Genomic DNA, 48894 nt, shown 5'->3' with positions numbered 1-48894 from the left:
GCCCTCCGGAGCCGTGGCGGCGCCACAGCCGTCCGCCGCCCCCGTGGTCTCCGAGCTGAGCCGTACGGCGGAGCCCTCCGACCGCGACCTCGCCCGGGACGCGCTCCGCGCCGACCTGAGCCGCGAGCGCTTCTACTTCGCGATGACCGACCGGTTCGCCAACGGCGACACCGGCAACGACCGGGGCGGGCTGTCCGGCGACCGGAACGCCACCGGCTACGACCCCACGCACAAGGGCTTCTACCAGGGCGGCGACCTCAAGGGGCTGCTCGGGAAGCTCGACTACGTCAAGAACCTCGGCAGCACCGCGATCTGGATCACCCCGGCGTTCCGGAACCGTCCCGTCCAGGGCACGGGCGCGAACGTCTCGGCCGGCTACCACGGCTACTGGATCACCGACTTCACCCGGATCGACCCGCATCTGGGCACGAACGCCCAGATGAAGCAGCTCGTGCGCGAGGCGCACCGGCGCGGGATGAAGGTCTTCTTCGACATCATCACCAACCACACCGCCGACGTGATCGACTACCGGGAGAAGACCTACTCCTATCGATCGAAGGGGGCCTACCCCTACGTCGACGTCGACGGCAAGCCGTTCGACGACCGGCGATACGCCGGCGGGGACACCTTCCCCGAGGTCGGCACCGGCTCCTTCCCCTACACGCCGGTCGCACCCGAAAACGCCAAGACTCCGTCCTGGCTGAACGACCCGACGATGTACCACAACCGGGGCGACTCCACCTTCAGCGGCGAGAACGACCAGTACGGCGACTTCTTCGGCCTCGACGACCTGTGGACCGAACGGCCCGAGGTCGTCAAGGGCATGACCGACATCTACAAGACCTGGGTGCGCGACACCGGTCTCGACGGCTTCCGCATCGACACCGCCAAGCACGTCGACATGGGGTTCTGGGAGAGGTTCTCCCCCGCCCTGCGCGGCTACGCGGCCGAACTCGGCAACAAGCGGTTCTTCATGTTCGGCGAGGTCTACTCCAGCGAGCCTGCCTTCACCAGCCGCTACTCCACCCGCGGCGGGATGGACGCCACCCTGGACTTCCCGTTCCAGGAGGCCGCCCGCTCCTTCAGCGGCGGTACGGCCGGAGCCGCCAGGCTGGCCCGGCTCTTCGCCGGAGACGACCACCACACCGACGCCGACGGCAACGCGGCGTCGCTGCCGACCTTCCTCGGCAACCACGACATGGGCCGCATCGGCAGGTTCATCGCCCAGGACAATCCGGGCGCCGCCGACTCCGAACTCCTGCGCAGGGACCTGCTCGCCCACGAGCTGATGTATCTCACCCGGGGCCAGCCGGTCGTCTACTACGGCGACGAGCAGGGCTTCACCGGCAAGGGAGGCGACCAGGACGCCCGCGCCTCCATGTTCGCCTCCCGGACCGGCGGCTACCTGAGCGACGACCTGATTGGCACCGACGCCACCCACGCCCAGGACAACTTCGTCCCCGGCCACCCGCTCTACCGGGGCATCTCCGCCCTGGCCAAGCTCCGTGACGCCCACCCGGCCCTGGCCGACGGCGCGCAGGTCGAGCGCCTCTCCGAGGGCGGCGTCTACGCCTTCTCCAGGATCGACGCCAGGGCGCAGGTCGAATACGTCGTCGCCGTCAACAACGCCGAGCGGCCGGCGGCCGTGAACGTGCCGACCTTCTCGGCGGGCGCGGCCTTCACCAAGGTGTACGGCGAGGCCGCCGCGGCGCTCACGACGGGTGCGGACACCAGGCTGGCGGTGACCGTGCCGGCCCTGTCGGCGGTGGTCTACCGGGCCTCGGCGAGGCTCGCCGCCCCGGCGGCGGCCCCGGCGGTCTCGATCGCCCTGCCCGGCGCCGAGATCAGGGGGACCGCCGAGGACGGCCGGATCCCCGTCACCGCTACCGTGCCGGGGACCGGCTTCGACCAGGTGACCTTCGCCGCCAAGGTGGGCGGCGGCTCCTGGCGGGTGCTCGGCACCGACGACGCGCCCAACGCCGTGCCGGGCGGCAGCCGTACCTTCCGCGTCTTCCACGACCTGCGCGGCATCCCGGCGGGCACGGAGATCGCCTACAAGGCGGTCGTAAAGGACTCCGCCGGCAGGTTCGCCTCGGCGACCGCGACGGCCGCCGTCGGCTCCGAGCCCGCCCCGGAGGACCCCGGCGCGGTCAAGCGCGACTGGCTGGTCGTGCACTACCAGCGCGAGGACGCGGACGGCTGGGGCCTGCACGTCTGGGGTGACGTCGACAAGCCGACCGAGTGGGGCAGCCCGCTCCCGCTGACCGGTGAGGACTCCTACGGCAGGTTCGCCTGGATCAGGCTGAAGCCCGGCGCCTCCAACGTAGGGATCATCGTCCACAAGGGCGACGAGAAGGACGGCGGCGACCGCGTCGTCAACCCGGCCAGGACCGGCGAGGTCTGGCTGGCGGCGGGCGACCCCGCCACCCACGCCTCCCGCGCGGCGGCCCAGGGGTACGCGACCGTCCACTACCGCCGCCCCGACGGGAACTACCAGGGCTGGGGCCTGCACCTGTGGGGCGACGGGCTCGCCGACGGAGTGCCCACCGAGTGGGCCGCCCCGCGCCCGCCGGACGGCACCGACGCCTACGGCGCGTTCTGGAAGCTCCCGCTGAAGAACGCCTCCGCCCCGGTGAACCACATCATCCACAGGGGCGACACCAAGGACCCCGGCCCCGACCAGACGTTCACCCCCGCCCTCCAGCCGGACGCCTACGTCGGCTCGGGCGTGGCGAAGGTCCATCCGACCCGGGCCGCGGCCGAGAACGTCGCCATCCTGCATTACCACCGGCCGGACGGGAATTACGAGGGCTGGGGACTACACCTGTGGGGTGACGTGGCCGCTCCCACAGAGTGGGCCACCCCGCTCCAGCCGGCGGGTGAGGACGGATTCGGAATCCACTTCCGCGTCCCCCTGACCGAGGGGGCGAAGAACGTGAGCTACATCATCCACAAGGGCGACGAGAAGGACCTGCCGGACAACCAGGCACTGGACCTCACCGCCGCGGGCCACGAGGTCTGGCGGGTGGCCGCCACCGAGGGCCACCTGCTGCCCCAGCCCCCGGCCCGCGGCGCGGACGCCGACCTGAGCAAGTCGGCGGCCCACTGGATCGACCGGGACACCGTCGCCTGGAAGGTCGAGCCGTCCGCCTCGCTCCACCACTCCCTGGCCTTCTCGGCGAAGGGCGACATCGCCTACGCCAAGGGAGACCTCACCGGCGACCTGCGGATCATCCGGCTGATCCCCGGCGAGCTCACCGACGCCCAGAAGGCCAAGTGGCCGCACCTGGCCGGCTACGCCGCGCTGAAGGTGGACCCGCGCGACGCCGGCCTGACCGGCGAGGCGCTGCGCGGTCAGGTCGTGGCCGTCGAGCGGGACGCCTCGGGCGTCCCGCTCACCGCCACCGGCGTGCAGATCCCCGGCGTGCTCGACGACGTCTACGCCAAGGCGGCCGGCGTCGAGCTCGGCCCGGTCTGGCGCGGCACCCCCAGGCTGTCGGTCTGGGCGCCGACCGCCCGGAAGGTCGAGCTGGCGCTCCACCGCGACGCCGCGGGCGGCGGCCGTACCGTCCACGAGATGCGGCGCGACGACGAGACCGGCGTCTGGTCGGTGCGGGGCCTGCCCTCATGGAAGGGGCGCTACTACACCTTCCTGGTCACGGTCTACTCGCCCGCGGCGGGCAAGGTCGTCACCAACGAGGTGACCGACCCCTACAGCCTGTCGCTGGCCGCCGACTCGGTCCGCAGCCAGGTGGTGGACCTGTCCGACCGGTCCCTGGCGCCCGGCGGCTGGTCCTCCCTGGCCAAGCCCAAGGCCGTCACCCAGGACCGGGCGTCGGTCTACGAGCTGCACGTGCGTGACTTCTCCGCCTCCGACGCCTCGGTCCCGGCGGACCGGCGGGGCACCTACGCGGCGTTCGCCGGGGACGGCGCCGGGATGAAGGAGCTGCGCAAGCTCGCCGAGGACGGCCTGACCCACGTGCACCTGCTGCCGGTCTTCGACATCGCGACCGTCCCCGAGAGGAGGTCCGACCGCGCCGAGCCGGACTGCGACCTGGCCTCGATGCCCGCCGACTCCGACCAGCAGCAGGCCTGCGTCGCGAAGGTCGCGGCCAAGGACGCCTTCAACTGGGGATACGACCCGCGGCACTACACCGTGCCCGAGGGCTCCTACGCGTCCGACCCGGACGGCTCCGGCCGGATCAAGGAGTTCCGGGGCATGGTGGCGGGGCTGAACGGGGCCGGGCTGCGGGTGGTCATGGACGTGGTCTACAACCACACCCACGCCGCCGGTCAGGACCCCACCTCGGTGCTCGACCGCATCGTGCCCGGCTACTACCACCGGCTGCTCGACGACGGCGCCGTGGCCACCTCCACCTGCTGCGCCAACACCGCGCCCGAGCACGCGATGATGGGCAAGCTCGTCGTCGACTCCGTCGTCACCTGGGCCCGCGACTACAAGGTGGACGGCTTCCGGTTCGACCTGATGGGCCACCACCCGAAGGCGAACATGCTCGCGGTCCGCAAGGCCCTGGACCGGCTGACCCTCGCCAAGGACGGCGTGGACGGCAAGTCGATCATCCTGTACGGCGAGGGCTGGAACTTCGGCGAGGTGGCCGGGGACGCCCGCTTCGAGCAGGCCACCCAGCTCAACATGGCGGGCACCGGGATCGGCACCTTCAGCGACCGCCTGCGTGACGCGGTGCGCGGCGGCAGCCCCTTCGACGCCGACCCCCGGGTCCAGGGCTTCGGCTCGGGCCTGGCCGGCGCGCCCAACGGATCGCCGGCCAACGGCACGGCCGAGCAGCAGCGGGCCCGCCTCCTGGGCTACCAGGACCTGATCAAGGTGGGACTCACCGGCAACCTGCGCGACTACACCTTCACCGCCTCCGGCGGCAGGCAGGTCAAGGGCTCGGAGGTCGACTACAACGGCTCCCCGGCCGGCTACACCGCCTCGCCCGGCGAGGTCGTGACCTACGTGGACGCCCACGACAACGAGACGCTGTTCGACGCCCTGGCCTACAAGCTGCCGCAGGCGACCACGATGGCCGACCGGGTGCGGATGCAGTCGCTCTCCCTGGCCACGGCCGTGCTGGCGCAGGGCACCTCCTTCATCCACGCGGGCAGCGAGCGGCTGCGCTCAAAGTCGCTCGACCGCAACTCCTTCGACTCCGGCGACTGGTTCAACCGGCTGCTGTGGGACTGCTCGCAGGGCAACGGCTTCGGCGCCGGCCTGCCGCCCAGGGCCGACAACGAGGACAAGTGGGCCTACGCCAGGCCGCTGCTCGCCGACCCGGCGCTCAGGCCCGACTGCGCCTCGATCGGCTCCGCGCGGGCCAGGTACGGCGAGCTGCTGAGGATCCGTTCCTCCTCGCCCGCCTTCGCGCTCGGCTCCCTGGCCGAGGTGCAGAAGCGGCTGACCTTCCCCGCCGGCGGCGCCGAGGAGACCCCGGGGGTCGTCACCATGCACCTGGACGCCTCGGGCATCGACCCGCGCTGGAAGTCGATCACCGTCGTCTTCAACGCGACCCCCGAGACGCAGCCGCAGACCGTGGCCGCGCTGAAGGACGCCCAGGTGACGCTCCACCCCGTCCAGACGGCCGGCGACGACGCCGTCGTGAAGCAGTCGACCTTCGATCCCGCCACCGGCACGCTGACGGTCCCGGCCCGCACGGTGGCCGTCTTCGTGCGTTCCTGACCGGAAAAGAGCTCGGGCCGGGTGTTGCAGCACCCGGCCCGATCAAGGGAACCCGTCCACAACCCTGGAGGCCCCCCGCATGAGATCCTACAAAGTCATTGTCACCACAGCGTTAAGCGCCCTGGCAAGCGCCGTCGTGGTGGTGCCCACCGTGCTCAGCGCCCCCGCCCAGGCGGCACCGCCCGCGCCCGGCCCGATCGTCAAGCTGTGGAACTGGAACTGGAACTCGGTCGCGCGCGAGTGCACCGACGTGCTCGGCCCCGCCGGGTACGGCGCGGTCCAGGTCTCCCCGCCCAGCGACTCGATGAGCAAGGGCGGCTCGGTCTGGTGGGACGTCTACCAGCCCGCCCGCTACACCCTCAACAGCAAGTTCGGCGACGAGAACGCGTTCAGGAACATGGTCAGGGCCTGCCACGACGCGGGCGTCAAGGTCCACGCCGACGTGGTCGTCAACCACATGACCGGCCAGGGCAGCAGAAGCTACGGCGGCTACGACTTCGGTAAGTACGACTACCCCGGGCTCTACTCCTCCTCGGACTTCCACTCCCCCGCCTGCGCGATCAACGACGGCGACTACGTCAACGACGGCCGGCGGGTGCAGAACTGCGAGTTGGTCGGCCTGTCCGACCTCAACACCGGCTCCGAGTACGTCCGCGACCAGATCGCCGGCTACCTCAACAAGCTGACCGACCTCGGCGTGGACGGCTTCCGCGTCGACGCCGCCAAGCACATCGCCCCCGGCGACCTGGCGGCGATCAAGTCCAGGCTGAGGGGCTCGCCGTACATCCACCAGGAGGTCATCGAGGGCCCGAACGAGGCGGTCAAGCCGAGCCACTACACCGGGATCGGCGACGTCCACGAGTTCGTGTACGGCCGCAAGATGAAGGAGCAGTTCACCGGCCAGATCAAGTGGCTGCAGAGCTTCGGCCAGAGCTGGGGCCTGTCGGTGCCCAGCGACAAGGCCGTGGTCTTCGTCGACAACCACGACACCGAGCGCAACGGCTCCACCCTCAACTACAAGTACGGCGACGCCTACAAGCTGGCCAACGTCTTCATGCTGGCGTGGCCGTACGGCACGCCGCGCGTCTACTCCGGCTTCACCTGGAGCAACGCGGAGGGCGGCCCCCCTTCGGCCAACGGCGGCTTCGTCACCGACGCCGACTGCGGCAACGGGCGGTGGACCTGCTTCCACCGCCGGATGAGCGGGATGGTCGGCTTCAACCGGGCCGTCGCGGGCACCTCGGTCGGCAACTGGTACGACAACGGCAACAACGTGATCGCCTTCAGCCGCGGCGGCAAGGGCTGGGTCGCGATCAACAACGAGGGCGGCTCCGTCACCCGGACCTTCAGCACCGGTCTGCCCGCCGGGACCTACGCCGACGACCTGGGCGGCGGCCCGGTGACGGTCGGCTCGAACGGCACCGCCTCGGTGACCGTCCCCGCCAAGGGCGCGGTCGCCATCCACACCGGTGGCGTCAGGCCGACCGACCCGCCGACCGGTGACGCCACCGTCTACTACTCCACCGCCTGGACCGGCGCCAACATCCACTACCAGCCCACCGGCGGCAGCTGGACCCCCGTCCCCGGCGTCGCCATGGACGAGACCGCCTGCGCCGGCTGGAAGAAGAAGACCGTCGACCTCGGCACCGCCACCGGACTCAAGGCCGCCTTCAACAACGGCTCCGGCACCTGGGACAACAACGGCGGCCGCGACTACGCCATCGGCACCGGGACCGTGAAGGTCTCCGGCGGCCAGGTCACGGCCGGTAACCCCTGCCCAGGTGGGGGGCCGACCGAGCCGCCCGGCAAGCAGGCCGTCGTCTACTTCCACAAGAAGACCAAGGGCTGGAACGCCGCCAACATCCACTACCAGCCCACCGGCGGGACCTGGACCCCCGTCCCCGGCGTCGCCATGGACGAGACCGCCTGCGCCGGCTGGGCCAAGAAGACCGTCGACCTCGGCACCGCCACCGGACTCAAGGCCGCCTTCAACAACGGCTCCGGCACCTGGGACAACAACGGCGGCGCCGACTACGCCATCGGCACCGGACTGACCACCGTCAAGGACGGGGTGGTGCGCGCCAACGCCACCGAGCCGTGCACCCCCGAACCTCCGGACACCACCGCCCCCTCCGTCCCCACCGGGCTGACCGCCACGGCGGAGGGCACCACCGTCAAACTGAGCTGGAACGAGGCCGGCGACGACATCGCGGTGACCGGTTACGAGATCACCCGCAGGAAGGGCTCCGAGGCCCCGGTGACGCTCACGACGGGCACCAACACCGTCTACACCGACGCCCGCCTGGAGGCGCGGACCACCTACGCCTACACGGTCAAGGCCCGCGACGCGGCGGGCAACCGGTCCGGGGCGAGCACCGAGGCGGCGGCGAAGACCGGCGACGCCCCACCGGAACCGGCCAAGGGGTCGCCACTGGGCGGCGACCCGCGCGAGGACTCCATCTACTTCGTGATGACCGCCCGCTTCAACGACGGCGACACCTCCAACAACCGGGGCGGCGGCCAGCACACCGTCTCGGGCAACGCCAGGAACAACGACCCGATGTTCCGCGGCGACTTCAAGGGCCTGATCGACAAGCTCGACTACATCAAGGGCCTCGGCTTCTCCGCGCTGTGGATCACCCCGGTCGTGCTCAACCGCTCCGACTACGACTTCCACGGCTACCACGGCTGGGACTTCCACCGCGTCGACACGCGGCTGGAGACCCCCGGCGCGACCTACCAGGACCTGATCGACAAGGCGCACGCCAAGGGCATCAAGATCTTCCAGGACGTGGTCTACAACCACAGCTCCCGCTGGGGCGCCAAGGGGCTGTACGTCCCCCCGGTGTGGGGCGCGCGTGACGAGCAGTGGAAGTGGCTCTACAGCGAGAAGGTCCCGGGCAAGGAGTACGACCCGATGGAGGAGCACCAGGGCGACGACCCGGAGATGACGGCCAGACAGAACGAGATGGCCAAGGGCAGGCCGTACAACGGCGACCTGTGGTCCACCGCGGCCCCGGCGGGCAACACCTGCGGGGACTACGGCACGCCCACCCAGTGGAAGAGCCCCGAGGGCTTCACCATCCACAACTGCCAGTGGCCCAGCCCCACCTCGGGCATGTTCCCCGCCGAGTACTACCACCGGTGCTGGATCGGCAACTGGGAGGGCTCGGACTCCAAGAGCTGCTGGCTCCACGACGACCTGGCCGACCTCAACACCGAGAACAAGGCGGTGCAGGACTACCTGATCGACGCCTACAACAAGTACATCGACATGGGGGTCGACGGCTTCCGCGTCGACACCGCCGTGCACGTCTCGCGGCTGATGTGGAACCGCCGCTTCCTGCCGGCCCTGCAGCAGCACGCCGTGGCCACGCACGGGGACAAGGGCAAGGACTTCTACGTCTTCGGTGAGGTCGGGGCGTTCGTCAACGACAAGTGGAACCGCGGCTCGGTCAACCACTCCGCGCAGTTCTACACCTGGAAGGAGCGCAGGGAGTTCAGCCCCGACGACGCCAGGGCGGTCGTCGAGCAGTTCGACTACGAGAACCTGATGGGCACCGGCAACCAGCCCACCACCGACAACGCCTTCCTGCGCGGCAACGCCTACCACGCGCCCGACCACTCGAAGTTCTCCGGCATGAACGTCATCGACATGCGCATGCACATGAACTTCGGCGACGCGCCCAACGCCTTCAACAACGGCAAGGACTCCGACGACAGCTACAACGACGCCACCTACAACACCGTCTACGTCGACTCCCACGACTTCGGCCCCAACAAGTCCAACGAGCGCTACACCGGCGGGACCGACGCGTGGGCGGAGAACATGTCGCTGATGTGGACCTTCCGCGGCATCCCGACGCTCTACTACGGCTCGGAGATCGAGTTCCAGAAGGGTCAGCGGATCGACTGCGGGCCCACCTGCCCGCTGGCGACCACCGGCCGCGCCTACTACGGCGACCACCTCGCGGGCAGCGTCACCGCCTCCGGTTTCGGCGTCGTCTCCTCGGCCACCGGCGCGGTGGCGCAGACGCTGGACAAGCCGCTGGTCAAGCACGTGCAGCGGCTCAACCAGATCCGCCGGGCCATCCCGGCACTGCAGAAGGGGCAGTACTCGACCGAGGGCGTCACCGGCCAGATGGCCTACAAGCGCCGCTTCACCCAGGGGTCGGTGGACAGCTTCGTGCTGGTCTCGGTCTCCGGGGGCGCGACCTTCACCGGCGTCCCGAACGGCACCTACGTCGACGCGGTCACCGGTGACAGCAAGGCCGTGACCGGCGGGACGCTCACGATCGCCGGCGGCGGCAAGGGCAACATGCGGGCCTACGTCCTGTCACTGCCGGGCAACCCGGCGCCCGGCAAGGTCGGCACGGCGGGGCCGTACCTGAGGTAGGACACGGTCCGCCGGCGGCGACGGCCGCCGGCGGACCCCCGGGGCCACCGGCCCGCTCGGCGACCACGCACAGGTGACCGACGTGTCCCATCGCGACGCTGCCCACCTGGGAGAACTACGGGACATCACGTCACACCGGGTAACCGAAATCCCACTCAAGGACAACTTGTCCCAATCAATACCGTTAAGGTAACAAAAAGATCTTTGCCCTACCTTGCTAGAACCCCCTTTGTCACCCTTGCCGTCGTACGGCCTGTGCCCCCTTTTCCGTACACCAAGAGGAGATCAAAGGTGGCTGGCAAACTCGCCCTGCTCGAACCTGTCCACAAGGCCTTCGAGCAGCAGGCGCGACGGACCCCGGAGCGCACGGCGATCATCGCGGGAACGATCCACACGACCTACACCGGCCTCAACGCTCAGGCCAACCGGATAGCGCACGAACTCGTCTCCCGGGGAGTACGGCGAGGCTCGACCGTCGGCGTGTGCCTGAACCGCGACGAGACGCTGATCGCGGCGCTGCTGGGCGTCTGGAAGACCGGCGCCGCCTACGTGCCGCTGGACCCGGCCTATCCGGCCGACCGTCTTGAGTTCATCATCGAGGACGCCGGAGTGTCACACGTGGTGACCTCCGCGGCGCTGGCGGAGCGGCTGCCGGGGCGCGACCTCATCCTGGTGGACAAGATCGGCAACCGTTCGCAGGACGATCCGGACCTGCCGAGCGACCCGGCCGACCTGGCCTACGTCATGTACACCTCCGGCTCGACCGGCCGCCCCAAGGGCGTCGTGATCGAACACCGCAACGTGATGACGCTGCTGCGCTGGGACGCCGACCACTTCACCGCCGAGGAGCTGGCCGGGTTCCTCGCCTCGACCTCGGTCTGCTTCGATCCGTCCGTCCCCCAGCTCTACCTCCCCCTGCTGCTGGGCGGCACGGTGATCATGGCGGAGAACCCCCTCGCACTGCACACTCTGCCCGCCAGGGACGAGGTCACGATGATCAGCGCGGCGGCCTCGGCGCTGACCGCGCTGCTGCGGGAGCCGCTGCCCCCGGGTGTGCGCACGGTGCTCTCCAGCGGCGAGCCGGTGAGCCGGGCGCTGGCCGACCGCGTCTTCGCCAACCCCGGCGTGCGGCGCATGATGAACCTGTACGGGCCGACCGAGTGCACCGTGCACTGCTGCGCTCACGAGATCTCCAGGGACCAGACGGGCGAGCCGCCGATCGGCACGCCGTACGCCTGGTCGGAGCTGTCGGTGCGCGGCGCCAGCGGCGAGGCGCTCGGCGACGGCGAGCTCGGCGAGCTGTGGGTGGCCGGGCCGCTGGTCGGCCGAGGCTACCTGAACCGGCCCGAGCTGACCGCCGAGCGGTTCGTGACCGACGCCGGAGGCGTGCGCCACTACCGCACCGGCGACCTGGTCCGCAGAGAGGGCGGAGTCCACTTCTACGAGGGGCGGATCGACGACCAGGTGAAGGTCGCGGGCTTCCGCGTCGAGCTGGGCGAGGTGCAGGGCAGGCTGGTACGCCATCCGCTGGTGAACCACGCCGTCGTGCTCGCCCCCGTCGACGAGGAGGGCACCCGGCGGCTGGTCGCCTACGTCGAACCGGCCGGTCCCGGCCTCGACGACGGGCGATTGCGGTCCTGGCTACGCGACTGGCTGCCCGACTACATGATCCCCTCCAGGATCGTGTTCCTCGACGCCATCCCCGTGGGCCCCACGGGGAAGGCCGACCGCTCCCGGCTTCCCGCGGTGACGTTCTCCTCCACCCGGGACTCCTCCGCCCCGGCCTCCTCCGCCACCGTGGACGCGGCCGGGAACGAGTACGTCGCCCCCCGCGACGAGACCGAGCTGCGGCTCACCGCCATCACCGCCGAGGTGCTCGGCGCCGATCGGGTCGGCGTCCACGACCACTTCCTCGACCTGGGCGGGCACTCCCTGGCCGCCGCCAAGATCTGCGCCAGGATCGAGCACGCGCTCGGGGTCCACGTCCCGCTGACGACGTTCCTGGCCCGGCCCACGGTCGCGGAGCTGGCGTCGTACGTCGCCGAGGCCGCCCCGGCCGCCGTGACGCCGCTGGTCCGCCATACCGGGCGGAGCCGCTACCCGCTGACCGAGGACCAGCGCGGCATGCTCCTGCTGCGCGAGGTCAGCCACAACCCCGGCGCCACCGCCATCGCCTTCCGGCTCGGGCTGCGCGGCCTCACCTCGGCGGAGCCGCTGCGGGCCGCGTTGGACGCGATCGTACGCCGCCACGAGGCGCTGCGCGCCGTCGTCGTGGACAACACGACCGTCGAGGTCGGGCCGCCGGTGGCGGTGCCGCTGGACGAGCACCGCCCGGCTTCGGCGGAGGAGGCCGACGCGCTGCGGCGGGCAGCGGTCGCCCACGACTTCGACGTCACCCGGGTGTCGCCGCTGCTGCGGGCCACCCTGCTGTGGTCGGAACCGGACAGCGCGGAGCTGGTGCTCCTCACCGACCACACCGCGTTCGACGGCTGGTCGCTGGGGATCGTCATGCGGGAGCTCCTCGACGGGCTCACCCACTCCGGCGGCGTCCCGGAGCCGCCGTTCCAGCTCGGCGATGTCGCGCTGCGCGAGCAGGCGACCGCCAGAGACGCCGAGGCGTTGCGGGCCTTCTGGGCCGAGGAGCTCGCCGGGGCGGTCCCGCCGTACGAGCTGCTGCCCCGCCCGGACGACGGCCCCAGCCGCCTGCGCGGCGAGCGCCTGGTGCGCCCGATCGACCCGGCGACGACCGCGCGGGTCGGCGAACTCGCGGCCGACTGCGGCGCCACCCCGTTCGCCGTCTACCTGACCGTGCTCGGCATGCTGGTCGCCGGGCTGACCGACCGGCGGGACGTCGTCCTCGGCGCCGCCGTGGCCGATCGCGCCGACCCCGGCCTGGAGGCCGTGGTCGGCGTGCTGGTCGACGTGGTGCCGGTGCGGCTGCGCCTGGAGGACGGGCTGTCGCTGCGCGCGGCCGTACGGCACGCGGGAGCCGTGACCGCCCGGGTGATGGACCACCGCGCGCTGTCCGCGTGGGAGCGGGCCGAGGCCAGCGGCGTCGAGCGCCCGCCCGGCGCGGTGCTGACACCTGTCACGCTCTCGATCCAGCCGTCGGAGGTCCCCCTCTCCCTGGAGCGCGAAGGCGTGGGCGTGGACCTGATCGGCGAGCTGGACGCGGGCAGCGCCCAGGCGCCGCTGATCGTTTACGTCAACGCCACGGCGGCCGGGCCCGAGCTCCAGGTTGAGTACGACGTGGAGTATCTGGACCGGGCCGGGGCCGAGATCCTCACCGACCGGCTGGTCCGCCTGCTGGTGGACGCGCTGGCCCACCCCGACCGGTCGCTGTCGGCGTTCGAGGTGGTCGGCGCCGAGGAGCGGGCGGCGCTGCTGGCCGCGGGGACCGGCGTGCCGCTGCCCGCCGACGTGCCGCGGACCGTGGTGGAGGCGGTGCTGGAGCAGGCGGTACGGCGCCCGCACGCCCCGGCGGTCGTCGACGCCGACGGCGTCCTCACCTACGGCGAGCTGGCCGGCTGGTCGCGACGGGTGGCCGCGGCGCTCGGCCCGACGGCCGCGGGCGCCTGCGTGGGCGTGTGCCTGCCCCGCGACCGGTACCTGCCCGCGGCGCTGCTGGGCGTGCTGCTCGCCGGTGCCGCCTACGTTCCGCTCGACCCCGGCCACCCGCTCCGGCGGCTCCGCCACCAGGTCGACGACTCCGGCATCAAGATGATCATCGCGGCGGGCGAGGGGCTGGCGGTGGCCGGGAAGCTGGGCGACACCGTCGTCGATCTGGCCGGACTGCCCTCGGCGGAAGCCGTACGGGACGGGGCGGATCCCGATGATCCCTCACGGGTGGAACCCCGCGACCTCGCCTACGTCCTCTACACCTCCGGCTCCACCGGCAGGCCCAAGGGTGTCGAGGTCACCCACGCCAACCTCGCCGCGTTCGTCGCCTCGATGACGATCGCCCCGGGGATCAGGCCCGACGACGTGATGCTCGGCCTGACGCCGTTCTCGTTCGACGTGTTCGGCTTCGACCTGTGGGTGAGCCTCTGCCACGGCCTGCGGCTGGAGCTGCTGGGCCGTGACGACGCGCTCGACGGGCGGGCCGTCGCGCGGCGGATCGAGGAGGCGGGGGTCACGCTGATGACCGCGACCCCGACGACGCTGCGCATGCTGGTCGCCTCCGGCTGGCACGGCGGGGACGTGCGCGTGGTCAGCATCGGCGAGGTGCTCGACCCCGCCCTCGCCGGTGACCTGCTGGAGCGGGTCGCCGAACTGTGGAACGCCTACGGCCCCACCGAGACCACGATCTACTCCACCATGCTCCAGATCACGGCCCCGGTCGGCGACCAGGTGCCGATCGGCACGCCACTGGCCGGGGAGCGGGCCTACGTGCTCGACCGGGCAGGTCGCGTGCTGCCCGCCGGAAGGCCCGGCGAGCTGTGGATCGGCGGCGCCGGCGTGGCCAGGGGTTACCGGGGCCGGCCGGAGCTGACCGCCGCGGCCTTCACCGAGGACCCGCTGGGCGGGCGCCGCTACCGTACCGGCGACCTGGCCCGCTGGCGGCCCGACGGCACGCTCGACTTCCTCGGCCGCCGGGATCAGCAGGTGAAGGTCCGCGGCCACCGGATCGAGCTGGGCGAGATCGAGACCGTGCTCCGCGAGAACGTCGCCGACGCGGCCGTGACCGTGTATGGAGGCGACCACCTGGTCGGCTACCTCGTCGCGCCACCGGGGACCGACACCGACGAGCTGGAGTGGCGTCTGAGCTCCCGGCTCCCCGACTACATGGTTCCCCGCCGCTGGGTGCTCCTGGATGCCCTGCCCGTCACGGCCTCCGGCAAGGTGGACCGCACCGCTCTGCCCGAACCCGGCGGTGAGGCCTCGCGGGTGTCACCGAGCACCGAGGCCGAGCTGCTGGTCGCCGAGGTGTGGTCCGCCGTGCTGGACCGCTCCGACCTCGGCGCGCACGACGACTTCTTCGCACTCGGCGGTCACTCCGTGACCGCCGCCCTCGTGACGGCCCGGCTGAGCGACGCCCTGGACCTGCGGGTGCCCGTGCGCCTGCTGTTCGAACGGCGGAGGCTGGCCGACTACGCCGCACGGCTCGAGGCCCTGCTGCTGGCCGACCTGGAGGCGGATTCATGACCGAGCTTGTCGAGACCATCAGCAGACACGGCGGCTTGGTCGCGAGACCGGCGAAGGAGATCTCATGACCATCAGCGACGAGCGCCGGAGCGCCCTCGCGGCCCGGCTGTCGTCCGCGCGCCGCACCGCCGCCCAGGCCGCCCCGGCGATCCCCGCCAGGGAGGCGACCGGCGGTCCCGCTCCGCTGTCGCCCGCCCAGGCACGGCTGTGGTTCCTCGCCCAACTCGACGACCGGGCCGCCTACAACGTGCCCGCCGCCGTACGGCTGCGCGGCCCGCTGGACACCGCCGCGCTGCTGGGCGCCGTACGCGACCTCGCGGACCGGCACGAGGTGCTGCGCAGCCTGGTAACCGACGAGGGCGCCACCCCGGTCGACGCCGACCGGGTCCCGATCATGGTCGAGGACCTCGACGACCACGATCTGCTGGAGGCGCGGCTGCAGGAGGAGCTCGCTCGCCCGTTCGCGCTGGACTCCGAGCCGCCCGCCCGCGCCCTGCTGCTCCGCCTCACCGGCGCCGACGAGCACGTCCTGGCGCTGACCGTGCACCACATCGCCTTCGACGCCTGGTCGCGGAACCTGGCGCTGGCCGAGCTGGCCGCCCTGTACGCGGCACGGCTCGGCACGGCCGAGCCGCCCGCATCGCCGAAGGTGCAGTACGCCGACTACGCGGCCTGGCTGGCCGGGCGGCCGGAGGGCGACCTCGCCTGGTGGACCGAGCGGCTGGCCGGCCTCGAACCGGTTCTGGACCTGCCGGTGGACCGCGCCCGGCCGTCGGTCGCCGACTGGTCGGGCGCCACCGTCCCGGTACGGCTGGCGCCCGCGCTGACCGCCAGGGTCCGCGAGGTCGCCGCCGAGACCGGCTGCACGCCGTTCATGGTGCTGCTGGCCGCCTGGCAGGAGCTGCTGGGCCGGATCTCCGGCACCGACGACGTGCCGGTCGGCGTGCCCGAGGCGGGACGGCTCCACCCCGACACCACGCGCATGCTCGGCTGCTTCGTCAACACGCTCGTGCTGCGCGGCGACAGGTCCGGCGAGCCGACCGGCCGCGAGCTGCTGGCCCGGACCAACGGCGCCGTGCTGGACGCCCTCACCCACCGCGACGTGCCCTTCGAGCGGATCGTGGAGCACCTGCACCCCGACCGCAGCCTCGCCACCACGCCGATCTTCCAGGTGCTGCTCAACGTCCTGGACGACCCTCCCCGGCCGCTGGAGTTCCCCGGCCTGACCGCGGAGCACGTGCAGGCCCCGCCGCGCACCGCCAAGTACGACCTCAACCTCGCCTTCGTCAACGACGGGGACGAGTACGACGGCGAGCTCACCTACCGCACCGACCTGTTCGACGAGGCGACCGTGCGGCGCATGACCCGCTGGTACCTGAACCTGCTGGAGGGCATGCTCGCCGACCTGGACGCGCCCGCGGCGGCCGTGCCGCTGGAGCCGGTGACCGGGCCCGTCGTCGCGGGCACGCGGCTGCGGATGGACCTGACCCGGCCGCTGCACGCGGTGATCGGCGACCGGATACGGCGGACGCCGGAGGCGACCGCCGTGGTGGACGCCTCCGGGTCGCTCACCTACGGCGAGGTGGACCGGCTCGCCGACCGGCTGGCCCGCCACCTGGCCGCGGCCGGGGTGCGGCCGGACGAGCCGGTCGGTGTGCTGGTGGACCGGCACACCGGGCTGGTCCCCGCGCTCCTCGGCGTGCTGCGGGCGGGCGGCGCCTACATGCCGATGGAGCCCGCCTACCCCGACGACCGCCTCGCCTACATGATCGAGACGTCCGGGGCGCGCGTCGTGCTGGCCGACCGCGAGCACGCCGGCCGGGTCCCCGGCGCGCTGGTCCTGCCCGACCTGCTGGCTGACGGGCCCGACGAGCCCCTGGAGGTCGACGTCACCCCCGGCCACCTGGTGCATGTGATCTTCACCTCGGGCTCCACCGGGCGGCCCAAGGGCGCCGCGATCGAGCACCGGTCGGCGCTGCACTACCTGCACGGCCTGGCCGAGCTGGTGCCCGACGCCTACTCCTCTTACGGTGTAGTCTCCACGATCGCCTCCGACCTGGTGATGACCTGCCTGTACGGCGCGCTCGTCCGGGGCGCCGCGGTCCATCTCGTGGACCAGGACGCCGCCACCGACCCGGAGGCGTACACCGCCTATCTCGCGGCGCATCCCGTCGATGTGATCAAGATGGTGCCCAGCCATCTGGAGTTGCTGGCCGCCCACGGCGACCTGGCCCGGATGCTGCCGCGCCGGCTGCTGATCCTCGCCGGCGAGGCGACGTCGTGGGAGCTGGCCGAACGCGTCCGCGCGGCCCGCCCCGACCTGGAGGTGCAGATCCACTGCGGACCGACGGAGACGACGGTCTCGGTGCTCGGCGGCCGGGTGCCCGGCACGCCGTCGGGGTCGGGGTCGGTCCCGCTGGGCCGTCCGCTGCCCGGCGTCGAATGCCACATCGTCGACCCCGCGGGCCGTCCGCTGCCCGCCGGGGTGCCGGGCGACCTGTGGGTGGCGAGCCCCAGCCTGGCCCGCGGCTATCTGAACCGGCCCGACCTGACCTCCGAGCGGTTCGTCCCCGACCCGGTGACCGGGACCGGCCGCTGCTACCGCACCGGCGACCGGGTCCGGCTCAACTCCGCCGGACTCGTGGAGTTCCTCGGCCGGGTCGACGACCAGGTCAAGATCAGGGGCTTCCGGGTGGAACTGGGCGAGGTGAAGGCCGCCCTGCAGGAGCAGCCCGGCGTCGCCGAGGCCGCGGTGCTGCCGGTCGGCGAGGGCCGCTCCCGGCGGCTGGCCGCCTGGGTCGCGCCCGCCTCCGCGGACCTCGCCGCGGTCCGGGCGGGGCTGCGCGAGCGGTTGCCCGACTACATGGTCCCGTCCGTGTTCGTCGTCCTCGACGAGCTGCCGCTCACCCCGCTGGGCAAGGTCGACCGGGCCCGCCTGCCGGTTCCGGAGGCGGCGCCCGCCGCGGAGCGGGTGGCGCCGAGCACACCGACCGAGCTGCGGATCGCGGCGGTGTGGGCGGACATCCTGGGCGTGGAGGACGTCGGCGTCGACGACGACTTCTTCACGCTGGGCGGCGACTCCTTCCGCGCGGTGCGGGCGGTCCGGGAGATCGACCCGGCGCTGCGGGTGATCGACCTGTTCACCCGGCCCACGGTCCGCGAGCTGGCCGCTCACCTCGACGGCGGCGCCGAGGCCCCGGCCGGGCTGCTGCACCGTCTCGGCGGTCCGCGTACGGCGACGCGCACCCTCGTCTGCCTGCCCTACGGCGGCGGTTCGGCCGCCGCCTACCGGCCGCTCGCCGCCGAGCTGGCCCGCACCTCCCCCGGCACGGCGGTGCTCGCCGTCGAACTGCCCGGGCACGACCCGGCCCGGCCCGGCGAGGACATGCTGCCGATGCCGGAGCTGGCCGACCGGATCGTGGCCGAGCTGGCCGGCGTCTCCGGCCCGATCGCGCTGTACGGCCACTGCGTCGGCTCGGCCGCCGCGACCGAGCTGGCACTGCGGCTGGAGGCGTCCGGGACCCCGGTCGCCGGCGTCTTCGTCGGCGGCAGCTTCCCCGACGCACGGCTGCCCGGACGGCTGTCGGCCTGGTGGAACCGGAGGTTCCCCGCCCACCGCTGGGCCTCCGACCGCACCCAGCGCGACTTCCTGCGCACACTGGGCGCCCTGGACGAGGACTTCGGTGACACCGAGATCATGCTGCGCGGTCTGCGGCATGACGTCGAGCAGGCGCAGGCCTGGTTCAGCCGCCACCTCGACTCCCCCGCCCACTCCGAGCGCAGGCTCTCCGCGCCGCTGGTGTGCGTGATCGGCGAGCGGGACCGCGCGACCGAGCTCTACCAGGAGCGCCACCGCGAGTGGGGGGCGTTCGCCGACCGGGTGGGGCTGGCCACGATCCCCCGGGCCGGGCACTACTTCCTCAAACACCAGGCCGAGACCCTGGCCGGGCTGATCACCGAGCACCTGGACCGCTGGGACGACGGCGATCTGCCCGAACCGGTCGGAGAGGTCGAGGTCGCGGGCCGGAACGCCCGCCGGGACCTGCGCCGCTTCTACACCGTCGCGGCCGGGCAGACCCTGTCGCTGCTCGGCGCGGCGCTGACCTCCTTCGCGCTGGGCGTGTGGGCCTATCAGGCGAGCGGCCGGGTGCTGGACTACGCCCTGGTCACCATGCTCGCCCTGCTGCCGTCGCTGCTGGCGGCGCCGCTGGGCGGCGCGGTCGCCGACCGGGTGGACCGGCGGCTGGTCATGCTGGTGTGCGACGGCGTCTCCGCGGTGGCCACCGCGCTCCTGGTGATCCTGCTGTGGCTGGGACGGCTGGAGATCTGGCAGGTCGGGATCATCGCCGGGCTGCTGTCCCTGGTGACGGCCTTCCACCGGCCCGCCTACCTGGCGGCGGTGGCGCAGCTGGTGCCCAAGCCGTACATCATGCAGGCCAACGCGCTGGCGAACCTCGGCACCGGCCTGGGCATGCTCATCGGCCCGCTGGGCGGCGCCGCGCTCATCACCCTGGTCGGGCTGCACGGCGTGGTGGCGGTGAACATCGCCACGTTCCTCGCCGGGCTCGGCACGCTGCTGCTGGTCCGCTTCCCCGACCGGCTGTTCTACCGCCTGGAGGAGTCCTTCGGGCAGGCCATCATCGGCGGCTGGCGCTTCCTCGTACGGCGCCGCCCCCTGATGATCATGATCGGGTTCTTCGTCGTGATGAACTACCTGAACATGCTCGGCCTGGCCGTGACGGTGCCCGCGGTGCTGTCGTTCAGCGACGTCGCGGGCGTGGGCACGGTGACCGCGATGCAGGGTGTGGGTGCGGTGCTCGGCTCGCTGATCATGGTGTTCTGGGGCGGCACCGAGCGGCGCGCGATCGGCATGGTCGGCTTCGTGATCGGGTTCGGGGCCGGGGTGCTGCTGGTCGGGTTGCGGCCCTCACTGGTGCTGGCGGCCTTCGGCGGGCTGATGTCGTGGGTGTTCCTCACCGTGCTGAACGCGCACTGGCTCGCGCTCATCCAGCTCAAGGTCGGCCTGGAACTGCAGGGCCGGGTGCTGGCCACCAACCAGATGCTGGCGGTGTCGATGACGCCGCTGGCGTTCCTCACCGCGCCGGCGCTGGCCGACGACGTCTTCGGCCCGCTGCTCGTCCCGGGCGGCCCTCTCGCGGACACGGTCGTCGGTGACGTCGTCGGAGTGGGGCCGGGGCGCGGCGTCGGGCTGCTGCTGGTCGTCTGCGGTGCGCTGCTGATGCTCTGGGGCGCGCTGGGGCTGTGGTACCGGCCGCTGCGGCGCATGGAGGACGCGCTGCCCGACGCGGTCGCGGGCGCTGAGATCGCCGACGACCTGGACGCCGTCCAGGCCGAGGCCGACGCCGTCCTGCTGGAGGGTGCCGGCCGGAGAGGGTGAGGGGCCTCGCGGCCCCTCACCCGGGTCCGGGGCGACGCCCCGGACCCGGGTGCCGCCGTCCCCGATGACCGCCTCGGCTCCGCCGTACACGGGGACGGCCGGGCGGGCGGCGGGCGCGGGACGTCAGGAGGCGACGAGCTTCGCCAGGCCCGGGTAGTCGGTGACGATGCCGTCGTCGTCGAGGGTGAGATCGGCGCTGAAGCCCTCGCTCTCGTAGCGCACCGCGCCGGCGCCGAGGTGGGTGTAGCGCTGGGGGTGGTGGATCACGTGCAGGTGCGGGACCTGGACCCAGGCCATGACGAAGTCCATCCGTCCCTCGCACTTGTCGAGGCCGTGACGGAGCACCGGCATGGTGTTCGTCAGCGGCGAGAGCCCGAGGTCGCAGTCGAGCGCGTCGTTCAGGACGTTCATGTCCCCGCCGGGCGGCGGTCCGCCGAGACGGCCCTCCTCCTTCGTCTCGCACGACCAGGCGCCGTGGGCGGAGCGGCGCAGGTCGAGCGCCCGGTGCCAGCCCGCGCCGTGGGCCCGTACGGAGAGCAGCTCGGTCACGTATCCGGGGAGGGTCCGCAGGGTGTACTCCAGGCGGTAGGGCGCGGGGTCCGTCCCGATCGCCACGCCGACCGCCGTCAGCTCCGACGCGAGGCCCACCTCGGCGTATTCGGCGCCCCCGTCCTTGATCCACACGAGTCCGCGCATCCCTCTCCCCCTTCGCCCACCCCTTCCCACCCCCGCGCGAGGTGGCCGGCGGCACCGACGTACCCCGGCGAGGGGGGCGTGAACCACGCGCGGCCCCGGAAGGGGAGCCGGTCGCGGCCCGGCCCCTGGGCGGTCAAGCAGGGTTGGCCGGGGTACGGCTCGATGTCCCGGTCCGGTCCGGTGCGGGCGGACGGCCACGCCCGCGTCGGCACCGGTCACGGCCGCACCGGTGAGGACGCCGGCCGACCGGCGTGTGGCCCGTCCCGGAGGGCGTCACGCACCTGCCGGTACGGCGTCGGCGAGTGCCTGGAACAGGCGGGACGGGTCCTCGGCGATCCGGTTGCAGACGTAGAGCCACCACTCGGTGCCGAAGACGACGTACTCGCGGACCGGGTAGCCCCGCGACTGCGCGGAGCGCAGCTGCTCGGGGCCGAGACCGAGCAGCGTCTCGAACTCGAAGCGCTCCACCTCCCGCCGCGTACCGGCCAGGTGGCCGTGGAGCTCGTCGAGGATGTCCTGGTCGTGGGTGGCGATGGAGCAGGCGTGGCCGCTGTCGAGCAGGGTCCTCGCGTAGCGGAGGTAGGCCGTCCGGAGGTCGGCCCCGCCGCGCGGGTAGGCGACGGACTCGGGTTCGAGGAAGGCCCCCTTCACCAGGCGGATGCGCCCGGGGCGCTCCAGCAGGCGGGGAAGGTCCTCGGCGGTCCGGTGCAGCCGGGCCTGGACCGTGATGCCGACATGGTCGAACCGCTCGCACAGCCGCCCGTGGGTCCACAGGATGAGGTCGGTCCGGTCCGACCCCTCCATGGAGATCATCATCTCCTGGCCGGCGGCCGCCGTCGCCTCGGCGACGCGGACGGCGTTGGCCAGGCCCAGCTCGGCGTCGACCACCGAGCCGATGTGGGAGAGGTCGAGCGAGATGGAGCAGTTCAGCCCCTGCTCGGCGACCTGCCCGGCGAGGGCGACGAACACCTCCGTCTCCGCCACGGCCCGCGCGGCGTCCCGGCAGCTCTCGCCCATGTATTCGACCGAGGCGGCCTGTCCCCCGGCGTTGATCTCACGGACCCGCCCGAGCGCCTCCTCCGGGGTCTCCCCGCCGATGTAGCGTCCGGCGACCCGCCGGGCGACGGGGAGCAGCGCGGGGTCGGCCGCGATCCGCCATTTAAGGTCCTCGTCCAGCGCCAGTGCACGCAGCGTCTCGGCCGCGAGCTCCGCGGGTTGCCGGGACCCGATCGTCGATGAGGTCATGATCATCTCCTTCGTCAGATCCCGGACTCTATCACCAATGAATATTGTTTTTACAGATCCGCCGGTGGGCGGCCACGGTACGGCGTGCCCTGCCGTGGCCGCCCGGCGTCCCTCCGCGCCGGCAGGGGCGGGACCGCTCCCCGGCGCCTTCCCGCTAGATGATCGATTCCAAGGGGTTCGGTGGTCGTAGACGGTCAGAGTTGGCAGACGGCTGGCCCTTTGGACTCGGATGCTGATCTGAACGACATGATGATCGGCGCGTCACGCTCCTAGCGCAGGAAGGCAAGAGCCTGCTGGAGGTTGTGCTCGGCGATCCCCATCATGGCGTCGCGGTCGGGGAAGTCGCCGTCGAGGAGCCGTAGCGGTCCGGCAACGAGCGACAAGCGCATCGCCAGCGTGTAGAAGGTCAGACGCTGCTCGTCGAGGCCGCTTTTGTGCAGCCATCGGTAGTGCTCGCCGAAGCGGAGTCGCAAAAACGCGTGCTCCCACTCGATGTCGAAGAACATCAAGCCCTCGATGTCGATGAGGACCGGGTGCCCATGCCGGTCCACCAGCACATGGTCCGGTCCAAGTTCGCCGTGGATGAGCCCATACTCCGAGCGCGGGCGCACTGTGGCGGCCAGCCCGCGAACCATGTCCTCCAGGCGGTCGCGGCCGCCCGCGATCCGCGTGTCGCGCGAGGCGGCTTCAGCGAGGTCGTCGAGCGCGCGGTCGAGGACGACCTGCTCACACGAGTGGCCCTGGGAGATGCCGCCGTTGTCGAGCAGGGCGATTTTGCCGAAGCCCGGTCCCTGGTGCCGCTGCATCGCGCCGAGCGCGTCGGCAAGTCGTGACAGAGGCACCTTCGCGCCGTGCTGGTCCCGTTGGAGCAGCACCTCCAGCGTTGCGCCCGGCACATCCTCCACCACTGCGATGTCCGCTGGGTAGTGGCTCCTGCTCCGGTCAGCCAGATGGATCCGCGGGGTGCGGATCCCCAGGGCGTCCAGGCGCCTGTGAGCAGCCTCGAAAAGATCGATGCCAGAGGCGTGCGAAAACGGATTCGCATGGTTGTCGACTTCATCGATCTGCGCGGTGGGCCAGTAGTTCTCGGCGTCGTCCCAGATGTAGGCGATCGCGGTGGAATCATCATCGAAGGTGAGGCGGTACACGCCTTTCTTACTGCCGCCGCGAAGCCGTGAGACGCCGGTGAGGCGATGTTCGGCGCCCAGAGCCGCGCGTGCGACTCCTGCCAGATGATCACGTATGGCAACCCTGCGTGCCATGTCCACGACCTGCCCCCCATGTCGACCGCGAAGCCTCTCTGCCGGAGGAGGGCAAGAAACTGCCCCTCAGGCGGACCACCGCATAAGCGGCCGATCTTAGGCGATGCCTGCGTGCATAGGGGAAGGGAGTCCAACGTCGGTGTGTGAAGACAGACGTGGACTCCCTCGCCGCCGCACTCTATGTGAAGACCGACGACCTGCTGAAGGATTCACCTCAGCTCGCCCCGTGGCGGCCGGCTGTGGGCATCGCACCGCAGCTCAGCGACGCGGAGCTGGTGACATTGGCGATGATGCAGGCGATGCTCGGCTTCACCTCCGAGGCCAGGTGGCTGCGGTACGCCCGCGCCCACCTGCGGCACCTGTTCCCCTACCTGCCTCAGCAGCCCGGTTACAACAAGCGGCTGCGCAAGGCCGCCGACCTCATTCGCCGCGTCACCCGGGCGTTGGCCCGCGACACCATGCTGTGGAGCGACGACGTGTGGGTCGTGGACTCCACGCCGGTGGAGTGCGGACGCTCCCGGGAGACCGTCAAACGCTCCGACCTGGCCGGATGGGCCCAGTACGGGTACTGCGCCAGCCACACACGCTACTTCTGGGGGCTGCGGCTGCACCTGGTGTGCACCCTGCACGGCCTGCCGATCGCCTTCGCGCTGACCGGGGCCAAGGCCGACGAGCGAGAGACACTACCGGACCTGCTCGCCGTCGAACCGCAGCTCATCGCAGAGCGCCTCGGCCAGACGCTGATCGGCGACAAGAACTACTTCGGCCGCGACTTCGAACAGCGGCTGGCCGAACTGGACATCCGGCTGCTGCGGCCCAGACGCAAAGGCGAAACCGAGCGGCCCGGATCACAGCTGTTCAAGCCCCTGCGGCAAGTCATCGAGTCGATCAACGAGACCTTTAAAGGACAGCTCGACCTCGAACGACACCGCGGCCGCACCCCCGGCGGCGTGGCCGTCCGCGTCCTGCAGCGCATCCTCGCGCTCACTGCCGCCATCTGGCACAACGACCACACCGGCCAGCCGACCATGCGCACATTGACCGCCTACGACCACTGAACCCCTTGGAATCGATCATCTAGGCCAGCCGCCAGATGTGGAGGGCCGGACCGTCGGCCGGCAGCGTGACGGTGCCGTCGTCCGAAACGGCCGTCTCCGCTCCGCCGTACACGGGGACGGCCGAACGGGCGGCGAGCGGGAGCCGTACCGGCCGATGGGCGGCGCGGGCGGCCAGCACCAGCAGGCGCTCGCCCGCGTGCTCCCGGACGTAGGCCACGGCGTCCTCCGAGACGTGCAGCCAGCGCAGGCCACCGTGGCGCAGGGCGGGCTCGCTCCGGCGCAGCGCGACCAGATCGCGGTACACGCCGAAGGTCCCGTGGTCCCATCGCTCCGGCCGGTCCCAGGGCATGGTCCGGCGGGAGTCCTCTCCCCAGGCCCCCTCCAGGCCGATCTCGTCGCCGGCGAACACCATGGGCGTGCCGGGCAGCGTGAACATCAGCCCGGCGGCGACCTCCACCAGGGCGGGATCCCCTCCGCACACCGTGCGGATCCTGGCGGTGTCGTGGGAGCCGAGGATCGACCAGGAATGCGTCAGCGAGCGCCACGACACGAGGCTGGAGAACGCCCGCATCGTCGCCACCGCGTCGCCGCCGCCGATCCTCGGCACCTCCGCCGGGACGCCGAGGAACGGCAGCCGGAGCTCGGGGCCCCGCAGCCAGCTCCACACCGGGCGGGTGAAGCCGGCGTAGTTCATTGTCCCCTGCCAGCCGTCGGCGTCGAGGTCGCCGGTGGCGTCGTGGGCGTGCTCGGCGACGAGCAGCCCGTCCGGCCTCTCACCGGCGAGCGCCCGCCGGATGCGCCGGGCCACCTCGTGGGCGTGGTCCGCCCGGCGGAGCCTGCCGGTCATGTTCGCCACGTCGACGCGCCAGCCGTCCAGGCCGAAGCGGAGCCACCGCCGGACGACCTCCTCCATCTCCCCGGCCAGCCGCTCGCTCGACCAGTCGAACTTGGGCAGGGACGGAACGCCCATCCACGCCTCGTAGCCGAGGTCGTCGTCGGTGAAGAAGAACATCTCCCGCTCGGCGGCCCCCTTGTCCCTCACCGCGGCCCGGAACCAGGGATGGGTGTCGCCGCAGTGGTTCGTCGTGAGGTCGCCCAGGATGCGCATGCCCCTGCGGTGCGTCTCGTCGATCAGCGCGCGGTAGGCCGCGTCACCGCCGAGCAGCGGGTCGACCTCGGCGAAGGAGGAGGCGTTGTAGCGGTGGTTGGAGGCGGCGGGGAAGACGGGCGTCAGGTAGAGGGTGTCGGCGCCGAGGGCGGCGACGTGGTCGAGCCGGGACCGGATGCCGTCCAGGTCACCGCCGAAGACCTGCCGGGGGGTGTCGGGCCCGGTCCCGGCGACGGGGTCGTCCCAGCCCCGGGAGATCGCCCACGGCGGCAGGTCGCGCTCCGCGCCGGAGGAGGCGAACCGGTCGGGGAAGATCTGGTAGACCACGCTGCCGGCCGCCCACGCGGGTGGAGCGGCATGGGTGACCAGCCGGAAGTCGGTGGTGTCCGGCACGTCGTGGGAGGTCAGCCCGGCGGCGGTCAGCCAGCGGTAGCCGCCCGGCCCGTCGATGAGGAAGCGGTAGCGGCTCACCGGGTGGCGGGCCACGACGTCGGCCCGCCACCAGGTCTCGTGCTCGGTCTCGCGGTCGATCACCGCTTCGGTGAAGTGTGGTTCGCCGTCGGGCGTGGTCCGCACGTGCACGCCGGAACGCTGGTCGCGCGGGGTGCGGACGAAGACGGTGACCGTCTCGCCGAGCTCGGGCGTCTGCGTGCTGACGTGGTCCGGCGAGCCGTCGTGGTGGAAGCCCCGATCTATCATGATCAACCTTTCACAGCGCCCGCGGTGAGCCCGTGGACGATGTATCTCTGCAGGAACTGGAAGACGGCGACGGTCGGGACCGCGGTGAGCAGGGTGCCGACGGCGAACATGCCGAAGTTGGCGTTGCGCTGGTCGGCCAGCATGCTGAACAGGCCGACCGCGAGGGTGCGGGCGTCGTCGCCGGTGAGGAAGACGCTGGCGATGAGGAACTCGTTGATCGTCCCGATGAAGACGAGCAGCGCGCTGATCGACAGGATGGGCGCCGACAGCGGCAGGACCACCTTGCGGAACGCCTGGGTGGGGGTGCAGCCGTCGATCAGCATGGCGTCGTCGAGCTCCCGTGGGATCGTGTCGAAGAAGCCCTTGATCAGCCAGGTGTTCACGCCGACCTGGCCGCCGATGTAGAGCAGGATCACCCCCCAGATGCTGTTGAGCCCGAAGGCGGGCCAGTTGTCGCTGATCACGCTGAAGATGACGTACAGCGGGACGATGGCCAGGAACTGCGGGAACGCCTGGATGACCAGCAGCGCCACCAGGCCCGTACGGCGGCCGGCGAAGCGGAAGCGGCTGAAGGCGTAGGCGGAGACCGCCGACACCGCCACCGACAGGACCGCGGTGAGCGCGGCGATCAGGACGGAGTTGAGGTACCACGTCGGAAAGGCCGTGCCCGTCAGCAGGTCCGCGGCGTTGCCGAGACTCGCGCCGCTCGGGAACAGGGTCGCCGAGCTGAGCGTGCCGAGCGGGTTGAGCGCCGAGGAGACCACGAACAGGATCGGGAAGAGGGCGAAGGCGGTGACGGCGATCGCCGCCAGGTGCCGCAGGAGCAGTTCGCGCTTCACCGGCCCACCTCCTGGAAGGCCCGGGTGCGCCGGAAGCCGATGATCGAGAGCACGGCCACGATCAGATAGACGTAGATGGACATCGCCGAGGCCAGGCCGTACTGCGCGCCCTGCTGCCCGAAGGCGAGCCGGAAGGTGTAGGTGATCAACAGGTCGGTCGCCCCCACCGTCGGGTTGTCGGCGGGGAACGGGCCTCCGGCGGTGACCAGGAAGATGCCGTTGAAGTTGTTGAAGTTGAACGCGAAGGAGGAGACCAGCAGCGGGGCCAGCGCGAGCATCAGCAGCGGGAGCGTCACCTTCCCGAACCGCTGCCAGGCGGTCGCGCCGTCGACCTGGGCCGCCTCCAGATACTCCGGCGGGATCGTCTGCAGCGCCCCGGTGGCGATCAGGAACATGTAGGGGAAGCCCAGCCAGAGCTGGACCAGAAGGACCGACAGCCGGGCGGTGAGCGGCGCGCCGAGCCAGTCGACGTCGAGCCCGAACATCCTGTTGATCAGCCCGAAGTCGGTGTTGAACATGTCCCGCCAGACCAGCAGCATCGCGAAGGCGGGCATGGCGTACGGCAGCACGATCAGGGTCCGGTAGGCCCGTACGGCACGCATCCGGGGATGGTGCAGCACCAGGGCCACCGCCACCCCGAGCCCGGCGGTCAGCACGACCACGGACGTGGCGTAGACGAGGTTCCAGCCGAAGACGCCGAGGAAGTGAGCGTTGATCTTCGGGTTGGTGAGCGCGGCGGTGAGGTTGGCCAGGCCGACGCCGACCTTCCAGCCCTGCGCCAGCGCCCGCCCGTCGTCGGAGACGAACCTGCCCTGCTCCTCGTCGGCCCGCCAGACCCCGTCCTGGCCGGTGACGCAGTCACAGCCCTCGTCGTAGGCCAGCGTCGCCGTGCCCCGGTAGGCCCTCGACAGGCCCTGGCTGCGGATCGCCCCGCCCTCGACGGGCACGATCAGCTCGGTGATCTCCGAGCTCCGGGCGGAGGCCTGCGCGGCGGTCAGCACCGTGTAGCCGCCGGCCGCGGTGATCCGCCCGCCGGCGCCGAGCGTGGCGCCCTCCAGCGGTCGCAGCCCCCCGGCGGTGCCGGTGTAGGCGCGCCCGGCGGACGCCAGCAGGAAGACCAGGTCGCCGTCCTTCTCCGCCACCGTGAGCCGGAATTCGGCGGAACCGGGCTGCCGCTTGACGGAGGAGGACTCGATCGCGGCGATCGCGTCCTGCTTGGTGCCCAGGTGGCCGTCGCCGATGTTGGTCAGCGCCAGCGACATCGTGTGGACCACCGGGAAGACCTGGAAGGCGAGGACCAGGAGCGTGGTGGGCAGCAGGTATTTGACGGGCAGCCGCCGCGGCGTCAGGTAGACGAAGAGGCCGGCCGCGGTGACGACCGCGACGATCGCCACCCCGGTCCAGTTGTCCGCCGCCAGCAGCGGCGCGACCGCCCAGAGCGCGACGGCGACGATGAGCCCGAGCACGAGGACCCGCGCCGCGATCCCGCCCGCACTCCCCTGCCACGCCCCGGCCGCGGATCGTCCGGTGTTCATTGCTTGAGCTGTTCGGCGATGGCCTTGCCGGCGGCCTCGACCGCCGGAGGGACCGGCTCACCCTTCACGGCGGCGTGGATGAGCGTGTTGAACGGCACCCAGATGGCCACCATCTGCGGGATCGCGGGCAGCGGCGTGCCGTTCTCCGCGGCGGCCCGGAACTTGGCGACGTCGGGGTCCTTGCCCGCCGCGTAGGTCAGGGCCTCCTCCAGCGCGGGCATCCGCGGCTCGGCGTCGAACAGCGCCCGCGCCACCTCGGCGGAGGCCAGGGTGCCGGTGACGAACTCCTGGGCGAGAGCCTTGTTCCCGCCCTTGCTCGCCACGAAGAAGGACTGCACGCCCACGAACGGCTGGGCGGGCTCGGCCCCCTTGAAACCCGGTACCGGGGTGACGTCGTACTTCACACCGGCTTTGCGGGCGTCGGCCAGCCGCCACGGCCCGGCGACCATGAACGCGGTCCTGCCCTCGTTGAAGGCCGCGGCCGAGTTGTCGGAGGTGAAGGAGCGCTTGAGCGCGCCCTCCCCCTTCTCCCCGAGCTTGGCGATCCTCTCGAACGCCTCGACGGACTTCCTGTCGCCCACGCCCAGGTCGGAGGGGTCGGGGTCGCCGCCCGGAGTGGTGCCGAACAGGTGGGCGCCGGCGGAGGTGTAGAGCGGGTACAGGTGGTAGGTGTCGCCGGACTGGCCGTCCTGCTGGCTGACCGGGTAGCCGACGATCTCCTCGACCTTCCCGGCGGCCTTGAGCTTCTTGCCCGTCTCGACCAGCTCGTCGAAACTCCTGGGCGCCTCCGGCGCGAGCTCGGTGTTGCGGAACAGCGCCAGGTTCTCCACCGCGTACGGCACGCCGTACACCTGGCCGTTGTAGGTGACGGCCTTACGGGCCACGTCCACGTATCCGGCGAGCTGGTCCTCGGTCATCTGGATCGGGTCGATGAGGCCGTTCTGCACCAGGTTGCCGATCCAGTCGTGCGCGCCGACCAGCACGTCCGGGCCCTTGCCCGCCTGGGAGGCGGTGGTGAAGGTCTGCTGCTGGTTCTGGGCCACGACGACGACCTCGGCCTTGATCCCGTTCTCCTTGGCGAAGGCCTCGGCGAAGGGCTTGAGGGTCTCCGAGCGCATCTGGTCGGCCCAGATGAGCAGTGTGGCGTCGCCGACGGCGGCCGGGGCCGGGGAGGGCTGTCCCCGCGTCGGTGTCTGCGCTCCGCAGGCGGTCAGGGCGAGTCCGAACGCGAGGGCTCCGGCGAGGGCGTGTGCGGGTCTGCGCACGGTTGAGCTCCAGGTGGGAAGGGGTTTTCAGGGGGTGCACCGCGGTGTGCGCCGAAGTTAACAGAGGGTTCACACGACCTGGAATGCGTTGCAGAGAATTGCAGCAATGTTTCATTGCATCTTGCAATGTTTCAGAAAGCTGCATCACAATCACCGAGCATGGCGGCACGACTCGATCACATCGCCCGGCAGGCCGGGGTCAGCAAGGCGACGGTCTCCCGGGTGCTCAACGAACGTCCCGGAGTGAGCCCGAAGGCCAGGAGCGCGGTGCTCACCGCGATGGACGTGCTGGGTTACGAGCGCCCGATCGGGCTGCGCCCGCGCAGCTCCGGGCTTGTCGGGCTGATCACCGCCGAGCTGCAGAACCCGGTCTTCCCGTTCTTCGCCCAGGTGATCGAGACGGCGCTGGCCCGCCACGGGTACACCGCGGTCCTGTGCACGCAGACCCCCGAGGGAGCGGGCGAGGACGAGTACGTCGGGATGCTGCTGGACCGCGGGGTGTCCGGCATCCTGTTCGTCTCCGGGCTGCACGCGGACACGACCATCGACCGGGCCCGCTACCACACCCTCAGGAGGCGGCGGCTGCCCATCGTGTTCGTCAACGGCGACCTGCCGGGCCTCGGCGTTCCCTGCGTCTCCTGCGACGACGTCGCCGCGGGCCGTACGGCCGCCCGGCACCTCATCGAGCTGGGCCACCGCCGCATCGGGTTCGTCAACGGCCCGTTGCGCTACTCCACCGTCCAGCGGCGGCTGGCCGGGTTCCGGGCCGCGCTGCGGGAGATGGGCCGGGGGTACGACGCCGACCTGATCGAGCTGTCGCCCTTCGACGTCGAGGGCGGCCAGAGCGCCGCTTCCCTGCTGGTCGAGCGGGGCGCCACCGCGCTGGTCTGCGGCAGCGACCTGATGGCGCTGGGCGCGGTGCGCGCGGTGCGGCGGCACGGCCTGAAGGTGCCGGAGGACGTCTCGGTCGTGGGCGCCGACGACTCCCCGCTCATGTCCTTCACCGACCCCCCGCTCACCACGGTCCGCCAGCCCGTCCAGGCCATGGGGGTGGCGGCCGTGCGCGCCCTCCTCGACGAGATCAAGGGCCGCCCCGCCAAGGCCGCCGAGTATCTCTTCCAGCCCGAGCTCGTGGTCCGCTCCTCCACGCGGGCCCGATGGACCCGCCAGGACGGCGACGCCGCCCCGGCGAGGGCGCGGTGACGGCGCTACTCCAGCCGCAGCAGCGCGTTGACCGACCGCACCAGCTCGGCGGGCAGCTTGAGCGTCTCGCGGTCGTAGGTGAGCAGCCCGTTCAGCTCGTCCTCGACGTCGGAGAGCTGGGTGTACACGGTCGCGCTCAGGCCCTGCCGGATGGCCGGGACGATCTGCTCGGTGTGCAGGCGGCTGAACGCCTCGCCGAGCTGCCCGGCCGAGCCGTACCGCCGGTAGCCGAAGTCCTTGTCGTTGAACGCGTGGCCGTCCACCCGCAGGTTGTACCCGCCGTACTCCGACAGCACGAGGACCCGCCGGTCGCCGCGGCGCCGGCGCGGCACGCGGAAGCGTCGGAAGTAGACGTGCAGGCTCTTCAGGTCGCCCCCGCCCTGGTCGTGCCAGCCGCTGGCGTGGTCGACCGTGCGGGTGGGGTCGAGCTCGGCGACCTCGGCGGCGATCCGCGCCGCGTCGAACTGCCCCCAGCCCTCGTTGAACGGCACCCAGACGGCCAGGCTCACCACATTGCGCAGGTGCTCCACGGTGTCGCGGAGCTCGGTGCGGAAGCGGGCCCGGCCCTGGGCGTCGGCACGCCCGAACCACCGGTGACGGCGGTCGCTGAGCCGCAGCGGGGTGAGCACGGGCGCGGTGATGACCAGCGGGTGGTAGGCGCCGCCGCCGTTGACCATGTCCTGCCAGACGAGCATGCCCAGCCGGTCGCAGTGGTAGTACCAGCGCAACGGCTCGATCTTGATGTGCTTGCGCAGCATGGTGAAGCCGAGCCGCTTCATCTCGGTGATGTCGTGGATCATCGCCTCGTCCGACGGCGCGGTGTACATGCCGTCGGACCAGTACCCCTGGTCCAGGATCCCGGCGTGGAAGTAGGGGCGGCCGTTGAGCAGCAGCCGGGGCACGCCGTTCTCGTCGGGCCCCACGGAGAACGAGCGCATCCCGACGTAGCTGCGCACGCGGTCGGCGCCGAGCTCCACCGTGACGTCGTACAGGAAGGGGTCCTCCGGGCTCCACGGCCGCGCGTCCGGGATCGGGACGCGTACCGGCTGCCCCACCGGCACGACGGCCCGCGCGACGGCGGCCCCGGCGGCGAGGATCTCGACCCGGGCCTCCCCGGCGGCCTCGGCGTGCACCGTCACCTCGACGCATCCCTCGCCGAGGTGCGGGGTGAGGGTCAGCCGCTCCACGTGGACGGCGGGCACGCACTCGGCCCACACGCTCTGCCAGATGCCCGACTGGGCGGTGTACCAGATGCCGCCGCGCTTCAGCTTCTGCTTGCCGCGCGCGTGGTGCCCGGTGTCGGAGTCGTCGCGCACCGCCACGACCAGCGTGTTCTCGCCGTCGTGCAGGGCGTCGGTGATGTCGCAGGTGAAGGGCAGGTAGCCGCCGGTGTGGCCGCCGACCTCGGCGCCGTTGAGCAGCACCCGGCATGTCTGGTCCACCGCGCCGAAGTGCAGCAGCACCCGGACGGGCACGTCGCCGGCGGGCGGGAACCCGTCGGGCGCGGTGAGGGTGCGCCGGTACCACAGCGTCTGGCCGGGCAGCAGCTGCCGGTCGACGCCCGACAGCGGCGACTCGGGCGAGAACGGCACGAGGATGGCGCCGTCGTAGGTCTCGGGCTCCTCCTCGGCCCCGGTGATGGCGTACTCCCAGCGGCCGTTGAGGTTGAGGTGGCTGTCGCGGGCGAGCTGGGGCCTGGGGTGTTCGGGCAGGATCGCGTCGGGGTCGAGGTCCGCGCCCCAGCGGGTGAGCAGGCTCATCGGCCCTCCCTCCGGCGCAGCGCCAGCACGGGCACGACGATGAGCACCAGTACGGCCGCGGCGGCCAGGAAGACGGCCGGTGTGGGGACCTGTTTGAGCACGCCCAACTCCTCGTAGTGTTCGTCCGCCCCCTTGATCACGGCGGCGCCGAGGGACGGCCCGACGATCATAGGGATGAGGATCGCGAAGACCATCCGCAGCCCCTGGACGTGCCCGGCCCGGCCCGGCGGCGAGTAGTCGCGGACGATCGCGCCGATGGGCGCCAGGACGAGCATGAAGCCCGACATCATCACCAGCCCGGCCGCGATCACCGGGATCATGCCGCGCGCGACGGTCATCAGCAGCAGCCCCGCCCCGTACACCGCGACCGCCGGCAGCAGGAAGCGGATCTTTCCGATCCGGTCGACGTACCGGCCGCACACGACGCTGACGGCCGAGGCGCCGGTCAGGACGACCGCCAGGACGATCGCGTAGCCCTCGATGTTCAGGTACCGCTGCACATAGATGATCAGATAGGGCAGGAAGACCTGTGTGGAGATCCCCCAGATCGACCACGCCGCCAGTGCGAGGTACAGGCCCGGGTTGGCGCGCATCACGGCCGGGCGCAGGCCGTGGACGAGGGAGCTCAGGTAGCCGCCCTCCTGCCGGGCCGGATCGGGCCGGTCCCGCACGAGGAACCAGGAGGCCACCCCCACCACGACGATCGCCGCCCCGGTGATCAGGAAGAACAGCCGCCAGTTCCCCGCCCGGGTGAGAGCGTCGAACCCGCCGAAGACGGCCAGCATCGCCACCAGCGGCATGGTCGCCAGGACCGACTCGACCCTGCCGCGGTTGCCCGGATGCGTCACGTCGGTGACCCATGCCTGGAAGGCGGCGTCGTTGGCCCCGGCGCCGAGGAGGGACATGAGGCAGTCGAGGGCGATGACGGCGATCACCGCGACGAGGACGGCGCCGGCCGCGGAGACGACGCCCGCGACCGCGTCCACGGTGACGAACCCGAACGCGGCGGTGACCAGCCCCCACAGCACGTATCCCACCGAGATGAACACCCTGCGGCGGCCGGTGCGGTCGGAGACGGCTCCGATCAGCAGCGTCGCCAGCGTCGCGGCCAGCGCGCTGGCCGCGACCATCGTCGCGATGGCTCCGGGGTCGTCGCTGATCGTGTCGTAGACGAAGACATTGAGGTACATGTTCTCGACGGTCCAGGCCACCTGGCCGACGAAGCCGAGCACGATCAGGGCGGCCCAGAGCCGCGGGCCCAGCCGGGGGGCGACTGCTGTTGTCACGGGCGAGAGCTTACAAGCCTCACTCCTGTCACAATAAAACGTTTTAGCATCATCTGTTCGGTTTTGCCGCAGCCCTCCCCCCTTCGGGTTGAGTGTCCGGTCAGCGGACCTCCGGGCCGGTGGCCGACCGACGGAGTGCCCGGCCGGCGGACGGCCGGCCCGCCCCTACGGCGGCGGGCGCCGGGCAGGGCGGCGCGGGATCACGCGGCCCAGGTGGCGGGGCATCCCTCCCGGCGGGAAATCACCGCGGACCGCCGTCTCGCCCGCCGTAATCCGGGCATATCCGGGGGAGAGCAACGGACCACGCCGATCAGCGGCGGATCGGCCTCCCCGCCCCGGGGCGGGGACGGGTCCCCTCATCCGAGGGAGGACGCCATGAACGCCGTCCGGATGAACCTTGAGCGCCTGGAGATCCCGGCCGCGGACGTCGTGCTGGAGGCCGATGTCGCGGTGCCGCGACCGGCGCACGGGATGGTGCTGTTCGCACACGGCAGCGGCAGCAGCCGCCACAGCCCGCGCAACCGTCACGTGGCGGGCGAGCTCCAGAGGGCCGGTCTGGCCACGGTCCTCGCCGACCTGCTCACACCGGAGGAGGAACGGGCCGACGCGCAGACAGGTGAGTTCCGCTTCGACATCGACAGGCTCGCCGTACGGCTGGTGGCGCTGACCGACTGGCTGGTGCGGCACGCGCCCACCACCGGCCTCCGCGCCGGGCTCTTCGGCGCCAGCACGGGCGCGGCGGCCGCGCTCGTCGCCGCCTCGGCGCGGCCCGCCCTCGTCAAGGCGGTCGTCTCCCGTGGCGGGCGGCCGGACCTCGCCGGCGAGGCGCTCCGCTCGGTCCACCAGCCCACGCTGCTGATCGTCGGCGGGCACGACCCCGTCGTCGCCGGACTCAACCGCGAGGCGGCCGCCAGGTTGGGCGGCGAGACGCGCCTGGAGACGGTCCCGGGCGCCTCGCACCTCTTCGAGGAGCCCGGGGCGCTGGAGCAGGTCGCCCGGCTGGCCCAGGAGTGGTTCCTGCGCCACCTGGCACCGGAACCCGGCCCCGAGGACGAGGGCCCGCGGATCCCGGGGACGCGCCCGCGCTGACCCCCGGGACCGGCACGCCGCCCCCGGGCATCCGGTCGACGGGCTTTCCCGGGATTCGGCCCGCACCGATCCCGGGGATCCCGCCGACGGGCTTCACGGGGAACCGATGAAACGCCAGGATTGGGCGTGTGAACCGCACAGCCGTACGCCTGGGAGTGCTCCTGCTGGCCGGAGCGGCGGTGACGGCCGTGCTTGTCGCGCTGCTGACACCCTTCTCGTCCGGACCCTCCGGCGACCTGCCCGGAAGTGACGGCCGCGGCGGCTCGCCCGGCGTCGTGGTCGAACGGCTGAGCGGGCGCGACCACGTGCTCACGATCTCCTCCGCCGCGCTCGGCCGCGAGGGCATGGTCCGCGTGCTGCTGCCCGAGGGCTGGCGGCCGGGTTCGGGGCCGTGGCCGGTGCTGTACCTGCTGAACGGCTGCTGCCAGTCCGAGTACGACGCGTGGGTCACCCGGGGGGAGGCCGCCAGGCTCACCTCGCGCTACCCGGCGATCGTGGTCGTGCCCGAGGGCGGCGAGGTCGGGTTCTACTCCGACTGGCGCGAGGGGCCCGGCTGGGAGAGCTTCCACCTGACCGAGGTCCGCCGGATCCTGGAGCGCGACTACGGCGCCGGGGACCGCCGCGCGGTAGCCGGACTGTCCATGGGTGGGTTCGGCGCGATGTCCTACGCGGCCCGCCATCCGGGCATGTTCCAGGCCGCCGCCTCCTTCTCGGGCGTGCTGCACACCCGCGACGGCAACGGCGGCGTCGACTGGCTGCTCGGCCGCAGCGGCGAGAACTCCGGGAAGCTCTGGGGCGACCCGGGCGACCCGGAGTGGGCCGCCCACAACCCGTCCGACCTCACCGGGAGGCTGCGCGGGGTGCGGCTCTTCGTCTCCTGCGGGGACGGCTCCCCCGGCCCGCTGGACTCCCCCGCCGCCTCCGTGGACGAGGGGGAGACCTCCCTGCTCCGCCAGGCCGTCACCTTCACCGAGCGGGCCAGGGCGGACGGCGCCGAGGTGGCGGTCGACTTCTACGGCCCCGGCACGCACAGCTGGCCGTACTGGCAGCGCGGCCTGGAACGCGCGCTACCGATGCTCATGGGCTCCATCGGCGTGACAGCCTGACACCCATCGCACTCTGTCACCATGAAGAGGCATTTTGTCACTTAAAGTTAGCTAAGTAACGGTTAGTGACCTCCTAACTGGCTATGAGAGGAAATAACCAATCGGTCCTGAACTACGGGGGAGCAAGATGACGAACTTCGACCAGATCAAGGGCAAGGTCAAGGAGACCGCGGGCGAGGCGGTCGACAACGACAGGCTGGCCGACAAGGGCCGGACCGACCGTGCCAAGGGTAAGGCGAAGGAGGCGGCGGACAAGGCCAAGGACAGGGCCAAGAAGGTCTCCGACGACGCGCGGGGCCACTTCGCCGAGTAGGGACCGCCTGGGATGACGGGCGCCGCGGACAGCACTCACGCCGTCCGCGGCGCCTTCCGTGTCGGGGCTCCCACCTCGCCCGGAAAGTTAAGGCGGGCGACTCTGGACGTTCAGCTCAGGCACCCCTGCCCGGCCACCCCCGTGACTAGCGTTCCTCGGACACCCCGGTTCAGGGGCCTTCGCCGTATGTCATGAGGAGCCACCTTGCGAGTCCTGGCCGTTGTCCCCGCCCGTGGAGGTTCGGTGGGCGTCCCGCTGAAGAACCTGGCCGCGGTGGGCGGCACTCCCCTGGTCGCCCGCGCGGTGAAGGCCTGCGTGCGGGCCGAGCTGATCGACGAGGTGGTGGTCAGCACCGACCACGCGGAGATCGCCGCCGTGGCCCGCGAGGCCGGGGCGACCGTGATCCACCGGCCGGAGGAGCTGAGCGACGCGACCGCCTCCAGCGAGTCGGCCGTCCTGCACGTGCTCGACCACATGTCCGACAGCCCCGACGTGGTCGTCCTGGTGCAGTGCACCAGCGCCTTCATCGACCCCGCCGACCTGGACACCGCCATCGTCAAGGTCCTCGACGGCACCGCCGACGTGGTGTTCTCCGGGCTGCGGACGCACGAGTTCCTCTGGAGCGCCGCCGGCGCGGGCGTCAACCACGACCCGTCCTTCCGGCCGCGCCGCCAGGACCGCGAGCCGCACTTCCGCGAGACCGGCGCGTTCTACGTGATGCGCGCCGAGGGCCTGCGCGAGCACGGCCACCGCTTCTTCGGCGCCGTCGCCGTCCAGGCGGTGCCGTCGCGGCACGCCGTCGAGGTGGACACCGCCGAGGACCTGGAGATCGTCCGGGCGCTGGCGCCGTTCGTGGACCGGCCCGAGCCGATCGACGTGGACGCCGTGATCACCGACTTCGACGGCGTGCACACCGACGACCGCGCCTACGTCGACCAGGACGGCCGCGAGATGGTCGCGGTCAGCCGCTCCGACGGCATGGGCGTCGCGCTGCTGCGCCGGTCCGGCGTCAAACTGATGATCATGTCCACCGAGCACAACCCGGTGGTCGCCGCCCGCGCCCGCAAGCTGGGCGTGCCGGTCCTGCAGGGCCTGACCGACAAGCGGACCGTGCTGCGCGACTGGCTGACCATCGAGGGACTGGACCCGGCCCGCGTCGCCTACATCGGCAACGACGTCAACGACCTGGGCCCGATGAGCGACGTCGGCTGGCCCGTCACGGTCCCCGACGCCCACCCCCGGGTCCGCGCCGCCGCCCGGACCGTGCTCACCAGGCCCGGCGGGGCGGGAGCCGTACGGGAGCTGTGCGACCGGGTCCTCGCGGCCCGCCCGGAGACCGAGGCCGTGCCCGCCCCCGCGCCCCGGGCCGAGCTGCGGCTCACCCCGGTCGCCAGGCCGGTCCAGATCGGCGACGCGCTGGTCGGCGCCGGCCGGCCGGTCTACGTGATCGGCGAGATCGGCATCAACCACAACGGCGACCTGGACATCGCGCGCAGGCTCATCGACGTGGCGGCCGAGGCGGGCTGCCAGGCGGTCAAGTTCCAGAAGCGCACGCCGGAGATCTGCGTGCCGCCGGAGCAGCGCGACCAGATCCGGCAGACGCCGTGGGGCGAGATGACCTACATGGAGTACAAGCTCAGGACCGAGTTCGGCCTGGACGAGTACACCGAGATCGCCGCCCACTGCCGGGAGCGGGGCCTGCACTGGTTCGCCTCGCCGTGGGACGTGCCGTCGGTGGACTTCCTGGAGTCCATGGACGTGGTCACCCACAAGATCGCCTCAGCCGGCGTGACCGACCTGGAGCTACTCCGCGCGCTCGCCGCCACCGGCAAGCCGCTCATCCTGTCCACCGGCATGTCCACGCTGGAGGAGATCGACCGGGCGGTGGAGATCCTCGGCACCTCCAAGCTCGTGCTGATGCACGCCACCTCCACCTACCCGCTCCCCCCGGAGGAGGCCAACCTCCGCACGATCGTCACCCTCCAGGAGCGGTACGGCGTGCCGGTCGGCTACTCCGGCCACGAGCGCGGCCTGCAGATCTCGCTCGCCGCGGTGACCCTCGGCGCGGTGACCGTGGAGCGGCACATCACGCTGGACCGCACCATGTGGGGCTCCGACCACGCCGCCTCGCTGGAGCCGGCCGGCCTGGAGCACCTGGTCCGCGACATCCGCATCATCGAGACCGCGCTCGGGGACGGCGTCAAGCGGGTCTTCCCCGGCGAGGAGGCCCCCAAGTCCCGCCTGCGCCGCGTCACCGTGTGATCCGCGCCGGGAGGCGGCGGCGCGTGTCCTCGCGGAGGACCGGATTCCGAATGGGAAAGAGAAACTTGATCAAACTGTCCGTCGTCGTCCCGGTGCGGGACGTCGAGCTCTACATCTCCGACGCGCTGACCTCGCTCATCAGGAACGCCCGCAGGGATTTCGAGTTCATCGTGGTGGACGACGGATCGACGGACGCGACCGGGCAGATCGTCGAGGACTTCCGCGAGGACCTGCCCGGCCTGGTCGTCCTGCGCAACGAGAGGCCGGTGGGGCTGGCCGACGCCCGCAACCTCGGGGTGTCGCTGGCCTCGGGCCGCTACCTGACCTTCATGGACGGCGACGACTGGCTGGCGCCCGGCTACCTCGCCGACCTGGTCGGGGCGATCGAACGGCTCGGCTGCGACTTCGTCCGGGTGGACCACGTCCAGGTGGAGGGCCGCAGGCGGGTGATCCACCGGGCGCCGCCGGCCACCCGCGAGGTGGTGCTCAAGCCGCGCGACCACATCCTGCCCGCCGAGGTCAGGACCATGGTCGACTACCCCTACGCCTGGGCCGGGATCTACCGCCGCGACCTGGGCGACCTGCTGACCTTCCCCGGGCGCCTGCACACCGCCGAGGACCGGCCGTGGATCTGGCGGCTGCACCGCCAGGCGAGCTCGTTCGGGGTGGTCTCGCTGGCCGGGCTCTTCTACCGGCGGATGGTGCCCGGCTCGCTGACCCGGATCGGCGACGCCCGGCAGCTGCACTTCTTCGACGCCTTCGACCTCGTCTTCGCCGATCTGGAGGAGGAGTTCGCGCCCAAGGCGGCGCGCACCTTCTGCGCCCTGCTGGCCCACCACCTGGAGCTGGCCGACCGCTTCTCCCCCGAGCTCCGCGCCCGCTTCGAGCAGCGCGGCGCCGAGGCCCTGCGGCGGCTGCCCGGCGACCTGCTCGCCGAAACACGCCTGGACCCGGAACGCGACCAGATCCTGCGGCGGCTGTTGGAGGCCCGGTGACGCAGCTTTTCTACGCCTCGACCCTGTTCGGTGCGATGACGCTGGCGGCGGCGATCGACGACGGCCGCTTCGGACCGCGCGACGGCCGCCGGATTCTGCTGGTCTCCAACAACGCGGCCATCCCGGAGATCACCCCGTCCCTGGACCAGCTCCCCGGATTCGCCGCGCTGCGCCCGCGCTTCGACGAGGTCCGGTCGTGGAACGACATCGTGGCCCCGCTGCACCCGTCGGACTGGAAGGCCCGGATCATCGAGGTCCCGATGCTGGGCCGCCTGCTGCTGTCCCATCTCTCCCTTGACGGCGGCCCCGGCGAGCTGATCCTGGAGTCCATCGCGGTCCCTCCGTCGCGGACCCTCGCCGGTCTGGTCAAGGACTGCCCGATCACGGTCTACTCCGACGGCCTGATGAGCTACGGCCCCACCCGCGACCCGCTCCCGGCGGAGATCTCCGGCCGGATCACCCGCCTGCTCCACCTCGACCTCGTGCCGGGCCTGTCCCCGCTGCTGCTGTCGGAGTACGGCGTGCCCGCCGAGACCCTTCCGGACCGGGCCTTCCTCGACGTGATCGCGCAGAGCGGCGCGGCCGGGGAGGAGACGCGGGACCTGCCCGCCGGTCCGCCGATGATCCTCGGCCAGTACCTGTCCGCGCTGGACATCGTCACCCCCGAGGAGGAGGCCGGGCTCCACGCGGACATGCTGCGCGGCCTGGCCGCCCGGGGGTTCGGCACCGTGCTGTTCAAGCCCCACCCGGCCGCCGGGCGGCGGCACGCCCAGCGGCTCCGCGAGACGGCCGGAGAGCTGGGCGTGCGGCTGGCGGTGGCGGGAGAGGGCGTCGCGGCGGAGTCGTGCTTCGCCGCGCTCAGGCCCGCCCTCGTGGTGGGGTGCTTCTCCACCGCCCTGATCACCGCCAGGCGGCACTTCGGCCTGCCGGTGGCGGCGATGGGCGGGGAACTGGTCCTGGAACGGCTCTCGCCGTACGAGAACAGCAACCGCGTGCCCGCCACCATCACCGACGCCCTGCTCCCCCGGCTGTCGGCCGACGGGTCGCTGGAGGAGCCGCCGCCGGTGGACCTTCAGGCCCTGGTCCGCGCCGTCGGCTACTGCATGCGGAGCGAGAGCCACCCCGGCCTGCGTGAGCCGGCCGCCGCCTACCTCGACGCCCACGGGCCCGCCCGTTACTTCAAGCGGCAGCGCCTGGCCGCCCTGGGGCTGGCCCCCGCGCCCTCCGCCCGGCAGCCCGGCCCTCTGGACAGGCTCCGCCACCGCCTGTCCCGAGCGCTTTCCTGACCTGTACGTCGTAGGCCGTTTCAGGGAAGGCCAACGCCGTTTTGTGTACATCCTTTAAGGAATGCAGCACTAGCTAGGATAGGAGTGAGTTATAGGCGACTGAGTGCTGCTGTCCGGACATAAAGGACAGGAACTGCCTGACGAAAGCGCTGCGCGAGTAGCCGTCGCCTCTGCCGGTCAACAGATCGCGGTGGAAGGCCGTGCGGAACAACATCTGATACTCCTGGGCGTCGATCGTCTGGTCCTCGTCGACGTCGGTGACATCGAACAGCACGTCGGCGACCTTGACCAGTCCGAAGCTGGGCAGAGAGGCAGCTGAGGCGGCGTATTCCTGGCGCGTGACGCGTCCGTCGCCGTCGGCGTCGAGATTGGTTTGCAACTCCCGCCACCAGGCGGCGTAGGCGTTGTAAAGCCGCTCCTCGGCCTGTTCGTCCAGGTCGAGCCGGGTGGCGATCTCTCTGGCCATGGCGGCCAGGTCGGGCCAGGCGAGGTAGCCGTCGCCGGTCTGGTCAAGGACCTCGGCGAAGAACTGGTCGGCCGAGCGTGTGGCTTGATTGACCTCGTCGGGAGCCGGAGTGAGGAGTCTGAGCATGGCCGCGGCCTGGCCGGCCTTGCGGCGTACGTCCTCCCATGGTCCAGGACCACCGGCGTGGTCGGAATCCAGCAGGCTCATGAACGAGCCGATATGCATCCAGCTGTTCGGAAGCAGGCGGGTGGCGAATCCGGTGGTCAGGTAGGCCCCGTGCATGAGCGCCCGCGCCCCTGGAAGGTCAGGCAGGGCGACACGTCGGCAGAAGGATTCCGGCAGCGACGCGATGGTGACCGCGGCGGCCACAGGGCCTGCCACGGCCCGGCCCGCGGCCCACACCGCGGGATGGCTGCGCAGCAGGGGCGGCGCGGGCACATTGGCGAAGAGCCGGTAGAGGATGACGCGCACCGCCTCGGTGCTCTCCAGGCGATGGTCGATCATGTCATCGTAGTAGGGCCAGAACTCCTGCAACGTCGCGGGGATCTGGTCGCTGTTGCCCTCGAGCAGGGCCAGGAGCGTCCGGAACTCGGTGTAGAGCTGTTCCATCGTGGGCCCATCGAGCGACTCACCGCCCAGCCGATACATCGCCACCGCCGACTCGAACAGGGTCGCCACCACCCAGGCACGTGCTTCTGCGTCCATCGCGTCGTAGCGGCGGCCTTGCGGGTCGGTGCCCGAGATGCGGGCATGCATGCGGTTGAGACGAGCCGCCTCCCGGCTGCGAACATGCCGGTCCGGGTCGAGCATCCGCTGCGTGCTCACCACGGTGTTGCGCAGACGCCGCCATGGATGCGTCACGAACGTCGAGTTTCCGATCAACGCCGCGCCGATCTGCGGATGCGCGGCTTCCAGAACCGTGGCGCGGGTCACCGCAAGGCCCCAGCGTGCCTCGTTGGCGAGTCGGCGCAGCATCGAGTTCGGCCCGAAGACGTCGACGGTCTCCTCTGCGGTGGTCTGGTTCATCGAAGTCCCTCTCCCGTCGTGGCGGTCGGCTGGCGGACATCGCCGAATCGGCGCTGGCGCCGCCGGTAGGCGTCAAGGCATTCCCAGAGGTGGGTCGCGCGAAAGTCGGGCCACAGCACCTGCGGGAAGACCCATTCGGCGTAGGCCACTTGCCAGAGCATGAAATTGGAGATCCGTTGCTCTCCAGAGGTACGAATGACCAGGTCCACATCCGGTGTGTCGGAGTAGGGGAGATGCCGAGCGAAGGTGGCCTCGGTGACCTGCTCGGCGGGTACGGCGGCGCGGATCAGCGAACGGGCGGCTTCCACGATGTCGCGACGTCCCCCGTGGTCGAAGGCGATCGTCAGCGTCATTTGCCTGTTGTCACTGGTAAGCGTCATCAGATCGGTGATGTCCTGAGCCAGCGATGGGGGGATCCGCGGATCGGCCATGCCCAGGAACCTGCACCGGACACCTCGCGCGTGCAACGCCGGTGCGTGCTTGCGGATGGTCCGGCGCACGAGCCTCATCAGGATGTCGACCTCGCCCGCCGGCCTCCGCCAGTTCTCGGTGGAGAAGGCGTACAGGCTTAGCCAGGTGATACCGGCCGAGCGTGCCGCCTCGATGACGTCGATCACGGCGGCCTCCGCCGCCTCGTGGCCTGCGGTGCGCGACAGCGAGCGCTGCGCGGCCCACCGCCCGTTCCCGTCCATCACACAAGCCACGTGACGCGGCAGTCCGCTGATAATTTCCATAACGAAATGTGACTATACCATTACTGTAAGTACTGTCGAGTTTCGCAGTCCGCAACCGCCAGATGGCGGCGGAGCCTGGATGCCGTGTCGAGCAGGATCACCCCCGCGATCGGCGGGCCCGCCGGCCTGACGACGTACTTCCGCACGCCGAAAGGCCCGATCTCGCGCCTGGACCGTCGGCGACGAGACCGGTACCAAGCGATCCGGCCGGCCCGGAGAGCGGCATTGACGCGGCGGGTGGACAAGCTGGCCGGACAGCCCGGCGTCACGGGCGTTTCCGACCACGTGCGAGTCCGTCAGCCCAGCGCCTTGAGGTAGCGGCGCATCCGGCGCTTGGCCCGGTAACCGACGCGCAGCACGTTGGGCGGGACCTCGACCCGCAGGCGGGCGCGCCGCCGGGCGGCGGCGTGCTGCGGGCCGTCGAGCAGCGACCGGGCCGGGGCCCGGCGTCCCGCACGGACCTGGGCGACCAGCGTGACCATGTGGGACACCCAGTCGCTCTCCCCGCGCCGGTGAAAGTAGTTGGCCTGGCACCAGGCCTCGTCCGGGGTACGGAAGCGGCTCCCGGACAGGTCGTCCAGCGTGCCGAGCAGGCCGCTGTCCTCGAAGACCAGGTTGATCATCTCGGCGCTGACCCCGAAGTCCGACAGCACCAGCAGGGGCACCGACCGGGCGATCGCCTCCAGCGCGGCGGTCGAGCTGACCGTGACGAATCCGGCCGCGTGGGCCAGGTGCTCGTGCATGGGCCCCACGGCGAACCGCACGGCGCCGGGACGGACCCGGCCGTCGTCGGCCAGCGACTGCCACAGGCGCTGGTAGTGGTGGCGCTCGTTGTGGGTCTGCCGCTCGGTGTCCAGGGCACGGAGCTTGACCACCACGTCGAGGTCGGGCCGCCGCCCGGCCAGCTCGGCCAGCGCGAGCAGGATCCGCTCGCGCTCCTCCCTGCGCCTGGGCACCTTGGCCTGGGTCGCGAACACCACCCGGTCGCGCGGGCCGGTGGCGGGGACCTCCTCGCCGCCGTGGAGGAACGGCAGCCGGGTCAGGCCCACCGCCCCGCCTCCGCCCAGTTCCCGGCCGATCGCCGAGAACTCCTCGACCTCCCGCCGGCTGTGCAGGACGAACAGGTCGCATCCGCTGCGGAACACCCACGCCTTCTCGGTCGCCGGGATGGAGATCCCCGGCAGCCCGGAGATGAACACCGGTCTCGGCCTCAGACCGGCGAGCACCTCGCTGACCAGCACGTCCACCACGGGCCCGGTGCAGGCGACGAGCACCACGTCCGGCCTGAACCGTTCGGCGGCCCGGCGCAGCGCACGGGCCGACAGCACGGGCGGATCGGCTGCCGCCCCCGCCACGGCCGCGTGGATCTGGGCCGGGGAGGGCGTGATGGGCGTACGGATCACCGTCAGCTCCGCCGTACAGCTCGACGGCAGGTCCCCGAGCAGGTGGGCGGCCCATTTCAGGTAGGAGTCCGAGTCGGCCACGGCCAGGACCTTCACGCTGTAGCTCCAGTGTCGTGATGGGCGAACATCGACAGGTGGGAACGGAGTGAGGGGGCCGCCTGGGCGGTCCACCACTCCTCGGGGACGTCCACCGTCTCCACGGCCACGCCCCGGGCCGAGAGCAGGACCCGCAGGGAGGTGACCGCGGTGGACGGCAGGCTCAGCACCCGCTGTTCGGCGGCGAGTCCGCGCAGGGTCATCTCGGCGGGGATCCCGCCGTCGTAGACGGTGATCCCGGGCTGTTCCCCGACCCGGGCGAGATCGCGAGGGTCCTCCCTGCGGTGCGGGAAGTACGCGACCGGCCCGGACGAGCCGAGCCCGGCCAGCCAGGTGAAGTAACGGTCGCGGTGGATCAGGCCGTTGCGGACCAGCGAGGTGCCGAGCACGACGGTGCGCTCCTCGGGCCGGGGCCCGCGCAGGGGCTGCGACCGCAGCCAGGCGAAGTCGTGGGTGACCAGCTCCGCGCCCCTGTCCCGTACGGCCCGCGCCAGCTCGGCGGGGACGGGCAGCGCCGTGAAGATCGACAGCCGGCCGGATCGGGCGGCGGCGCGCAGCCGCAGGCCGGCCGCCGTTCCCAGCGCGCTCCTGAGCCCGGCCCCGAGCGGGCCGGCCGTGGCGCGGGCCCGTAGCAGCGGCGTCCGGATCCGCCCGGTGAGCAGTTCCAGGAGCCTGATGGTCGCCAGGCCGTCGTCGACGATCACGATACGTCCCGGCAGGGCGGTCAGCCAGCCGAGCTGCACCTTGCCGGAGAAGGCGTCCCCGACCACCCAGGTCGTGCCCCGGCGAGGCCTGGGCATCTCGGGCTCGGGCGTGGCCAGTTCCAGGCCGCCGGGGAGGCCGAGCCGGGAGATCTCGCGGCGGGTGACGACGAGCGGGCGCAGGCCGGCGCGGGGCAGCACCCGGGTGTGGGCGCCGAGCAGTCCGGCGTGGTGGGCCTCCACGGCGCAGAGCATCTGCAGCGGGGACTCCACCCAGGCGACGGCCGAACACTGCTCCCGCGCGTGGTCTCGACCGTTCTCCACGCCGGGCGATGACCCGTTCACGACCGCCTCACCGTAACCCGGATGTCTTACACGTCCAGGAACTGCGGGTGAACACCCGAATACGCCCACTTGCGCGCCCGGCGCGGAACGATCTACCGTAGTGTACGAAACGGTTTCGTACACCACACCCCACATCCCGACCGCACACCTCAGAGGAGACAGGCCATGTGGACTCCGGACGACATCCCCGACCTGACCGGTTCCACCGCGGTGGTCACCGGCGCCAACGGCGGCATCGGGCTTCCGACCGCGTCACGGCTGGCCGGGCGCGGCGCCCGGGTGATCATGACCGCGCGCGACCTCGCCAGAGGGGAGGCGGCGGTGCGGGCGATCCGGGCGGAGACGCCGGGCGCGCGGATCGAACTGAGAGCGCTGGATCTGGCCGACCTGGGCTCGGTGCGGGGATTCGCGGCCGCCTTCGACGGGCCGATCGACATATTGGTCAACAATGCAGGAATCGGCATGATTCCCCGGCGGACCACCGCCGACGGCTTCGAGATGCAGTTCGGCACCAACCACCTGGGCCACTTCGCGCTGACCGGGCTGCTGCTGCCCCACCTGCTCGCCAGGCCGGGCGCCCGGGTCGTCACGGTCTCCAGCGACGCGCACAGCCTGGGCAGAATCGACTTCGACGACCTGGGGCTCGAACGCCGGTACGGACGGTTCTCGGCCTACGGCAGATCGAAGCTGGCCAACCTGCTGTTCACGCTGGAGCTGCAGCGCCGGGCGGGGGGACGGCTGCTCAGCCTGGCCACCCACCCCGGCGCCACGGCCACCGGCATCATGAAACTGGGCGTGCTCACCCGGCCGGCCAACGCCCTCATGCGGCTGGCGCTCCAGTCCCCCGACAGTGGCGCGGTCCCCTCCCTCTACGCCGCCACCTCTCCCGAGGTGACCGGAGGCCAGTTCATCGGCCCCGGCCCGAAGACGCTGGCCCCCTCGCCCAAGGCGCTGGACGAGACCGTGGCCCGGCGGCTGTGGGAGACGTCGGAGGAGCTCACAGGCGTACGATTCGAGACGATCACACAGCACTCGTAGCCCACCGGAGGCATCTTGCGGCTCGACCCCAGGCGAGAGCGGGCGATTCTCGACGCGACCATGGAACTGCTCTCCGAGGTCGGATTCGACCGCATGTCCGTCGACCAGATCGCCAAGCGCGCCAGCGCGAGCAAGGCCACGATCTACCGCCGCTGGCCGGGCAAGGAGGCCCTGGTCGTGGACCTGGTCTGCAACCATCTGGAGATCGACGTCGCACCCCCGCCCGACACGGGGTCGATGCGCGGCGACCTCGTGGCGGTGGTGGCCGGATTCTGCCGGACCCTGGAGCAGCAGCGCGGCCTGGTCTTCGCGCTGGTCCCCGCCCTGCTCACCGCCCCCGGCCTGGCGGCCGCCCTGCGCGCGAACGTGCCGCGCCCCGACATCACCGGCACCGTCCCGCTCCTCGACCGCGCCCGCGAGCGGGGCGAGCTGCCGGGCGGGGCGGACCCCGGCGAGATCAGGAAGGTCACCGAGGCCCTGGTCTGGCACCGGCTCCTCATCACCGGAGAGCCGCTGGACGGCGCCTTCGCCGAGGAGACGGTCGACCGGGTGCTGCTGCCGCTGATCCACGCCTGGTCCACAGCCACTACCTGATCAAATCAGGTGTTTTCGCAGGTAAAACCGGGTCAAGACAAAAGATCTACGATGATGGCGAAATCCGGGGACGGGGAAGGGCCGGCCCGGCGGCTCCCCGCCGACGCCGGCGCCCGGGAACGCCTGCCCCGCAGGCGTTTCCGGCCGCCCACCAGCCGCCGGACGCCTCGCCGGGGATCTTGGGTGCGGCCAAGTCTTCCCCCTCGATTCAGACGTATTCCCAAGTCAGGGCAATGTGCCGGACTTGTAATCGTTTGTCCGGTTCACGTAGCTTCTACTCATTCCTGGTGAACGCCTAGGACCAACCAGTCCTACGCATTGCCAACACATTGCCCGACCGTGCTGCACCCAAGCGGATCGCTCCGCCCGGTGATCACGGCCGCCGAATCCGCGAATCCCGCGGAACCGGGGAACCACCGTTCTTGGGGTGAATCGGCGCCTCCGCGCGCCGTAGGGCACTTCCCAGCCCGAACCCGTCAGCTAACCCGGTAGGCGGAATGAGAAGCGAAGCAAGGAGTCACACCCCCGCATGGCCAAGAACCGCCTCACCCCCAAGACCCGTCACCTGACCCACCTCGTCCTGGGCGCCTCCATCGCCCTCGGCGGCAGCCTCGTAGCGGTCCCCTCCGCCCTGGCGGACACCCCCGGGCAGAGCCACCTCAACCCCTCCCCCGCCGAGGTCGCCCAGCCGGTCAACGCGAACAAGACCCCCCTCCAGGCCGCGGCCGAGGGCCTGCCCAAGGTCACCGCCGCGCAGGTCCTGGTCCTCGCCGCCAAGCAGGTCGGCATCTCCGAGAACTCCCAGGGCGGCGGGACCAAGTTCCAGTCCTGGTACGTGGCCTCCCCC

Annotated in this window: 27 protein-coding genes, 1 pseudogene and 1 riboswitch; of the genes and pseudogenes, 15 read left to right on the top strand and 13 right to left on the bottom strand. The window is 71.6% G+C overall.

All coding sequences use genetic code 11. The annotated features are described in order from the left end of the window. The first annotated feature begins 13 nt into the window (after positions 1-13). From pulA to CA984_RS11075, 4 genes are all read left to right on the top strand, one after another. Positions 14-5698, top strand: a complete 5685-nt coding sequence (pulA, locus tag CA984_RS11090) for a pullulanase-type alpha-1,6-glucosidase (protein ID WP_242675872.1) — start codon at positions 14-16, stop codon at positions 5696-5698. 79 nt (positions 5699-5777) lie between these two features. After that, positions 5778-10094, top strand: coding sequence for a carbohydrate binding domain-containing protein (locus tag CA984_RS11085; protein WP_086570941.1), 4317 nt, complete (start codon positions 5778-5780; stop codon positions 10092-10094). A 291-nt stretch (positions 10095-10385) separates the two neighbouring features. Beyond that, the gene (locus tag CA984_RS11080; protein ID WP_133061618.1) at positions 10386-15239 is read left to right on the top strand and encodes a non-ribosomal peptide synthetase; all 4854 of its coding nucleotides are present in this window, start codon (positions 10386-10388) and stop codon (positions 15237-15239) included. 64 nt (positions 15240-15303) lie between these two features. After that, entirely contained in the window at positions 15304-20637 is a 5334-nt protein-coding gene (locus CA984_RS11075; RefSeq protein ID WP_086570937.1) for a non-ribosomal peptide synthetase/MFS transporter, read from the top strand. Positions 20638-20760: 123 nt separating this feature from the next. On the opposite strand, the gene CA984_RS11070 is transcribed toward CA984_RS11075, so the two are convergent. The 3 genes from CA984_RS11070 to CA984_RS11060 all read right to left on the bottom strand — a co-directional run bounded on the left by CA984_RS11070 (position 20761) and on the right by CA984_RS11060 (position 23840). Next, positions 20761-21333: a putative glycolipid-binding domain-containing protein gene (locus CA984_RS11070; protein WP_086570935.1), complete on the bottom strand. Its 573-nt coding sequence runs from the start codon at positions 21331-21333 to the stop codon at positions 20761-20763. A 273-nt stretch (positions 21334-21606) separates the two neighbouring features. Beyond that, positions 21607-22578, bottom strand: a complete 972-nt coding sequence (locus tag CA984_RS11065; protein WP_086570950.1) for a proline dehydrogenase family protein — start codon at positions 22576-22578, stop codon at positions 21607-21609. Positions 22579-22847: 269 nt separating this feature from the next. Next, entirely contained in the window at positions 22848-23840 is a 993-nt protein-coding gene (locus CA984_RS11060) for a phosphotransferase family protein (protein ID WP_086570948.1), read from the bottom strand. Positions 23841-23983: 143 nt separating this feature from the next. Here CA984_RS11060 and CA984_RS11055 point away from each other — a divergent pair, with 143 nt between their 5' ends. Beyond that, on the top strand, positions 23984-24898 hold the full coding sequence (locus tag CA984_RS11055; protein WP_086570933.1) for an IS982 family transposase: 915 nt from the start codon (positions 23984-23986) through the stop codon (positions 24896-24898). Positions 24899-24917: 19 nt separating this feature from the next. On the opposite strand, the gene CA984_RS11050 is transcribed toward CA984_RS11055, so the two are convergent. From CA984_RS11050 to CA984_RS11035, 4 genes are read right to left on the bottom strand one after another with little or no spacing between them, the layout of a single operon-like run. Continuing rightward, positions 24918-26705 (bottom strand): glycoside hydrolase family 13 protein, encoded by a 1788-nt coding sequence (locus CA984_RS11050; RefSeq protein WP_086570931.1) that lies wholly within the window; start codon positions 26703-26705, stop codon positions 24918-24920. Between the two features lie 2 nt (positions 26706-26707). Next, complete coding sequence (locus CA984_RS11045; RefSeq protein ID WP_086570929.1) at positions 26708-27544, bottom strand: sugar ABC transporter permease; 837 nt, start codon at positions 27542-27544, stop codon at positions 26708-26710. Next, positions 27541-29079 carry an ABC transporter permease subunit gene (locus CA984_RS11040; RefSeq protein ID WP_086570927.1) on the bottom strand — a complete coding sequence of 513 codons (1539 nt, stop codon included), beginning with the start codon at positions 29077-29079 and terminating at the stop codon, positions 27541-27543. The genes CA984_RS11045 and CA984_RS11040 overlap by 4 nt, the downstream gene beginning before the upstream one ends. Continuing rightward, entirely contained in the window at positions 29076-30344 is a 1269-nt protein-coding gene (locus tag CA984_RS11035; RefSeq protein WP_086570925.1) for a sugar ABC transporter substrate-binding protein, read from the bottom strand. The genes CA984_RS11040 and CA984_RS11035 overlap by 4 nt, the downstream gene beginning before the upstream one ends. Positions 30345-30503: 159 nt before the next feature. On the opposite strand from CA984_RS11035, the gene CA984_RS11030 reads away from it, so the two are divergent. Next, positions 30504-31547 carry a LacI family DNA-binding transcriptional regulator gene (locus tag CA984_RS11030; protein WP_086570923.1) on the top strand — a complete coding sequence of 348 codons (1044 nt, stop codon included), beginning with the start codon at positions 30504-30506 and terminating at the stop codon, positions 31545-31547. Positions 31548-31552: 5 nt separating this feature from the next. Here the strand turns inward: CA984_RS11030 and CA984_RS11025 are convergent, their stop codons facing one another. Continuing rightward, complete coding sequence (locus CA984_RS11025) at positions 31553-33307, bottom strand: glycoside hydrolase family 2 protein (protein WP_086570921.1); 1755 nt, start codon at positions 33305-33307, stop codon at positions 31553-31555. Next, a complete protein-coding gene (locus tag CA984_RS11020) occupies positions 33304-34593 on the bottom strand; it encodes an MFS transporter (RefSeq protein ID WP_086570919.1) in 1290 nt (429 codons plus the stop codon). Before CA984_RS11020 ends, CA984_RS11025 begins: the two co-directional genes overlap by 4 nt. A gap of 375 nt (positions 34594-34968) precedes the next feature. On the opposite strand from CA984_RS11020, the gene CA984_RS11015 reads away from it, so the two are divergent. From CA984_RS11015 to CA984_RS10990, 6 genes are all read left to right on the top strand, one after another. Then, complete coding sequence (locus tag CA984_RS11015; protein ID WP_207620815.1) at positions 34969-35682, top strand: dienelactone hydrolase family protein; 714 nt, start codon at positions 34969-34971, stop codon at positions 35680-35682. Between the two features lie 128 nt (positions 35683-35810). Further along, a complete protein-coding gene (locus tag CA984_RS11010) occupies positions 35811-36788 on the top strand; it encodes an alpha/beta hydrolase (RefSeq protein ID WP_207620814.1) in 978 nt (325 codons plus the stop codon). Between the two features lie 127 nt (positions 36789-36915). Continuing rightward, complete coding sequence (locus CA984_RS11005; RefSeq protein ID WP_086570917.1) at positions 36916-37101, top strand: CsbD family protein; 186 nt, start codon at positions 36916-36918, stop codon at positions 37099-37101. Between the two features lie 204 nt (positions 37102-37305). After that, positions 37306-39363, top strand: a complete 2058-nt coding sequence (locus tag CA984_RS11000; protein ID WP_086570914.1) for an N-acetylneuraminate synthase family protein — start codon at positions 37306-37308, stop codon at positions 39361-39363. Between the two features lie 65 nt (positions 39364-39428). Then, on the top strand, positions 39429-40358 hold the full coding sequence (locus CA984_RS10995) for a glycosyltransferase family 2 protein (RefSeq protein ID WP_086570912.1): 930 nt from the start codon (positions 39429-39431) through the stop codon (positions 40356-40358). After that, positions 40355-41644, top strand: a complete 1290-nt coding sequence (locus CA984_RS10990) for a polysialyltransferase family glycosyltransferase (RefSeq protein WP_086570910.1) — start codon at positions 40355-40357, stop codon at positions 41642-41644. The genes CA984_RS10995 and CA984_RS10990 overlap by 4 nt, the downstream gene beginning before the upstream one ends. Positions 41645-41717: 73 nt before the next feature. Here CA984_RS10990 and CA984_RS10985 read toward each other — a convergent pair whose 3' ends face one another. From CA984_RS10985 to CA984_RS10970, 4 genes are all read right to left on the bottom strand, one after another. Next, positions 41718-43136, bottom strand: coding sequence for an EF-hand domain-containing protein (locus CA984_RS10985; RefSeq protein WP_086570908.1), 1419 nt, complete (start codon positions 43134-43136; stop codon positions 41718-41720). Beyond that, positions 43133-43870, bottom strand: a complete 738-nt coding sequence (gene uppS / locus CA984_RS10980; protein ID WP_242675870.1) for a polyprenyl diphosphate synthase — start codon at positions 43868-43870, stop codon at positions 43133-43135. Before uppS ends, CA984_RS10985 begins: the two co-directional genes overlap by 4 nt. A 296-nt stretch (positions 43871-44166) precedes the next feature. Then, positions 44167-45369 carry a DUF6716 putative glycosyltransferase gene (locus CA984_RS10975; protein ID WP_086570904.1) on the bottom strand — a complete coding sequence of 401 codons (1203 nt, stop codon included), beginning with the start codon at positions 45367-45369 and terminating at the stop codon, positions 44167-44169. After that, positions 45366-46415, bottom strand: coding sequence for a hypothetical protein (locus tag CA984_RS10970; protein ID WP_086570902.1), 1050 nt, complete (start codon positions 46413-46415; stop codon positions 45366-45368). Before CA984_RS10970 ends, CA984_RS10975 begins: the two co-directional genes overlap by 4 nt. A 165-nt stretch (positions 46416-46580) precedes the next feature. Here CA984_RS10970 and CA984_RS10965 point away from each other — a divergent pair, with 165 nt between their 5' ends. The 3 genes and pseudogenes from CA984_RS10965 to CA984_RS10955 all read left to right on the top strand — a co-directional run. Next, positions 46581-47453, top strand: coding sequence for an oxidoreductase (locus tag CA984_RS10965; RefSeq protein ID WP_086570900.1), 873 nt, complete (start codon positions 46581-46583; stop codon positions 47451-47453). Positions 47454-47468: 15 nt separating this feature from the next. After that, a complete protein-coding gene (locus CA984_RS10960) occupies positions 47469-48047 on the top strand; it encodes a TetR/AcrR family transcriptional regulator (protein ID WP_086570898.1) in 579 nt (192 codons plus the stop codon). A gap of 370 nt (positions 48048-48417) precedes the next feature. Next, positions 48418-48556: riboswitch (cyclic di-AMP (ydaO/yuaA leader) on the top strand. Positions 48557-48576: 20 nt separating this feature from the next. Then, positions 48577-48894 (top strand): annotated as a pseudogene (locus CA984_RS10955) (CHAP domain-containing protein); the annotation flags it as partial.

The sequence above is a fragment of the Streptosporangium minutum genome (assembly GCF_002149035.1).
In the GTDB taxonomy this organism is placed as follows: Bacteria; Actinomycetota; Actinomycetes; order Streptosporangiales; family Streptosporangiaceae; genus Streptosporangium; species Streptosporangium minutum.
This window is presented reverse-complemented; position numbering and strand designations above follow the sequence as displayed.

What these genes read in the sequence shown, in the direction of transcription:
- CA984_RS11085 (WP_086570941.1), top strand. Translation starts at nt 5,778, where the DNA reads ATGAGATCCTACAAAGTCATTGTCACCACAGCGTTAAGCGCCCTGGCA.
- CA984_RS11075 (WP_086570937.1), top strand. Translation starts at nt 15,304, where the DNA reads ATGACCATCAGCGACGAGCGCCGGAGCGCCCTCGCGGCCCGGCTGTCG.
- CA984_RS11070 (WP_086570935.1), bottom strand. Translation starts at nt 21,333, where the DNA reads ATGCGCGGACTCGTGTGGATCAAGGACGGGGGCGCCGAATACGCCGAG.
- CA984_RS11065 (WP_086570950.1), bottom strand. Translation starts at nt 22,578, where the DNA reads ATGACCTCATCGACGATCGGGTCCCGGCAACCCGCGGAGCTCGCGGCC.
- CA984_RS11060 (WP_086570948.1), bottom strand. Translation starts at nt 23,840, where the DNA reads ATGGCACGCAGGGTTGCCATACGTGATCATCTGGCAGGAGTCGCACGC.
- CA984_RS11050 (WP_086570931.1), bottom strand. Translation starts at nt 26,705, where the DNA reads ATGATAGATCGGGGCTTCCACCACGACGGCTCGCCGGACCACGTCAGC.
- CA984_RS11040 (WP_086570927.1), bottom strand. Translation starts at nt 29,079, where the DNA reads ATGAACACCGGACGATCCGCGGCCGGGGCGTGGCAGGGGAGTGCGGGC.
- CA984_RS11030 (WP_086570923.1), top strand. Translation starts at nt 30,504, where the DNA reads ATGGCGGCACGACTCGATCACATCGCCCGGCAGGCCGGGGTCAGCAAG.
- CA984_RS11025 (WP_086570921.1), bottom strand. Translation starts at nt 33,307, where the DNA reads ATGAGCCTGCTCACCCGCTGGGGCGCGGACCTCGACCCCGACGCGATC.
- CA984_RS11015 (WP_207620815.1), top strand. Translation starts at nt 34,969, where the DNA reads ATGAACGCCGTCCGGATGAACCTTGAGCGCCTGGAGATCCCGGCCGCG.
- CA984_RS11005 (WP_086570917.1), top strand. Translation starts at nt 36,916, where the DNA reads ATGACGAACTTCGACCAGATCAAGGGCAAGGTCAAGGAGACCGCGGGC.
- CA984_RS10985 (WP_086570908.1), bottom strand. Translation starts at nt 43,136, where the DNA reads ATGAACCAGACCACCGCAGAGGAGACCGTCGACGTCTTCGGGCCGAAC.
- uppS (WP_242675870.1), bottom strand. Translation starts at nt 43,870, where the DNA reads ATGGAAATTATCAGCGGACTGCCGCGTCACGTGGCTTGTGTGATGGAC.
- CA984_RS10965 (WP_086570900.1), top strand. Translation starts at nt 46,581, where the DNA reads ATGTGGACTCCGGACGACATCCCCGACCTGACCGGTTCCACCGCGGTG.